This is a genomic window from Pseudoflavonifractor sp. An176 (assembly GCF_002160435.1).
GTDB classification, from domain to species: Bacteria; Bacillota; Clostridia; order Oscillospirales; family Oscillospiraceae; genus Enterenecus; species Enterenecus faecium.
Genome location: NZ_NFKO01000018.1, coordinates 1 through 41451 on the forward strand (window position 1 = coordinate 1; position 41451 = coordinate 41451).

The following is a 41451-nucleotide window of genomic DNA, read 5'->3' on the forward strand; positions in this document are numbered from 1 at the left end:
GCCCGGCGCTTCAAGCGCCGGGCCGTCTGTAAGATTGATTATGACTGGGGGGAGGTGACGATTTCGCCGTTGCGCACCCGCTGCATCAGGTCCTTGGCCACCTCAACCGTGGATTCATCCGGGATGACCACAGACAAGTCGTAGGACGGATAGCTGTAGGTGCGGCGATAAGCTGGGGTGCCAGAGACGTAGTAGCTGACGATGTTCCAGTCCCCGCCGTTTTGCAGCTGGTTTTGCACCATATCGGTGATGAAGTCGGAGGGGATGCTGGTGCGGAAGCAGTTGCCCACGGCATCCATGAAGGGGAGGTACTGGGTGAGAATGGCGGGGGAGAGAACCTTGTTGGCCACGGCCTCGATCATCCGCATCTGATGGATGCCCCGCTGGAAGTCACCCTTGGGGAGGTTGTACCGCTCCCGGACGAAGTACAGGGCCTTCTCGCCGTCCATGTGGTTGACGCCCTTTTCATAGGTGTAGTCGGAGATATAGGACTCGAAGTCGTAGTCCGAGTACACGTCAATGCCGCCCAGGGCGTCAATGATGCCCTCAAATCCGGCGAAGTTGACCTTAAAGTAGTAGTCCAGCTCTATGTCGTAGAGCATTTCCAGAGTTTTGATACTCTCCTCAATGCCCCGGCCCCCGGCGTGGGTGAGCTTGTCCGGGACCCCATTGGAGAAGGACAGGGGGATGAAGTAGTCCCGGGGAGTGGACACCAGCAGTACCTGGTGGGTCTTGGGGTTGATGGTGGCGATGATGTTCACATCGCTGTTGCCCGAGGTGGAGATATCGCTGCTTCGGGAGTCGCTGCCGCTGATATATACGGTAAAGGGCTGGTCCAGGGGAATGGCGGGAGCGGTGGTGGGCTGGGGAGCGGCGCTGGCCTGGAGGGGCACCTGAATGGTGTCCACCATGCGCAGACTCTGCATCACGTCCATGTACTCCTCCAGGTCGTCCAGCACGGTCATGTGGCTCTGGTTGACCAAAATGGCATCGATTTCCTTGTTGTTGAGGGCATCCACCAGCTTGGTTGCTTCGGGATAGCCCTGGGGGGTGAGGGTGACGCTGTACTTGGCGTCCAGCTGTTTCACCGCCGCCTGAGTGTCGGTCTGGTCGGCGCTGAGCATGCCAAAGGGGTGCTGGAGCAGCTCGTCCATGCTGCGGGTATCATCTCCCCGCACATACACGGACATGGCCAGGGTCTGGGCCTCCGGGTTGGTGACCCGGTCCAGGGTGTCCAGGCCTACCCGGGCATAGACAATGCCCACGGCGAACACCAGACAGAACACCACGGACAGCACCGAGCCCGCCGTGCGCTTGGCGGGGCCGCGGCTGAACCGCAGAGCAAACACCACCACTACGGCCACCACCACTGCCGCCGCAATCAGGGCCAACAGCAGGGGGGTGAGCATGTGGGTGAAGAAGAGCGCGGCCACAAAGCCGATGCCGAGAACGACAAACAACAGCAGGGCCAGCAGATTGACCACGGTCTCCAGACCGGAATGAGCTTGTTTCCTTTTGTATCGTTTTGCCATGTGGCACATCTCCTTGTCGTTGTTATGGCACATTATAGTATGCCACAGGGGAAATGGCAACGGTTCCGGCGGGGCGGCGTGCAGAATTTACAACTTCGATACAACTCCTTGCGAAGTTCTTAAAAAGTGGTCAGAAATTGAAAAATAATGGGAAATAAAAATGAAGCTTGACAAACGACACAAGATATAGTAGCCTGTACTCACGGTGATCATACACCTGGCGGTATTAAGTGGAATTAACCACGTGGCGTATGATCGTGAAAGCCGGCCGACCGTCTGGGCAAGAAAAAGGTCCCAGTGGGTCGGTCGTTTTCTTTATCCAACAAATGGAAAAAGAAGGGAGTTCACAATGAAAGGACGCATTCACTCTGTGGAGAGCATGGGGCTGGTGGACGGCCCCGGCATTCGCACCGTGGTGTTTCTCCAGGGGTGTGGGCTGCGGTGTCAGTATTGCCACAACCCGGACACCTGGGAGTGTGGCGCCGCTGCCGCCAAGGAGATGACGCCGGAGGAACTGGTGGCCAAGCTGCGCCGGTTCAAATCCTACTACGGCGCCACCGGCGGGGTCACCTTTTCCGGCGGCGAGCCGCTGTTGCAGCCGGAGTTTTTGGCCCGGGCCCTGGAGCTGTGCCAAAAGGAAGGCATTCACACCTGTCTGGACACCGCCGGGTGCGGTCTGGGGGACTATGAGCGGATTTTGTCCCACACCGACCTGGTGCTGCTGGACATCAAACACTACACCCCTCAGGGGTTCCAAGCGGTCACAGGCCGGGACACCGGGGAATGGAGAGCGTTTCTCAGCCAATTACAGGCCCAAGAGGTGCCCCTGTGGATTCGACACGTGGTGGTGCCCGGGCTCACCGACGGCGATGAGCATTTGCAAGGGCTTTTGGACTTTGTCTCCACCTTGCACCATGTGCGCCGGGTAGAACTGTTGCCCTATCACACCCTGGGAGTACACAAGTACCATACCCTGGGATATCCTTACCCCCTGGAGGGGGTGGAGCCCCTGGCCAAGGACGCTCTGGCCGGGTGGCAGGAGAAGTTTGACCGAGCGTTTCCCCATATTTTATAAGGAGGTACATTCCCATGAGCATTGATGTCAACTGCACCGCCTGGGAGGGCTTTCGCACCGGCGAATGGCGCCACCTGGTGAATGTGCGCAACTTCATTCAGAAGAACTACACCCCCTATACCGGAGATGACAGCTTCCTGGCCCCCATCTCCCCCCGCACCGCCAAGGTGTGGGAGAAGGCCCACGCCCTCATTGTGGAGGAGCTGAAAAAGGGCATCATCGACGTGGAGACCCATGTGGTGTCCGGCATCGACAACTTCGAGCCCGGCTACATTGACCAGGAAAACGAGGTCATTGTGGGTCTCCAGACCGACGCCCCCCTCAAGCGCATTGTCAACCTGTACGGCGGTATGCGCATGGCCGAGTCCGCCCTCCACGAGTACGGCTACGAGCTGGACCCCGAGATTGAGCGCCACTTCAGCCTCTACCGCAAGACCCACAACGAGGGCGTGTTTGACGCCTACCCCAAGCGCACCCGTCTGGCCCGCACCGCTGGCCTGCTCACTGGTCTGCCCGATGCCTATGGCCGTGGCCGCCTGGTGGGCGACTACCGCCGGGTGCCCCTGTACGGCACCAACTTCCTCATTGAGGAGAAGCAGAAGGACCTGGAGGAGCTGGACGGCCCCATGACCGAGGAGCGCATCCGCCTGCGGGAGGAAGTGAGCACCCAGATTCGGGCCCTCAAGGAGTTCACCCACATGGCCAGCCGCTACGGCTGTGACGTCACCCGCCCCGCCGAGAACGCCCATGAGGCCGTGCAGAACCTGTACCTGGCCTATCTGGCGGGCGTGAAGGAGAACAACGGTGCCGCCACCTCTCTGGGCCGCACCGCCACCTTCCTGGACATCTACATCCAGCGGGACCTGGACCGTGGTCTGCTGGACGAGCAGGGGGCCCAGGAGCTCATCGACCAGTTCATCATCAAGCTGCGCCTGGTGCGCCACCTGCGCACCCCCGAGTACAACGAGCTGTTCGGCGGCGACCCCACCTGGATCACCGAGTCCCTGGGCGGCATGGGCATTGACGGCCGCACCTTGGTGACCCGCAACAGCTTCCGCTACCTGCACACCCTCACCAACCTGGGCACCGCGCCCGAGCCCAACCTCACCGTGCTGTGGAGCCAGAACCTGCCCCAGGCCTGGAAGGACTACTGCGCCAAGATGAGCATTGCCACCGACTCCATCCAGTACGAGAACGACGACGTGATGCGCCCCCTGTACGGCGACGACTACTGCATCTCCTGCTGTGTGTCCGCCATGGCCGTGGGCAAGCAGATGCAGTTCTTCGGCGCCCGGGCCAACCTGGCCAAGAGTCTGCTGTACGCCATCAACGGCGGTGTGGACGAGAAGAAGGGCCTCCACGTGGTGCCCGGCATCATCCGGGACGAGGACGAGGTGCTCAGCTACTCCAAGGTGCTCACCAACTATAAGAAGGTTCTGTCCTACGTGGCTGAGTTGTACGTGGACACCATCAACATCATCCACTACATGCACGACAAGTACGCCTACGAGGCCAGTCAGATGGCCCTCCACGACACCCTGGTGGAGCGCCTGGCCGCCTTCGGCGTGGCGGGTCTGTCCATTGCCGCCGACTCCCTGTCCGCCATCAAGTTTGCCAAGGTGCGGCCCATCCGCAACGAGGACGGCATTGCCGTGGACTTTGAGGTGGAGGGCGACTTCCCCAAGTACGGCAACGACGACGACCGGGTGGACGACATCGCCGTGGAGATCGCCGCGTACTTCTCCGCGGAGCTCAAGAAGCATCCCCTGTACCGGGGCGCCATCCACACTCTCTCTGCCCTGACCATCACCAGCAACGTGATGTACGGCAAGAAGACCGGCTCCACCCCCGACGGCCGCAAGGCCGGCGAGCCCTTCGCTCCCGGCGCCAACCCCATGCACGGCCGGGACGAGAATGGCGCTCTGGCCAGCCTCAACTCCGTGGCCAAGATCCCCTACCGGGGCGTGTGCCAGGACGGCGTGTCCAACACCTTCTCCATTGTCCCCAATGCCCTGGGTAAGAGTGCCCAGGAGCGTGTCACCAACCTGGTGTCCATCCTGGATGGCTACTTCGTCCAGGGCGCCCACCACCTGAACGTCAATGTCATGGACCGTCAGGTGTTGCTGGACGCCATGGAGCACCCCGAGCAGTACCCCACCCTCACCATCCGTGTGTCCGGCTATGCGGTGAACTTCAACCGCCTGAGCCGGGAGCAGCAGTTGGAGGTCATCAAGCGTACCTTCCACGAGTCTGTGTAATCAAACATCACTTCCCAAAGCCCAGAGAATGCTTCGGCGTTCTCTGGGCTTTCTTTCATGCTCGGACAATGCTTAAAACAGACAACTTTTATTATGCAAAGGCCATGCAATGAATTTGTATGCTTTGAAATTTGGTACAAATCTCTGGGAAAACCAGGGGGTGAGGAGGGCGAGTGTCCCGGGATTTGAGGGAAAATCCAGGTGTCAGATCAAGGAAATGAGTGGCAACAAATGAGAAATATTTAAAAATTCTAACGTGTTATGGGGGGATTGCCGGAGAAAACGGTTGAAAAGCTGGGCGTTGTATAATTTGTATTGTTGGAATGGTGGAAAATATCAAATCTCTGTGCAATGTGTTGATTTTTGAATGGGCGAATGCTAACATCAATGATAAAGGTAACAGACATATGTGCAGTTTGTATGAAAGAGAGCATCAAATTGTAAAACCAATTTCCCTGATTGTTCCGGTCGGGGAACTGTTCTTCCCTGCGAGGGGAGCGGAAGGAGGCGAAGGCCAGACAGCAGGTGTGGAAGGCAGAGTGCCAGAAGAGAACCATGCAAGACTCAAGACTATTATAAAAGAGAGGGGAAAACATGAAGAGTTTCAAGAAGTTCGGAAACAAACGCGTTGCAGCAGGCCTTCTCAGTGCGGCCATGGTGTTGTCCATGGTTCCCATGAGTCCGGCCAGAGCTGAGACTCAGGACGACAGCAGCCAGCTGTACAACTACGTGCAGACAGACGGTGAGAATCTGGGCAACAACATTGCCCTCAAGGCCACCGCAGGCGCATCCTACACCAATGTTTGGGGCATCTCTCCCGATGCCATGAACGACGGAGCATTGGCCACTTCCGACCCCTACAGCAGCTGGAACAGCTGGGGCACCAACGACGAGGCCTATCCCGTCACCACCTCCCTGACCTGGGAGTCCGAGCAGGTCATCACAGGCATGCGGGTGATCTGGTGGGCGGATAACGCCACCCTGAACGCCAATGCCAACGTCACCTTCCCCAAGTCCGCTGCTCTGTACTATGTGGACAGCGAGGGCAACGAGCACCAGATCACCGGGATGACCAATGAGAAGGGCATGCCCACCGACGAGGTGGGCGTGGAAGTGGATTCCAGCTCCAACAACGGCATCAACGGCAACAACAAGTATTGGAACTACGTGGAATTTTCTGAGCCCATCACCACCACCCAGCTGGTGATGAAGGTCCAGCGCAACGGCAGCGGCACCAACGGTGTGGGCATCAGCGAGTGGGAGGCCTTTGGCTATCAGACCATCGCCTCCGGCACCAACGTGGCCGGTGAGGCCTCGGTGACCACCTCCTACACCAACACCACCCTGCCCGACAACGCCGAGACCGCCATCAATGACGGCACCCTGGCAGACGGCAACTGGACCACCTGGAACACCTGGTCCGAGGCTGGCGACGTGGAGTACCCCGTCACCGTGGATCTGGACTGGGGTAACGCCACCTATGACATCTCCAGCGTGCGGGTCATGTGGTGGTCGGACAACGACGGGGTGCAGTTCCCCGCCTCCTGCCAGCTCCAGTGGTACAATGAGCGCTCCAAGGAGTGGGTGGATGTCACCCAGCTGGTGGACGAGACCGGCGCTGACACCTCCACCATTGGCGTGAAGTTCGGCACCGCCGATGAGGCGGGCACCGATGCCAGCCAGTTTGCCAACGGGGCCAACCGCTACTGGAATGGCGTGGCCATGAACGAGACCGTTCAGACCAGCAAGCTGCGTCTGGTCATCGACCGCAACGGCGACGGCCAGACCGGCGTGGGCATCGGTGAGGTGGAAGTGTACGGCACCAAGCTGGCCCAGACCGACGGGGACAACGTGGCCCTCCAGGCCACCGCCTCTGCGGACGCCCAGAACACCCCGGTGACCAACGTCAACAACGGGCAGCTGGCCACCAACGCGGGCACCTCCTGGAACACCTGGAACAGCAGCACCTATCCCACCACCGTCACCCTGACCTGGGATACCCCCTATGTACTCAACAGCATGCGGGTGATGTACTGGGCGGATAACGGCAACCTCACCGCCTCCGGCAACGTCACCTTCCCCAAGAGCTGTGAAGTGGAGTACTTCAACCACGAGTCCGGCCAGTGGGAGAAGATCACCAACATGACCAATGAGTCCGGCCAGGTGGTGTCCTCTGTGGGCGTGAAGTACGGCAGCGCGGAGGCCGCCTCCGACCAGCCCGGCAACTACCTCAACGGCAACAACCGCTATTGGAATGTGGTCTCCTTACAGGAGCCGGTGAAGACCACCCAGATTCGCCTGAAGATTGACCGCAACGGGTCCGGCGCCAACGGCGTGGGCATCGGCGAATGGGAAGTGTACGGCGAGGAGATGACCGCCGAGTGGAACGAGCTGGTTTCCACCCAGATCACCGGCAAGGACCGCATCCTCAAGGGTGAGACGGGCACCTTCACCGCCGAGAGCCTCCCCGCAGGGCTGGACGGCATGAGCTACCAGTGGGAGCTCACCGAGGGCAGCCAGTACATGGAGATTGTGGGTGCCACCAATGAGTCTCAGGTGCAGCTGGCCGCCAAGGACAGCGGCTACGGCACTCTGAAGGTCACCGTGTCCCGGCAGGAGGAGGGCCAGACCGTCACCCGCACCGCCACCTTGGAGGTGAAGGTGGACGGCATCGAGAGCCTGGACGAGTATGTCACCGCTACCGAGGCGGGACGTGCTCCCATCCTGCCCAAGACCGTGGTGGCCAACGGCATCGCCTTTGACGACCCCACACCCGACCTGTACGGCCCCACCGGCTACAACTTCGCCGAGGAGTTCAACGCCTCCCTGGTTCCCGTGACCTGGGAAGAGGTGGACCCCGCTCTGTACGCCGAGGACAAGGTGGGCACCACCTTTGAGGTCAAGGGCACCGTGGTGTCCGGCGACGAGGAGCTGGAGGCTGTGGCCCGTGTCACCGTCAACGAGCCCGTGGTCACTCCCGTGGCCAACAGCACCGTCACCTTTGAGAACGTGCAGCTCACCGACAACTTCTGGAACCCCAAGCAGAAGGTCAATGCCGTCAACTCCCTGAACAAGGCCATCTATCAGATCGAGCAGGCCTCCGGCGGCGAGCCCAACTTCGTCAACGCCATTGCCAAGCTCAACGGTGAGCCCTACGACGAGTTCCAGGGCTACGTGTTCCAGGACTCCGACATTTACAAGAGCATTGAGGCCATCTCCTACACCCTGTCCGTCATCCACGATGACACCGACCCCGAGATGGTGGCCCAGCGGGAGAAGCTGGAGGAGAAGCTGGCCTACTGGATCTCCCTGATTGAGCAGGTGCAGTACGCCGACGGCTATATCAACACCCACTTCACCCTGAGAAGCACCGGACACGCCGGCGGCAGCTCCGCTGGTACCCACCGGTGGCACGACTTCTCCAACCACGAGATGTACAACGCCGGCCACTTCCTGGAGGGCGTGGTGGCTTACACCCGCTACCGTGAGGGCATCGGCGATCCCGACTACAGCCTGTATGTGGTGGGCCGTCGGTTTGCCGACGAGATCGTGGACCTGTTTGGCCCCAACGGCACCCGCCACGAGGTACCCGGCCATGAGGAAATCGAGCTGGCTATGGTGAAGTTTGCCAAGCTGGTGGAGGAGTACGAGGGCGAGGGCACCGGAGACAAGTACATCCAGACGGTGAAGACCCTCATTGACCGCCGCGGCACCAACATGGACGAGCGCGAGAGCGGTTACTGGGGTGGCGAGTACTCCCAGGACAACGACTCCATCATGACCATCACCGAGGCTGTGGGCCACGCTGTGCGTGCCTGCTACTTCTACACCGGTGTCACCGATGTGGCCACCCTGCTGCCCGAGGACGACCCGGACCGGGCGGCCTACCTGAACACCATGGATGCCATCTGGGACTCCGTGGCCAACACCAAGACCTACATCACCGGCGGCATTGGCGTGCGCTCCCACGGCGAGGACTTCGGCGATCCCTACGAGCTGCCCAATGACGATTCCTACTGTGAGATCTGCGCCACCATCGCCCTGGCCAACTGGAACCAGCGGATGAACCTCATCCACGAGGACGCCAAGTACGCCGACGTGGTGGAGAAGAACCTGTACAACGCCATTCTGGTGGGCACCAACCTCACCGGAGATAAGTTCTACTACAGCACCTATCTGGAGGCCAAGAACGGCGATCCCCGTTCCGACTGGTTCGCCTGCGCCTGCTGCCCCCCCAACCTGATGCGTACCATCGCCAAGCTCAGCGAGTACATGTACACCATCCACGGTGACAAGCTGTTTGTGAACATGTACATCGGCAGCGAGGGCAACCTGAACATCGACGGCACCAACGTGAACTTGACTCAGGAGACCGAGTACCCCTGGGACGGCGCTGTGAAGCTCACCGTCACCCCCGACCAGGCCAAGGAGTTCACCATGAACATCCGCATCCCCGGCTGGACCCAGGAGCAGGCCAACAAGGAAGTGTCCATCTACGTCAACGGCGAGAAGGTCACCGCTGAGGCCGAGAAGGGTTATGTGGCCATCACCCGCACTTGGGAGAAGGGCGACATCGTGCGCATCGACATGCCCATGGAAGTCCGCATGACCGAGGCCGACCCCAACGTGGAGGCCAACCAGGGCCGCATCGCCATTGAGCGTGGCCCCATCGTGTACAGCATTGAGATGGCCGGAAACGCCCAGCTCAACAGTGACATTGCAAACTTCAGCCCCCTGAACTTTGTCATTCCCCGGGATGCCCAGCTCACCGCCACCTACCATGAGGACCTCCTCAACGGCGTGGTGGAGATCACCGGAGATGTGAAGTACAACGACAACGGCAACCTCATCGACGCCAAACTCCAGGCCATTCCCTACTATGCCTGGAACAACCGGGGCAACGACGGGGTGGAAGGCCAGAACAACTGCAGCCAGATGCTCATCTGGACCAACACCACCGGGGCCAGCGTGAAGATCGGCGGCGCCTCTGAGGTGGCCGTGGACGACAGCTTCACCCTGAACGCTGTGGCCGCTGGCCTGGACAATCCCACCTACACCTGGACCGTCAAGGACGGGGACGCCGTGGAGATTGCAGAGGGTGCCGACACCGCTATCGTGACCCTCAACGCCATCAAGGAGGGCACCGCCGTGGTGAGCGTCACTGCCACCAGCGGGGAGGACTCCGTCAGCGCTGAGTGGACCGTCACCGTCACCAAGAGCGGTGAGCCCACTCCCGGCGACGTGGACAAGACCCTGCTGGAGAAGACCATCGCCTACGCCGAGGGGCTGGACACCACCGGTGTCACCGACTCCGCCGTGGCCGCCTTCCAGAAGGCTCTGGACGAGGCCAAGGCTGTGATGGCTGATGAGAACGCCACCCAGGCTGAGGTGAACAACGCTTGGGATAACCTGCTGGAGGGCATCTGGGGTCTGGGCCTGGTGCAAGGCGACAAGACCTTGCTGGAGCAGCTGATCACCAAGGCCGATGACATGGTGGCCAACGCCGACCAGTACATGGCCGACCACTGGCAGGAACTGGTGGACGCCCTGGCCAAGGCCAAGGACGTGTACGCCGACGGTGACGCCATGGAGGAGGATGTGAAGCCCGCCGCCGAGGCTCTGCTCAATGCCATTCTGGCCCAGCGCTTCAAGGCGGACAAGTCCATTCTGGAAGACCTCATCGGCAAGGCTGAGGGCATCGACCTCTCCGGCTACACCGCCGAGTCTGTGGCTACCTTCCGCACCGCTCTGGCCAATGCCCAGGCTGTGATGGATGATGCCACGCTGTCTGAGGAGGATCAGGCCACCGTGGACGCCGCTGTGGCCGCCCTCAACGACGCCATGAACGGCCTCACCGCCGGTGGCGCTCCCGAGACCACCGATACCCCCGAGGCTTCCCAGAACCCTGAGGCCACAGACAAGCCCCAGGCCACCGAGAAGCCGGAGAACGTGCCTCAGACGGGCGATTCCGCCCAGCTGATGGGCTATGTGGCCGCTCTGGCCGCCGCCGTGATGGTGCTTGGCGCTGTCACCGTGGTGCGCCGCCGCCGCAACGGCTAACATGATAAAAAAGTACGGTCAGCGTCAAGCTGACCGTACTTTTTTATGCAATCAAGGGTTGGAATGGGTTAGGTCATATCCCGGGTGGCCACCACATCCACCCCGGTTCCCAGCAGGTCATGAATCACCACCTGTCCCAGATGCACCGGGGCGGTGAGGCGCACCCCATTGAGGGCGTCCATGGCCTGAAATACTAATTCCTTGGGGATGGGGGCGGTGGTCTTCACAGGCAGGCGGCGGTGGAGTCCGCCCTGGATGCATACCGTGCTGGTGAGCACCCGGGTGGGGTGGAGCAGTTCATTTTTGCCGTACTCTGCCCCCCGGGGACAGCTGTTCCCGGTGACGGCGTAGCCGTGCTCCTCATCCACCTGGAGGCGGCACCCCTTGGGGCAGACAATGCACACCAGTTCTCTCATGTCCCTTCCACCTCCTCAATGGAGAGCGTGAGGCCCCCGACGGCCCGACGGAGCAGCGCCCCGGGCAGGGTGATCTGCTCCATCTCCCCCGGGGCCATGTGGGAGCGGGGGAACTGGGCAATGGGATTGCCTGAGTCGTCTTTTACCACAATGTGGCTCTCGCCAAATACCTGGTTGACCCGAAACAGCACCTGCACGTTGCCGCTGCCCCGGCGGATACGCTGGGGGACGGTGTAGGTGACCCCGGAGCTGTGGGTGAGGGTGAGGGCCTCGGCGGCAGCTTGTTCCCCCTGGACATAGCGGGCAGCGGCAGCCCCCGCCCGCTGGCTCTCGGCGGTGACGTAGTCCACCAGGTCGTGGACGTGGAGCACATTGCCGCAGGCGAAAATGCCGGGCACCTGGGTCTCCATGCTCTCAAACACCACCGCCCCGTGGGTGCGTCCGTCCATGGGAATGTCGGCCTGACGGGTGAGCTCGTTTTCCGGGATGAGCCCTACGCTGAGCAGCAGGGTGTCGCAATCAAAGACCATCTCGGTACCGGGGATGGGGCGGCGGTTCTCGTCCACCCGGCTCACCACCACCTGCTCCAGGCGGTGGTGGCCTCGAAGGTCGGTGACCGTGTGGCTGAGGTAGAGGGGAATGGAGTAGTCCTCCAGGCACTGGACGATGTTCCGGGTGAGGCCGCTGGAGTAGGGCATCAGCTCCACACAGGCCAGTACCTGGGCCCCCTCCAGGGTCATGCGCCGGGCCATAATGAGGCCAATGTCGCCGCTGCCCAGGATGACCACCCGGCGGCCCACCATGTACCCCTCCATATTCAGATACCGCTGGGCGGCCCCGGCGGTGAAGATGCCCGCTGGACGCTCCCCGGGGATGGCAATGGCCCCCCGGGCCCGCTCCCGGCAGCCCATGGCCAGCACCACCGCCTGGGCCTCCAGCACCTGATAGCCGTGTTGGGCGCTGACGCAGTGGACCTGGTGGGGGGCGCCGGGGAGGAGCTGGAGCACCATGGTATCCAGCTGCACTTCCACATCGGTGGCCTGGACCTGCTGAATAAATCGGGCGGCGTACTCCGGCCCGGTGAGCTCCTCTTTGAAGTGGTGGAGCCCAAAGCCGTTGTGGATGCACTGGTTGAGGATGCCGCCCAGCTCCTGGTCCCGCTCCAAAATCAGCACCTTCCGCAGCCCCTGGTCCCAGGCCTCTCGGGCGGCGGCCAGTCCGGCGGGCCCGCCGCCAATGACAATGAGTTCATACATGAGCGTTCCCTCCTTGGCCCTTGGTCTCTCCGGTGAGGAGGTAGGAGCCCTCCTGGTCCAGCAGCACCTCACAGGGGTCCAGCCCCAGCTCCCGGGCAATGAGGGCCTGGACCCTGGGGGCGCAGAAGCCACCCTGACAGCGGCCCATGCCCGCATTGCACCGCCGCTTCACCCCGTTGATGGTGTAGGGCGGGATGGGGGCGTGGAGGGCGGCCACGATCTCCCCCTCGGTGACCGTCTCGCACCGACAGACCACCCGGCCATACCGGGGGTCCTGGGCGATGAGGGCGTTTTTCTCCTGGGGGGAGAGGTGTTGGAACATCACGTGGGACCGCTGGTCCACAAAGTCCGGTTTGGGTTGCAGGTCCGGCTCCCTCTCCAAAATCCGTTCACAGGCCCACTTGCCAATGGCGGCGCTGGCCGCCAGACCGGGGGACTTGACCCCCGCCAGGTCGAAGAAGCCGGGGTGGTTGGGGCTCTCCTCCAGAATGAAGTCGGAGCGGGTGGAGTTGGCCCGCAGTCCGGCAAAGTTGCGGATGTTTTCCCCAAAGTTGAGGTAGGGCACCGAGCGCATGGCCTGTTCCCTGACAAAGGCCAGCCCTTGGGCGGTGTTGCCCAGGTCGTGGCGGTCCTCCACCGGTTGGGCGTTGGGGCCCACAATGAGATTGCCGTGGATGGTGGGGGCCACCAGTACTCCTTTGCCCCGCTCATTGGGACACTGGAATACCACGTGTGAGACTTGCTTTCCCTGGCTCTTGTCCAGCAGGTAGTATTCGCCCCGGTTGGGGGTGATGGCATAGTCCGGCTCTTCTAACAGCCCATGCACCTGGTCGGAGAACACCCCAGTGGCATTGAGGATATATTTCCCCTCAAATACCCCCTTGGGGGTGGTGACGGCGTGGCCCCCCTCTATGGGGGTGATGGCCGTGGCAGGGGCGGAGCGGTGGAGCTCCACGCCGTTGACCACCGCCACCTCTGCCATGGCCAGGGCATACTGCCAGGGGTCCACAATGCCGGCGGTGGGGGCGTAGAGGGCGCCTACCACGTTCTGGCTGAGGTTGGGCTCTGTTTGGCGCACTTGGGCGGCGTCCAGCAGTTCCAGCCCCGGCACGCCGTTTTGTACGCCTCGGTCATAGAGGGTGCGCAGGGTATGAAGGTCTCCCTCATCAAAGGCCAATACCAGGCTGCCCACCCGGGCAAAGGGCACCTGGAGCTTTTGGCAGATGTCCCCGGCCATCCGGTTGCCCTCCACGTTGAGCCGGGCCATGAGGGTGCCCGGCTCCGGGTCGTACCCGGCGTGGATGATGGCGCTGTTGGCCTTGGTGGTGCCATTGGCTACATCGTTTTGAGCCTCCAAGATGGCCACGTTCAGGGGATACTGGGCCAGGTGATAGGCGGCGGCCGCCCCCACCACCCCACAGCCCAGAATGATGACGTCATACATGAAAAGGACCTCCCTTCCAAAGCAAAACGCAACCCAGATCCAGCCCCCTGATTGCGGCCACCCACCTGCGTTGCGCTCAACCCCTTGGTCTATCCGTTTGTTGGGGCTATTATATCCGGTTTTGTGGGAAAAAGCAAGGGATAGAAATGGAACATCCTTTAGACTGTGCACAGTGACGAAAAACCGGGGGCGGTTTGCGTCGTATCGCTGATTTTTTCCGGGCGGGGAGGGGAGCCCTTTACAGGGGGGTGAAAATCTGGCATAATGGGTGCAACCCAAGAAAGATGAGGAGCAGGACGGGCGAGGGGCAAGTCGCCAGTTGTGCTCTTTTTTTGTTGGATGCGGCAACACCAGACACAGGAGGCGGAAGAGTATGAAACAGTACGTCATCGCCCTGGACCAGGGCACCACCAGCAGCCGCTGCATTGTCTTCGACCGACAGCAGAACATTGTGGCCTTGGAACAGCGGGAGTTTGCCCAGCACTACCCCAAGCCCGGGTGGGTGGAGCATGACCCCATGGAGATTTACTCTACCCAGTACGGGGTGCTCATTGAGTCCCTGGTGGGTAACAGCATTGACCCCGCAGACATTGCCGCCATCGGCATCACCAACCAGCGGGAGACCGCCATTGTGTGGGACAAGGACACGGGCAAGCCCATTTATAACGCCATTGTGTGGCAGTGTCGTCGCACGGCGGGGCTGTGCGAGGAGCTGAAGAAGGACGAGGCCTTTACCGAATACGTCAAGGAGCACACGGGGCTGCTCATCGACGCCTACTTCTCCGCCACCAAAATCCAGTGGATTCTGGACCACGTGGAGGGGGCCCGGGAGCGGGCCCAGCAGGGGAAGCTCCTGTTCGGCACCGTGGACAGCTGGCTGGTGTGGAAGCTCACCGGGGGCAAGGTCCACGTCACCGACTACACCAACGCCAGCCGCACCATGCTCTACAACATCCGGGACCTGCGGTGGGACGAGACCATCTGTGAAAAGCTGGGCATCCCCATGAGCATGCTGCCACGGGTGTGCAACTCCAGCGAAATCTACGGCTATGTGAACCTCCAGGGGGTGGAAGTGCCCATTGCGGGAATCGCGGGGGACCAACAGGCGGCGCTGTTCGGCCAGACCTGTTTTGCCACCGGCGAGGCGAAAAACACCTATGGTACCGGGTGCTTTTTGCTCATGAACACGGGAGACCAGCTCTACCGCAGTGAAAACGGCCTCATCAGCACCATTGCCATCGGTCTGAATGGCAAGGTGCAGTACGCCCTGGAGGGCAGCGTGTTTGTGGGCGGGGCGGTGATCCAGTGGGTGCGGGATGAGCTGCGCTTCATCACCGAGTCCCGGGATGCGGAGTACTACGCCCAGAAGGTGCCAGACACCGGAGGAGTGTACCTGGTGCCCGCCTTCACCGGACTGGGTGCCCCCTATTGGGACATGTACGCCCGGGGCTGCCTCATCGGCATCACCCGGGGCACCACCCGGGAGCACATCATCCGGGCGGCCCAGGAGTCCATCGCCTACCAGAGCTATGACCTGGTGGAGGCCATGGAGAGGGACACGGGCATCCACCTCACCGAGCTGAGCGTGGATGGCGGCGCCTCCCGAGACAAGTTCCTCATGCAGTTCCAGGCGGACATTCTGGGCAAACAGGTGCGCCGCCCCATGATTCGGGAGACCACCGCCCTGGGCGCCGCCTATCTGGCGGGCCTGGCCACCGGGTTCTGGCGGGACCTGGAGGAGATCCGTGCCCAGTGGACCTTAGACAGCCTCTACACCCCCAACATGGACCAGCCCCAGCGGGACAAGTTGCTGCGGGGTTGGCACAAGGCGGTGGGCCGCAGCTGCGGCTGGGTGGACCCAGAAGAGGCATAAAACCCATGGTCGCGAGCAGAAGCCCCGGCGCAGGAAAAGCGCCGGGGCTTTGTTGCGTCAGGGAGAGAAAACGGACAACTTTTATTTCATAAAAAATAATAACATGATTTGTATTTAATAAAAAATCATACAAATTTGCCTGAAATACGCCTGCGGTCTTCCAGCTGTCTGGGCAAAGGATGGGGGAAATCCCCGGCTGAAAGCGGGCGAATGAGTGGAAAGAAATGAGAGAACTTTGGAACACTCCAGGGGTTCACCGGAAAATGACCCATAAAATAGTTGAAAATGTGTGTATTGTATAATTTGTATTGTTAGAAAGGTGGAAAATATCAAATCTCTGTGCAATGTGTTGATTTTCTCGTAAGTGGATGCTAACATCTCCTGTAAAGACACCAGACATTTACACAGTTTGTATGAAAGGGAGAGATGAATGGTGAAACGAATTGCATCCATTTGCTTGGCAGCGTCTCTGCTGGCCTCCATGGCAGCGCCGTTTTCTCTGGCGGCCCGGCCTCTGACCGACACCTTGGGGGACCCGGTGCTGGACCTGTCTTTTGAGGGGACGCTGGCAGACGGCTCCACCCTCCAGCACCCGGTGACTGCCTCGGAGGAGAGCAAGCTCACCTTTGTGGACGGGGTGGAGGAGGGAACCCAGGCGGTGGAACTCCAGGGGGCCCATTTGAATCTGGGCACCTCTGTGGAGCTCCAGCCCCAGGACTTGACCCTCTCCTTCTGGCTCAAGCCCACCCAGACCATGACCGGGGAGCAGATCATTACTTGGAACAAGAACGAGTACAACGCCGACGGCTGGTATTTGAGCAGCCTCAACGACTCCATTCCTCTAGAGCTGTCCATCGGCCCCGGCTCCTCCCAGCCCTACCTGGTGGCGGTGGATGGAAACCGCAGCGAGTTTTTCCCTGCGGGGGAGTGGACCCATATCGTGGTGACCTATGACCATGTCACCAAGGACGTGAACATCTACCGCAACGGCATTCCCCAGACCACCCGCATCAAGTACGGCATCAACGACAGTTCCACCGGCGTACTGGGCCAGACCGACGCCATGAAGAGCATCGGCTGGAACGGCGAGGTGTACAAAACCGACTCCTCCCACCTGCGGGGAGCGCTGGACGAGTACCGGGTGTACGACGAGGTGGCCACCCAGAAGGACGTGCTGGCCCTCTATGAGGAGATGGGCGGCCAGGTGGACGGGGCAGAAGTGGCCCAGGCAGATTTAAACGGGCTCACCATTCCCAGCCGTACCACCGAGAACCTGACCCTGCCCGCAGAAGGGGCCTCCGGCTCCACCATCCGCTGGGAGAGCTCCGACCCCGATGTCATCGCCCTGGACGGCACGGTGGTGCGGGGGGAGGAGGACCAGACCGTCACCCTCACCGCCTACGCCCAGTACCAGGACGCCCCGGAGCAGAGCAAGGAGTTCACCGTGGTGGTGGCCGCCCAGGTCCGGGAGGGGCTGAACATTGAAAACTCTGGTCTGGAGAATGTGACCCTCACCGACGACTACTTGGTCAACGCCTCCCAGCAGGAGCTGAACTATCTGGCGGACACCCTGGACCCCAACCGTTTCCTCTACGAGTGCTACAAGAGCGCAGGGCTCAACCCCGCCGACTACGGCAGCACCCAGGGCTATCCCGAGGGATGGGAGCGCAGCCAGGGCTCCAACTTCCGCAGCCACGCCTTTGGGCACTACATGTCCGCCATGGCCATGATGTACCGCAGCTACAACTATTCCACCGACAACGCCCAGGTCAAGACCCTGCGGGACAAGCTGGAGACCGCTGTGGAAGGCTTGAAGGTGTGCCAGCAGGCCACCTACACCGATGACAACCCGGATAACGACGGCTTTGTGGCCGCTTTCCCCGTGGAAGTGCTGGGTCTGGCCGACGGCCTGAGCACCTCCAACGAGCCGGTGGTGGTACCCTACTACAACCTGCACAAGGTGCTGGCGGGTCTGCTGGAGATCTACAACGACTTGAGCCTCAGCCCCAAGGCGGAGGACCAGACCCTGGCCCAGGATGCCCTGACTCTGGCGGAGAATCTGGGCACCTTCCTCTATAACCGCCTGGTGGGCCACGTGTCCAAGGACCGGATGCTGGCCACCGAGTACGGCGGCATGAACGACGCTCTCTATGAGCTCTACCGCCTCTCCGGCGACCCCAAGCACAAGGAGGTGGCCCAGCTGTTTGACGAGACCTCTCTGTTCTGGGAGCTGGCCAACGGCAATGACGTGCTCAATGGCAAGCACGCCAACACCACCATCCCCAAGTTCATCGGGGCTCTGAAGCGGTATACCGTGCTCAGTGAGCCGGAGTATTACGACCAGCTGACCCAGGAGGAAAAGGACGAGCTGCCCCAGTATCTCAAGGCGGCAGAGTCCTTCTGGGACACCGTGGTCAACCACCACACCTATGTCACCGGCGGCAACAGCTGCTCCGAGCACTTCCACGCCGCCGACCAGCTGTACGCCCAGGCCACCGGCTCCAACGGCGGGGCGGAGACCACCTGCGAGACCTGCAACACCTACAACATGCTCAAGCTGTCCCGGGAGCTGTTCAAGGTCACCGGGAAGAAGAAGTATCTGGACTACTATGAGAACACCTACATCAATGCCATTCTCCCCTCCCAGAACCCGGAGACCGGCATGACTATGTACTTCCAACCCATGGCCCCCGGCCACAACAAGGTCTACAGCCGTCCGGATACCGAGTTCTGGTGCTGCACGGGCACGGGTATGGAGAGCTTCTCCAAGCTGGGGGACAGCCTGTACTACACCGATGAAAACCAGGTGTACGTCAGCATGTTCTTCTCCTCCACCTTCACGGACCAGGAGCGCAACCTCAAGCTCGCCCAGACCGCCAACATGCCCAACGAGGACACCGTCACCTTCCAGGTGGAGAGCCTGGACGGCGGCCAGGTGAAGGAGGGCACCCAGCTGCTGGTGCGGGTGCCCGACTGGCTGGCCGGACCCCTCACCGTGGAGAAAAACGGCGTGGCCTACGAGTATGACACCTCCTACGGCTTTGCTGTCATTGACGTGGCCGCCGGGGACGAGATCGTGTGCACCATGCCCATGGAAGTGGTGGCCTACGACCTGCCCGACAACGCCAACTTCGTGGCCTTTAAGTACGGTCCCATGGTGCTCAGTGCCGACCTGGGGGACAAGGACATTGACTCCTACGTGCCCAACGGCATCCTGGTCCGAGCTGCCACCCTGGACGCCGACGCCCAGACGGTCATCGGCATCCAGAACCAGAGCGTGGAGCAGTGGCTGGACAACCTCACAGAGAACCTGGTGCGTGTGGAGGACGACGAGAAGGGCCGGGTGCAATTTGTCTTAAAGAATACCGACTCCGACGACGGCGCCCTGGTGTACACCCCCCACTACATGCAGCACGGGGTACGCTACGGCCTGTACATGTACCTGGAGGAGCCGGACTCCCCCGCCATGCAGGAGCGCATTCTGGCGGAAAAGCAGTCCCTGCGGGAGGAGGAGCGGGCCGTCTCCAACCTCACCAACTTCGACGCCAACAACTCCGAGGCGGCCAAGGACCTGAAGTTTGACCGCTCCAGTGTGGGCGTGTTCCAGGGCAGACAGTACCGCCACGCCGAGAGCGGTGGCTGGTTCAGCTACAACATGGAGCTGGACGTGAACGCAGAGCACAACTACCTGCGCTGCACCTACTACGGCGGCGATGTGGGACGCTCCTTTGACGTGTACCTCAACGGGGAGAAGTTCAAGACCGAACGCATCACCGATGAAAACGGCAAGGTCTTCTACTACGTGGTGGACGAGATTCCCCAGGAGTATCTGGACAACCCCAACTACAAACTCAACGAGGACGGCAGTTACAAGCTGGACGAGAACGGGGAGAAGATTCCCGTCATCGAGGTGAAGTTCCAGTCCACAGGCGGCTATGCCGGCGGCCTGTTCGGCATCTCCATTCTCAACTCCCTGGAGTATGACAAGGACCCCGCCCTGTCCGGTCTGTCCTTTGAAGAGGGCACCCTCACGCCGGAACTGACCCAGGACGTCACCGACTACACCCTCACCGTGCCCACCGGAACCCAGAGCGTGACCATGGATGTGGACCCCCACACCCCCAGCGGCCTCATCTACGTGGGCGGGGAGGGCGGCATCCTCATTGACGACACCCTGTCCCGCACTGTGGCCCTCACCGGGGAGGAGACCGTGTTCACCCTGCGCTCCTACGCCCAGGACCACGAGACGTATCTGGACTACACCATCACCGTGAAGACTCAGGACCAGGAGCCCACCCGGGTGGACAAGAGCATCCTGCAAACCACCTATGACTATGCACGGACCCTGTCCACCGACGGCGTGGCTCAGTCTGCCGCCGACTACTTCCGCCAGGTGCTGGAGGAGGCCGGACAGGTGCTGGCCGACCCCAACGCCACCCAAGAGCAGGTCAACGCCGCCTGGGACAACCTCCTGGAGGGCATCTGGGGCCTTGGCCTCATTCAGGGGGACAAGACCATGCTGGACCTGGTCATCCTTCGGGCTCAGGACATGGTGGCACAGGCGGACAAGTACGTGGCCACCCACTGGCCCGAGCTGGTGGATGCCCTGGCAGCGGCTGAGACCGTGCAGAAGGATGGGGACGCCCTGCAAGGGGACGTGGACCAGGCCACCGACGCCCTGTTGGATGCCATTTTGGCCCAGCGGTTCCGGGCGGACAAGTCCATCCTGGAAGAGCTTCTCACGAAGGCCCAGGGCATGGACCTCACCGGCTATACCGCCGAGAGTGTGGCGGCATTCCGCTCCGCTCTGGCCAGCGCCCAGGCGGTGCTGGCAGATGAGAGCCTCACCGAGGACGACCAGGCCGTGGTGACCCAGGCGGTGGACGCGCTCACCGCTGCCATGGAGGGGCTCACCGCAGAGGGCGCACCCGAGACCACGGACAAGCCCGAAGCCACCCAGACCCCCGAGGCAACCCAGCGGCCCCAGGCCACGCAGAAGCCGGAGCGTGTGCCCCAGACCGGGGACGCTGCTCAGCTGTGGTTGTGGCTGGCCAGCGGCGGGGCGGCGGGTACCGCCCTGATGGGTGCCGCTGTTCACACCCGCAAGCGCAAGAAATAAAGCAAAAAAACATGGAGGAGCTTTGCTCTTCCATGTTTTTTGCATATCAAGTTACCAAGCTGGATTTTTCTCCGGGGAGAGGGCGGCGGAAAAATAGGACATATCCTTCCCGTTGATGATATAGGAGAAGTCCCCTTCAGGGCCGTCAAACTCCACATACACCCCGCTGGGGCGGCGGTCGGCCTGGGACAGAGCCACGCTCCACAGCTTCATCACTGCCTCGTCGCCGTAGTACAGCACGGCGTCCGGGGTCTCCTGGGGTGGGTTTCCAGGCAGTTTGCCAGGCCCCAGAGCGGAGATGGCGTTGTAGACCACATAGGCGTTGTCTCCGGTGATGCGCAGGGAAGTGCCGTCCACCTCAGCCCGCAGATTGTCCTGATAATAGCACTGGTAGGTCTGGGTGGATAGGGCGGAGACAAACCGCTTATATCCGTACTGATGGCCCAGAACCCGGGCTACCGGGACGATACACAGCAGCAATAAGACCAGGCCGATGGCCAGCAGCACTAGGAGTTTCCACTTCCCGCTGGGGGCCTTGCGCTGCTGGGGCGGGGTGATTTGCTCGTATAGGTCAGCCATAGGGAACCCCCTTTCTACTGGGCAGATGGGGAACGTGGGTTAGAACTGTGCGCCGCCGAACTCCAGCAGAGTCAGCTGCTTGTTGCGGTCGGCGGTCCAGTTGATGGACCAGCCGGAGGCGAAGAGGAGCAGCTGGTTGCCCTTGTAGTCCTCCACCAGCATGGCGTCGTTGGGCAGCACCAGGTCGTCGGCCCGGAGGGGCTCGTCTCCGTCGTGCTCAATCCAACGCAGGAACTGGTAGGGCAGACCCTCCACGTACAGGTCCACTCCGTACTCATTGCGCAGGCGGTACTCCAGCACGTCAAATTGCAGGGTACCCACTACGCCCACAATGACTTCCTCCATGCCGGAGTAGGGGGTCTTGAAAATCTGGATGGCGCCTTCCTGGGCGATCTGTTCCATGCCCTTGAGGAACTGCTTGCGCTTCATGGTGTCCAGGGGCCGCACCCGCTTGAAGTGCTCGGGAGCAAAGGTGGGGATGGGGTTGAACTGGAACTTATGGGAGGCGGTGCACAGGGTATCGCCAATGGAGAAAATGCCCGGGTCAAACACGCCGATGATATCTCCGGCGTAGGCCTCTTCAATGATCTCACGCTCGGCGGCCATGAGCTGCTGGGGCCGGGAGAGCTTGATCTTCTTGCCGCCCTGGACGTGGTAGACCTCTTTGTCCGCCTGGAACTTGCCGGAGACGATGCGCATGAAGGCGATACGGTCCCGGTGGGCCTTGTTCATGTTGGCCTGAATCTTAAAGACGAAGGCGGAGAAGTCGTCGTCGAAGGAGTCGATGAGCTCCTCTCCGGCCATGCGGGGCAGGGGGGCGGTGGTCATGCGCAAGAAATCCTCCAGGAAGGGCTCCACGCCGAAGTTGGTCAGGGCGGAGCCGAAGAACACGGGGGAGAGTTTGCCGTGGCGCACTCGGTCCATGTCGAACTCGCAGGAGGCCCCGTCCAGCAGCTCAATCTCGTCCACCAGCTGGCGGTAGTGGCTCTCGCCAATGAGGCCCGCCAGCTCCGGGTCGTCCAGATTCACCTCGGTGGCGATGGCGGCCTTGGCGTTGGTGTTGGAGGTGAAGTGGATGATCTTCTTGCGCTGGCGGTCGTACACGCCCTGGAACTCCTTGCCGCAGCCGATGGGCCAGTTGACGGCGTAGGTGTCGATGCCCAGCTCTCGCTCCAGCTCCTGGCACAGGTCAAAGGGGTCCTGGGCCTCTCGGTCCATCTTATTGATAAAGGTGAAGATGGGGATATCCCGCATGGCGCAGACCTTGAACAGCTTCCGGGTCTGAGCCTCCACGCCCTTGGCGGCGTCGATGACCATCACGGCGGAGTCGGCGGCCATGAGGGTGCGGTAGGTGTCCTCAGAGAAGTCCTGGTGGCCGGGGGTGTCCAGAATGTTGATGCAGAACCCCTCGTACTGGAACTGCATCACAGAAGAGGTGACGGAGATGCCGCGCTGTTTCTCAATCTCCATCCAGTCGGAGGTGGCGGCCCGGGCATTCTTCTTGCCCTTGACCACGCCGGCCTGGGCAATGGCGCCTCCGTAGAGGAGGAATTTCTCGGTGAGGGTGGTTTTACCGGCGTCCGGGTGAGAGATGATGGCGAAGGTTCGCCGCCGGTTGATCTCAGCTTCGTACAGTGACAAGGAAACAACCTCCATATGATAAAATTGGGGCAGTCAGGCAAAACCACCCCATTGTGTATGATAGTGGAGCAATTATACCACCAACCGGGGAAAAGGGCAACAGAGAAAGTGGGAAAACGGGGACGGCGTAGAGTCCGGCTCGATTGTTTTTGCATACCAATGGCATAGGGGCTGTGGGGGAGTCCCCAGTCCCTGATTGTGAAAAGGAGGGACTGCCATGACAGGACTGAAAGCCGTACTCAGTGATAAAGCAGTCTGGGTGGCTGTGGTAGGCCTTGTGGCTGGTATTGCGGTGGCCCTGGGCTTTAATGAGAGCATGGTGGCTACCATATCCGGTGGGGTACTTTCGGTGGTGTCTGTGGTTTTGATGGCTCTGATGGGAGTCAAGAAGGCCAAGAGTACGAAACAGACGGCGTCTGACCCAGAGCAACCGGATGCCGACGACCAGGCGTCGGACGGATTGGGATAAGATTGGGAAAACCGGCGGGAGACCGCCGGTTTTCCTTGTCCGCAGCAGGAAATTTCCGGGAAAAGGCGTGGGGATTGCCTTGGGTGGGGAAGAATGATATAATCAGCTGTTAGTATTACCGCAACACCCCACACCAGGGAAGGAGAGCCACACTATGAAGCTCATGGTCATCGACGGAAACTCCATCGTCAACCGGGCCTTTTACGGGGTCAGTCAGAATCTGTCCACCCGAGAGGGCCTGCCCACCAACGCCATTTTCGGCTTTGTCAACATCCTCTTGAAGCTGCTGGAGGAGGAACAGCCGGAGGGGCTGGCGGTGGCCTTTGATTTGAAGGCGCCCACCTTCCGCCACCTGGCCTATGAGGGCTACAAGGCCCAGCGCAAGGGCATGCCGGAGGAGCTGGCGGTGCAGATGCCGGTGCTGAAACGGCTGCTGGACGCCATGAACATTCGCCGCTATGAGCTGGAGGGCTGGGAGGCCGACGACCTGCTGGGCACCATGGCCCGGGTGAACGGGGAGGAGGGCGGCCAGACCGTGGTGGTCACCGGAGACAAGGACTCCTTGCAGCTTATCACCGACTCCACCACCGTCAAGCTGGTGTCCACCCGTATGGGCCGCACCACCACCCGCAACATGACCCCGGAGGTGTTTCGGGAGGAGTACGGCTTCGACCCCATCCACATCATCGACCTCAAGGCCCTCATGGGGGATACCTCGGACAACATCCCCGGGGTCAAGGGCATCGGCGAGAAAACCGCCATGGCCCTGCTGGCCCAATACCCCTCCATTGATGACCTGTACGCCCACCTGGACACGGTGGAGGTGAAGCCCGCCGCCCGGAAAAAGCTGGTGGAGGGGGAGGGGGACGCCCGGATGAGCTACGACCTGGCCACCATCCGCTGCGAGGCCCCCATGGACTTCCATCCCCAGGACACCCTGCGCCAGCCCTTCCACAACGATGAGCTGTACCAGCTGCTGCTGGAGCTGGAGTTCTCCAAGCTCATCGACAAGCTGGGGGTGCGGCCCACTTCCACATCGGTCGCCCAAGCTGTGGAAGAAACCCCCGAAATTCGGGTGGAGGGGGTGTACCTCACGGGCGAGGAGCAGCTGGCCCAGGTGCTGCCAAAGTGGGAGAAAGCGGACTTTGTGGTGGTGCTCCCCCTGCCCAATCTGGACGGGGTGACGGTGAGCCTCCATGAGGGAGACAAGGGCTGGCTGTACGACGTGCGCAGCAGCCGCTACGAAGGAGATTACCAGGCCTTCTTGGCCCAACTCTTCGGTCCCAAGGTAAAAAAAGTGGCCCACGGGGTGAAAGAACTGTGCGAAAAGCTGCTGGACGAGGGCATTCAAGGCGAAGGCTTTGTCTTTGACACCCAGCTGGCCGCCTATCTCTTGGACCCCACGGCGGGCAGCTATGACCTCTCTAAGCTGTCCATGCAGTACCTCAAAAAGGAGCTGGAGGAGTCCAGAGCCTGGCGGGACGAGGAGGCCTTCGGGGCCCTGTCCGACCAGGTGAAAGCCCAGACCGAATGGTATGAAGATAACGCCCTCATCGGGGCCCTCTACGAGAAGCTGGCCCCTCAATTGGACGAGCTTGGGCTGACTCAGCTGCTTCAGGAGATGGAGATTCCCCTGTGCTCTGTGCTGGCCAATATGGAGCGGCGCGGGGTGCTGGTGGACAAGGGAGCCCTGTCCCGGTTTGGCGAGATGCTCACCGGGCGCATTGTGGACACCCAGAAGGCCATCTATGAGCAGGCGGGGGAGGAGTTCAACATCCTCTCGCCCAAGCAGCTGGGCCACATTCTGTTTGAAAAGCTGGGGCTGCCCCCCATCAAGAAGACCAAGACCGGGTACTCCACCAACGCCGAGGTACTGGAGAAGCTGCAATATCAGCACCCCATTGTCTCCCTGGTGCTGGAGTACCGACAGCTGACCAAGCTCAACTCCACCTATGTGGAGGGCTTGAGCAAGGTCATTGCCGGAGACGGGCGCATCCACACCAGCTTCCAGAACACCGTCACCGCCACCGGGCGGCTGTCCTCCACCGAGCCCAACTTACAGAATATCCCTGTGCGCACCGCCCTGGGGGCGGAGATGCGCACCATGTTTGTGGCCCGGCCCGGCTGGGTATTGGTGGACGCCGACTACTCCCAGATCGAGCTGCGGCTGCTGGCCCACATGTCCGGGGATGAGGCCATGATTCAGGCCTTCCGGGATGGGGTGGACATCCACACCGTCACCGCCTCCCAGGTCTTTGGGGTGTCTCCGGACCGGGTGACGGCTGACATGCGCCGGGCGGCCAAGGCGGTGAACTTTGGCATCGTCTATGGCATTTCCCCCTTCTCCCTGTCTCAGGATATTCATGTCTCCGTGGCCCAGGCCAAGAGCTATATGGAGAAGTATTTTGCCCACTACGCCGGAGTGCGGGCCTATATGGACGGCGTGGTGGAGCAGGGCAAGAGTCAGGGCTATGTGTCCACCCTATATGGCCGCCGCCGCTGGCTGCCCGAGCTGAAAAGCTCCAACTTCAACACCCGCAGCTTTGGCGAGCGGGTGGCCCTGAACATGCCCATCCAGGGCACCGCCGCCGACATCATCAAGCTGGCCATGATTCGGGTGGAGCATCGCCTGGCCCAAGAGGGGCTCCAGGCCCAGCTAGTGCTCCAGGTCCACGACGAACTCATTGTGGAGTGTCCCCAGGCTGAGGCGGACACCGTGGCCCGGCTCCTCACCCAGGAGATGGAGGGGGTGGCCCAGCTGGCCGTGCCCCTCACTGCCGAGGCCAAGGTGGGCCAGACCTGGGCCGAGGCCCACTAAACAGGAGGTAGAACCACGTGAAGTATACACTGACCCCCATGACCGCCGAGCTGATTCCCCAGATTGCAGCCCTGGAGCGGGCCTGCTTCTCCCACCCCTGGACGGAGGAGATGCTGCAACAGGAGCTGTGGAACGAGGCCGCCGTCATCATCGTAGCCCTGCGGGAGGACGGCGTGGTGTTGGGCTACGCCGGATTGCAGACGGTGCTGGACGAGGGGTATATCAATAATGTGGCGGTGGCCGCCAATGTCCGCCGCCAGGGCATTGCCGACGAGCTCATCGCCGCCTTTGTCCGGTTTGGCCAGGCCAAGCTGGCCTTCTTGACCTTGGAGGTGCGGGCGTCCAACGCCCCTGCCATTGCCCTCTATATGAAACACGGCTTTGCCCAGGTGGGGCGGCGGAGAGGGTACTACGACGATCCCAAAGAGGACGCCATTTTGATGACACTGGAGTTTGAACATGGAACTGAAAGCGCTCAATGAGAAGGAACTGGCCTCCCTGTATCGGGAGGAGATGGAATATGACTTTCCCCAAAGCGAGCTCAAGCCCCTGGGGGCCATGCTGCGGCTGTTAGACCTGGGGCAGTACGACCCCTTGGTGGCCACGGAGAACGGGGAGACGGTGGGCTACGCCATGGTGTGGCTGTCCAAGGACCGGAAAGGGGTACTGTTGGACTACCTGGGCGTGCTGCGGGGCAAGCGCAACGGCGGCACGGGGGGAAAGATTCTCGCCCTGCTGTTGGAGCGATACGGTCACATCTTCGGAGAGGCGGAGGCCCCCACCAGCGACGATGAGGGGGAGAACCAGCTTCGCCGCCGCCGAATTGGCTTCTATCAGCGCAACGGCTTCCGGGTGTTGGACTATGGGTGCGCCCTCTTCGGAGTGCATTTCAAGTGCCTGTACGGCGGACCGGAGACGGATGACCGGGTGGTAGAGAAGCTGCACCGCAGGGTCTACGCCGACTATTTCTCCCCCGCCCATATGCAGCAATACATTCAACTGCCCCTTTCCCCCGGCGAGGACATTCACCCTGCCCCGGCCTGGACGGAGGAGCATAATCCCACGGAATATGAGAGAAAGGTGATTTCATGAAAATTTTAGCCTTTGAATCCTCCTGTGACGAAACCGCCGCCGCCGTGATGGAGGATGGCCGCACCATCCTGTCCTCGGTGATTGCCTCCTCGGCGGACATGCACGCCATTTACGGCGGCGTGGTGCCAGAGATTGCCTCCCGCAAGCATGTGGAGGCCATTTCCGGCCTGGCCGACGAGGCTCTGCGCCAGGCTGGGGTGGACAAGTCGGAGATTGACGCCGTGGCCGTGACCCACGCACCCGGCCTCATCGGGGCTTTGCTGGTGGGGGTATCCTTTGCCAAGTCGGTGGCCTACGGCCTGGGGGTGCCCCTCATCCCTGTGCACCACGTCCGGGGCCACATCGCCGCCAACTACATCGCCCACGCCGACCTGGAGCCGCCCTTTTTGTGCCTGTGCGTCTCCGGCGGCACCACCGCCCTGGTGGATGTGAAGGACTACACCCATTTTGAGGTGCTGGGTGGTACCCGGGACGACGCGGCGGGGGAGTGCTTTGACAAGATCGCCCGAGTCCTGGGTCTGGGCTACCCCGGTGGTGGACCCATGGATAAGATGGCCCAGGGGGGCAACGACAAGGCCTACACCTTCCCCCGGGCCCACGTGGCGGACCACCCCCTGGATATGTCCTTCTCGGGTCTGAAGACGGCGGTGCTCAACACCGTCCACAACGCCCAGCAGAAGGGGGAGAAGTTGGACCTCCACGACCTGGCCGCCTCCTTTGCCGCCGCGGTGTCCGACACCCTGGTGCCCCGCACCATGGAGGCCAACCGGATGTTGGGCTACAACAAGATCGCCGTGGCCGGCGGCGTAGCCGCCAACAGCCGCATCCGGGCAGATTTGCAGCGGGAGTGCGAGAAGGTGGGGGCCAAGCTGTGGCTGCCGCCCCTGTCCCTGTGCGGAGACAATGCAGCAATGATTGGATGCCAGGGGTACTATGAGTACCAGGCTGGCAACACCGCAGGCTGGGACCTGAACGCCAAGGCCAGCCTGGATATCTCCAAGGACCGCTGAGACTTCCACAGAGATTGTGCAAAATGTAGAAAATTCGCCGGATATTTTTGGTGCATCCCCAGTGTGGGTTTGGAAGCGCCGGTTTTTCCCCTATATCTTGTGGAACTGTCGATGTATGTCGAATTTCACGAACGGTTTTCCTTGCATTTCCAACGTTCTGCCTTATACTGTTTCTCAGAGAGAGGAAAGGAGAGGAAGGAAAAAATTGGAAACCGGCGAGCTGTTTTTGGAAACCCTGCGTGTGAGAGATGAGGCAGGGACGGAGCGTTGCTTTGACTACTACATTTTGCTGGAGCACCTGGAGCTGGAGGGCTACTCCGGCGAGAGCTACGGGGTCAAGATTGAGGAGAAGGAGACCGGAGAGGTGGCGGTAGCCCCCGATGTGACCTGCCGCTCCTCGGTGATCTATCAGCTGGCCCAGACCTTGCTGCTGCACCAGGTGACTCCGTGCACCTTGGTGGACGTCATACAGGACTGGCTTTCATAAAAATTGCGTTCTCCGCGGGGAGAACGCAATTTTTTATGTCTTTGTGGTCACTGGGGCAGGGAGAAGATCTCCCCGGCTACCTGGTCGGCGGTTTGATATACCCCCTCAAAGTCCACGTGGGGATTATACAGAGCTTCCAGATTGTCATGGGCGGCTTTGGCCTGGCGCAGGCCGTCCACAGCCTGGTCCACCAGGGCCTGAGCCACCTTCTGGGCAAAGCGCAGCCGGGGACGGCTGGAGCGGTACACCTCCCGGTCCACCATGGCGTCCAGGCGCAGGCGGCGGTAGGGGTGGTGGGGCCAGGGCGCAGCGGCGTTGGAGGTGACAAAGGCCAGGGACAGGTCGGGGAAGATGAGATGGGCCAGGCGTTGGGGGGCCATGGGGTCCGGGCAGGCCACCACCTGGTGCCCGGTGGCCAGCCCGGCGGCCAGGATGGGGGCCAGCAGGTCGTGGGCCAGGCCGTAGCTGTCCCACAGCTCATACACCCGTCCGGCCTGGGCCTCCACCGTCTCCCACAGGGTGACACTGCCCTGATAGGTGACGGCGGAGAGAAAACCTTGGTGTTCCACGCCGGGGGCGGCGGCCAGGGGCTTTAACTCCCGGAGGATGATACCCCGGGCCCGCCGGGCCAGCTTTTGGGTGAGCAGGTCGGAGGTGACCCGGTCGTGGACGTCCTCCAGCAGCTCCCCGGCGGCGCCCAGACAGCGATACACCCGCTTATAGCAGGCAGAGCAGGCCTGCCCGGCGGCGATAATCTCCCCTTTGATGGGCTGTAACCCCTCCCAGGAGTAGAAGCGGCTCAAATCCACATATCGCTCCACCGCTCCCGCGCAGGCGGGCTCCACCACGTGAGGGGCGGTGCCGTCCACAACGGCTACTCCCAGCTTTGGAAGAATCACAGCGTCCAGGGAGTCGGGGTCACCGGAGCAGGGAATTTCGATTACCTCATGTCCGGCGGCCTGGGCATGGCGTCCCACCCGGCGCATGAGAGAGGATTTTCCGCACCCCGCCCCGCCCTTTAAGATGTACACCGCCCGGTGGCTCTCCGGGTCAGACAGCTGGTGGTACAGGGAAGAAAAGCCCAAAGGGGTGTTGCCACCCAGGAAATATTGAACATTCGGCATTGGTCAGGCCTCCTCGGCAAAAAAGTTACAACTCAACCTATGCCAGAGAAAGGGGAGAGGTGAGAGTGAGGAGGGGCCGACCAACCACTTATGGGGCAAAACCGACCAATGGTAGAAAAACAGTGGAAATATCTTCTGGGATTCCTTATACTAGCCTCAACCAGGGAGGTGATAGAGCATGCAGGTAGAAATCAAACTGGACCCCAACTGTGAACAGACTCGCGTTGTGGTGGTGACAGCCCAGGTGGATGAGCAAATCTATGACCTGGTACAGCAGCTGTCTCAGCAGTCGCCCGCCATTTTGTCCGGCTTTCGCGGAGAGGAGGCGGAGATTTTGGACCCGTCCCAGCTTCTGCGAGTGTATGCCTCGGACGGGAAGGTGATGGCAGTGACCACGAGGGGAGAATACCTGTTGAAAATGCGGCTGTACGAGGTGGAGAAACGGCTGGACAAACGAAGCTTTGTGCGCATCTCCCACTCGGAAATCATCAATCTAAAGCAAGTGAAGAAATTTGATTTGAGCTATACCGGCACCATATGCGTCTGCTTTCTGGATGGGAGCACCTCCTATGTCTCCCGAAGAAATGTGGCAAAAATCAAAGAAGTATTGGGATTGTGAGGGATGAATATGAAACGAATGGCATGGGTTCGCTGCCTGTTGGGGGCGTGTTTGGGGATCAGCATCAGCACGGTAATCGCCATTGTGGTGTCGGCCATGTTGGGGGATGGGACCTATTATGCCGTCCATCCGCAGCTGATTCAGGATATGGGATCGGAGCTGGCTGCCGTGGTGCTCCAAACCGGGGTATCTGTTTTGTATGGGGCCGCCTGGGGAGGGGCCTCCCTGATTTGGGAACGGGAGGACTGGAGCCTCACGCGCCAGACTCTGACCCATTTGGTGATTTGTTCCCTGGCCACCTTCCCTGTGGCGTATGTGATGCGTTGGATGGGTCGGGATGTGATGGGAGTGGTGAGCTACTTCGCCATCTTCCTGGCCGTTTACGCAGGGGTGTGGGGGCTCCAATTTGCCCGCATGAAACGGCGCATTGCCAGCATCAACCGCTGCATGCAGCAGTGGGGGAGCGGGGCAGAATGATACCGGATCTGGATAAAATCTGAAACGGAGATGAAAAACAGCGCAGCGCCCCTGAAAACAGGGGGGCTGCGCTGTTGGCGGGAAAGGGTTCAGCGGCGGTCCAGACGAGAGAGAATGATGGCTGTGCAGATACCAACCACCACGCAGATGACAAAGGTGCAGAACAAGATCTCCCCGGCCACCAGTTCATTGGTGAAAAAGGGGAAAAAGTTAAGCATTGCCCCGGCATAAAGTACAACAAACACACCTACAGCCAACCAAAGGACAAACTTTACAGGTTTCTTCACGATGTTACCCTCCTTGCCTTTCTCATGGTAACAGAATTGTATCATAGCGCCCGGGAAATCACAATGGAAGGGGACGGAAGAGACTTGCAAGAAGCGGTTGAAAACAGCTGGAAAATACGGTATAATCAAAGGACTGTGAAACTTCTCCCCCTTTGGGGAGGTCCAATATTACTCTTGGGAGCCCAGCTCCCGTGGAATGGAAGTGTGGAAGTTGAAGTACGATTTTGCCAACATCGAGCCCAAATGGCAGAAGAAGTGGGAGGACGCCAAGGTCTATGCCGCCCACGACAACAGCGACAAAAAGAAGTTTTATGGCCTGGTGGAGTTCCCCTACCCCTCAGGCCAGGGCCTGCACGTGGGCCATCCCCGGCCCTATACCGCCATGGACATCGTCTGCCGCAAAAAGCGCATGGACGGCTACAATGTCCTGTTCCCCATGGGCTTTGACGCCTTCGGTCTGCCCACCGAGAACTACGCCATCAAAAACCACATTCACCCCGCCAAGGTGACCCACGATAACATCCAGAACTTCACCAGCCAGCTGAAAATGCTGGGCTTTGGCTTTGACTGGGATCGGGTCATCGACACCACCGACCCCAAGTATTACAAGTGGACCCAGTGGATTTTCCTCCAGCTGTACAAGCACGGCCTGGCCTACAAGGCCACCATGCCCGTGAACTGGTGCACCTCCTGTAAGTGCGTGCTGGCCAACGAGGAAGTGGTGGACGGCGTGTGCGAGCGCTGCGGCGCCCCCGTCATCCGCAAGGAGAAGAGCCAGTGGATGCTGAAGATCACCGAGTACGCCCAGCGCCTCATTGACGACCTGGACGAGGTGGACTTCATCGAGCGGGTGAAGACCCAGCAGCGCAACTGGATTGGCCGCTCCACCGGTGCGGAGGTCACCTTCCACTCCACCAACGGTGACCCCATTGTGGTGTTCACCACCCGCCCCGACACCCTGTTCGGCGCCACCTACATGGTGCTGGCCCCCGAGCATGCCCTGGTGGCAGAGTGGAAGGAGAAGGGCCTTCTGAAGAACGTGGAGGACGTGGAGGCCTATCAGCGGGCCGCCGCTGCCAAGTCCGACCTGGAGCGCGCCGAGCTCAATAAGGAGAAGACCGGCGTAAAGCTGGACGGCGTGGCTGGCATCAACCCCGTCAACGGCAAGGAGATCCCCATCTTTATTTCCGACTATGTTCTCTCCACCTACGGCACCGGTGCCATCATGGCCGTGCCCGCCCACGACGACCGTGACTGGGCCTTTGCCAAGAAGTTCGGCTGTGAGATTATCGAGGTGGTGTCCGGTGGCGAGGACGTGCAGAAGGCTGCCTTTACCGCCAAGGACGAGACCGGCATCATGGTCAACTCCGACTTCCTCAACGGCCTGACCGTCAAGGACGCCATCCCCGCCATTACCAAGTGGCTGGAGGAGAAGGGCATCGGCGAGGCCAAGGTCAACTACAAGCTGCGTGACTGGGTGTTCTCCCGTCAGCGTTACTGGGGCGAGCCCATCCCCATGGTGTGGTGTGACAAGTGCGGCTGGGAGCCTCTGCCCGAGGATCAGCTGCCTCTGCTGCTGCCTGACGTGGACAGCTACGAGCCCACCGACGACGGCGAGTCCCCCCTGTCCAAGATGACCGACTGGGTCAACACCACCTGCCCCAAGTGCGGTGGCCCCGCCCGTCGGGAAACCGACACCATGCCCCAGTGGGCTGGCTCCAGCTGGTACTACCTGCGCTATATGGACCCCCACAACGACAAGGCCCTGGCCTCCAAGGAGGCTCTGGACTACTGGTCCCCCGTGGATTGGTACAACGGCGGCATGGAGCACACCACTCTGCACCTGCTCTACTCCCGTTTCTGGCACAAGTTCCTCTACGACATCGGCGTGGTGCCCACCAAGGAGCCCTATCAGAAGCGCACCAGCCACGGCATGATTCTGGGCGAGGGCGGCGAGAAGATGTCCAAGTCCCGGGGCAACGTGGTCAACCCCAACGACATCGTGGCCCAGTACGGCGCCGACACCCTGCGCCTGTATATCATGTTCATCGGCGACTTCGAGCAGGCCGCTGTGTGGTCGGACAACGCCGTGAAGGGCTGTAAGCGCTTCCTGGACAAGGTTTGGAACCTGGCTGAGAGCTGCAAGGACGACGAGAACCAGTCCGAGGCCAACGCCGCCTCCCTGCACAAGTGCATCAAGAAGGTGGCCGACGACATCGAGGGCATGAAGTTCAACACCGCCATTGCTGCCATGATGAGCCTGGTCAACGAGTTTGGCCAGAACGGCTGCACCAAGGGCGACATGAAGGCCCTCATCACCATGCTGTCCCCCTTCGCTCCCCACATCGCCGAGGAGCTGTGGGAGATGCTGGGCTACGGCGCTCTGGGCTTTGTCTGCCAGCAGCCCTGGCCTGAGTACGACGAGAGCAAGACCGTGGCCTCCGTCCTCAACCTGGTGGTGCAGGTCAACGGCAAGGTGCGCGCCAACATCCAGGTGCCCGCTGACGCCGACAACGACGCCATTGTGGCTGCCGCCCAGGCCGACGAGAAGGTCCAGAAGTTCACCCAGGGCATGAACCTGGTGAAGTCCATTGTGGTGCCTGGCCGTCTGGTGAACCTCATCGTCAAGCCCTGATTGAAGTGAATACACGGAGCGCAATGGTGCTCTGTATGAAAAAGGAGACGCTCACGACCTGTGAGTGTCTCCTTTCAGACTGTCAAAAAACCTCATGTGCATGCAAGAAGGATACATTTTCTTGCATCATCAAAAAGCCCTCGGTAGAGTTTTCCCGCCCGGGGGCGGGAAAATAAATTAAAATCTGTTTTTCCGGGGACATGCGCATCGGAAAAAACACTTCTCAGCCCGCCAGTGTGGAATCGGGTCGCCCTTTGACCCGATTATGCATGCAGCGGGCTGCAACTTTTCGAAAAAATGCTGGCATTTTTGAGAAGCGTGTCGAACTTCGACACGCTGAAAGGCCGGGACAAGTTAGCTTGTCCCGGCCTGGTGTTGTGCAGCGAAATGGAATTAGCCATTGCGGCGCTTCCGGGCCATGGTCAGTCCGCCCAGAGCGGTGGCGCTGGTGAGCAGAACGCCCACCATAGCGGTCAGCTGGCTGGCGTCCCCAGTCTGGGGCACCTGCTCCGGCTTCTGGGTGGCCTGAGGCTTGTCGGTGGCCTCGGGGGTCTGGCTGGCCTCGGGCTTCTCGCTCTCCTGGGGCTGCTGAGCGGTGAGGCCGTCCATGGCGGCAGCCAGGCGGGCGGCAGCGGCGTCCACGGTGTCTTGGTCGTCTACGCTGATGGTCTCGTCTGCCATCAGGGTTTGCACCGCAGCCAGGGCGGCCTGGAACTCTGCCACGCTTTCGGCGGTGTAGCCCTCCAGGTCGATGTTCTCAGCCTTGCCCAGAAGGTCCTCCAGGTTCTCCTTGTTGGCCTTGAGCCGCTGGGCCAGAATGGCATTCAGCAGGTTGTCGGCCACGGGCTGGATGTCCTCGTCCAGAGCGTCCCCGTTGTCCATCATGGCACGGGCCTCCACCAGGGCGGTCTCCAGCATGCCCCAGTACTGGGGTACATACTTGCCTTCCACCATGCTCTCGGCCTTGGTGATGAGCTGCTCCAGGGTGCTCTTATCCCCCTGGGTGATGCCCAGGCCCCAAATGCCCTCCAGCAGAGCGTCCCAAGCGGCGTTGACCTCCTCCTGGGTGAGGTTCTCCTTGGCCAGCACCGCCTGGGCATTGGCCAGCGCCTGCTCAAAGGCCTTTTTGGCAGAGGTGGTGACGCCGTCGGTGGACAGGGTCAGGGCATATGCCACGGTCTTTTCCAGCAGGGTGGTGTCCACCTCTTCCGGCGGGGTGGGAGTTTGGGGGAACTGGTCCATATCCTTGAGGGTCAGGCCATTGTCGGTGGCGTATTGGGCAGCGGCGCTGCCTGCCTGGGCGTAGATGGTGACGTCTTTGCTGTGGAACAGGTCCTTGCCCAGCTGGGTCACTGACGGGGGGATGAGAATGTCCTTGAGGGCGGCATTTTCCCGGAACACACACTCACCCAGGGTGGTTACAGTATCGGGAATCTGGAACTGAGTGCGGGTGGCGGCGGCAGGGTAGACTAAGAGCTCTTTGATGTCGTTGTCATAGAGCACCCCGTCCTGAGCGGTGAAGTAGGGGTTACCCTGGTCCACCGTGATCTGGGTCAGGCTGGAGAAGGAGTCAAAGGCGTAGTCGATGTTGTCAATGTTTTTCAGGGTTTCGGGGAAGGAAATGCTCTGAATTTTGTCGGCGGCCTCATCGTTGAACAGCTTGGGAGCCAAGGCGGTGGTGGGGACATCGTAGAAGGTGTCGGGGATATCCCAGTGGGTCTCGCTGCCCAGGTAGTCGCACACCGCCACGCCATTGTGATAGGTAAAGGCATAGTCGCCCACGACCTGGTACAGGCTGTCACTGAAATAGGGCTTGTGGTCTTTGCTGAAGGTGTCCACGTCGTCGTAGATGGCACCCCAGGTGGAGTCCACAAAAATCCACCCATCCTCCACATATGCCATATTCCAGGCGTGGCCGCCATAGGCGGAGTCGCCGTTGACCAGGATGCAGGGGATCTCCAGGTAGGAGAGCATGGCCTTGGTCAGGTTGGAATAGGCCTGGCAGATGCCTTCCCCTTCAATAAAGGCGGTGTAGGCGTTTTGGTCTTTGACGCTGTTGTCGTAGTCGTAGGCGATGTGCTTGTTGACCCAATCTTTGATGGCAACCACCTTTTCGTAGTCGCTGGACTTGTCCTGGGTGACCTCCACAGCTTTGGCACCGATCTCCTCAAACTGCGGTTGAGTGATGATGATGTCATCGTGGGCCACATAGGTCTCAGGGTTGGTCTGCTCCAGCATGGCCACCAGCTCCTGGTTGGAGCCTTTAATGTGGGCTAAGTCCATTCCTCTGCTCTGGGCAAAGCTGATGCCGGTGCCGCCCAGCCCCAAGGCCAGAACACCGGCCATACAGCCAGCTACAAGTTGTCTTCCGTGCAATTTCATATCAATCTCATTTCCTTTCTCTCAAGGGTGTGTCAATTGTACCATGAAGTGGAAGTGTGCGCAATAGACAAGAAAAGCAGGGGAACCAAGGGAGAAATTGGGAAAATGTGAAATGAAGCCAAAAGATACCCAGAGGGGAAGAGAATCCAGAGAAGGGGCACAGAGAGGGACCAAATGTGAGGTGTAGAAGAGGGAAGAAGAGAGAAAAATTTTTTTATATAAAAATCTAGTTGACAATGGGCTGGATTTTTCATATAATACCACTGTTAAAGCCATACGAAATGGCCCTTAAAGCATCCTGGATGAAGCCGGATGCCTCGGAGGGAGGGAAATATAGATGTCCGAAATTCATGTCCGTGAGGGCGAGTCTCTGGAGAACGCTCTGAAGCGCTTCAAGCGTAGCTGCGCCAAGTCCGGCGTGCTGGCCGAGGTGCGTAAGCGCGAGTTCTATGACAGCCCCAGCGTCAAGCGCCGCAAGAAGAGCGAGGCCGCTCGTAAGAACCGCAAGAAGTACTATTGATAAGCTAAAAGACCGTTGCAGAGTCATCTGCAACGGTCTTTTCCTATGTTGCCAGCACCTGTTCCAGACACCCCTCCACCTCGGGGCCCGGCAGCAGCACCGCCCCCAGGTGCATCTCCCGGGCCAGCTTCACCTTTTCGTGGATGGATTGCGAGGTGTCATAGAGGACAAAGTGGGCCTGTCCTCCGGCGGCCATGTAGGTGTAGTAGTGGGCGCACAGGCCCCGGTCGTAGAACACCGCCGGTTCCAGCCGCCGCATTTGCTGCTCTAAGTGTTGCAGGGAGATGGGGGTGCCCCGGCGCTGGGCGGGGAGAGGAAAATCCTCTCGCACCCACTCCACCGCTAGGGTGGTGCGGGGGGCCCCGTGGCGCTCCACTGCCTCTTGCAGTCGTCGGCGCAGGGTGCCCGCCGTCACCACCGAGGACACCAGCACCCGGCCCCCAGGGGCGAAGGGGGCAAACTGGGGCGGCACGTCCAAGGTCCACCCCTGGGCCTGACAGTTGCGGTCTAAGATATGAACGATGCGCCCAAGACAGCCCACAGGCGCCCCTTCAAAGTCGCAGACAATGCCGGAGTACCCCCGGTGGCGGCACTCCCACAGGATTTGACGACAGCAGGGGATGGGGTCGCCGCTGCCGTCGTGGTCCCGACAGTCCAGCAGCATCACCCCGCCCCGCAGCTGGGGCGGCAGACGCATTCCCAAAAGTTTCGGGCCCGGTCCGATGCGGTAGGCCATGTGGGCGGGGATGGCCTGGGGATGGGAGAGATTGGCGGAGGGATGGGCCGCCAAGAGAACTTGGGTCATGGTAGGTTCCCCCTTGTGAGTGAAGTGGATTTGTGATAACATGTCCGAGGGGCGATCTGAAAAGTCGAAATCCTTGACTTTTCCAGCAATCAATGCCAGCTACTGCGTTAAAAATCCTGGGAATCCATCCAGGATTCCTGCGTTTTTTGCCTTGTATCTGTCTGTTGCTTGTGGAAAATTCGTCGATTTCTTATTTTTCAGATACGCCCTATTGGAATCCTATGCTCTTGTTGAGCAGAATAGAAGGTGAGCTATGCCCTTATTTCGCGCCAGCCACGTGGCTGACAACATATATCAATTGACCGGAGAAGCCCTCCAGCGCCGAGGGATTCGGCTGCTGCTGGCCGACCTGGACAACACCCTGGTGCCCTACGGCGTGCCCCTGCCCGACGAGAAGTTAAAGGCGTGGCGGGACGATCTGGCCGCCCACGGAGTCACCCTCTTTGTGCTGTCCAATAACCGCCATGCCCAACGCCCCTCCACCTTTGCCAATGGGCTGGAGGTGCCCTACATCGGCCACGCCGGGAAGCCCAAGACCCCATCCTTTTTCAAGGCCATGGAGCAGATGGGGGTGACACCCCAGGAGACCGCCATTGTGGGGGACCAGGTGTTTACCGACGTGCTGGGTGGCAACCGGGCGGGAGTGACCACCATTTTGGTCAAGCCCATCCGCCTGGCGGGCAATCCCGGGCGGTATCTGCGGTACGCCGTAGAGGTGCCCTTCCGGCTTCTATCCGCAGGAGGTGAGAGACTGTGAGTGCAACATTCGGACCTGCGGGCAACGCAGAGAGTTTCCCCTACAAGTCCTCGGTGGACGCTCCCCGGTGGCTGGGCGAGCTGGGCCTGGACTGCTACGAGTACCAGTGCGGCAAAGGGGTGCGGGTGAAGGAGGACACCGCCGTGGCGCTGGGTCGGCAAGCCCAGGAGCACGGCATTTCCCTGTCTCTCCACGCCCCCTACTTCATCAACCTGGCCAACCCGGACCCGGAGTCCCAGGAGAAAACCATCGGCTATATCACTGCCAGCTGCCTGGTGGCCGATCAGATGGGAGCTACCCGGGTGGTCATCCACTCCGGCGCCCTCATGAAGCGCACCCGGGAGGAGGCCATGAACATCGCTCTGCCTTTTTTGAAGGAGATCGTGGCGGTGTGCCAGGACCAGGGCTTCGGCCACATTACCCTATGCCCGGAGACCATGGGTAAGATCAATCAGCTGGGGGATCTGGACGAGGTATTGCGCCTGTGCCAGGTCCACGAGAGCCTCATCCCCTGCGTGGACTTCGGCCACCTGTACGCCCGCTCTCTGGGCAAGGACGAGGGGGCGGAGGCGGTGGAGCGGATGCTCTCCCGCATGGAGTCCGAGCTGGGTACAGACCGGGCCAGCCGCTTCCACAGCCATTTCTCCCACATTGAATTTACCCCCAACGGGGGCGAGAAGTGTCACCGCACCTTTGACGACGACGGCGGCTACGGCCCCGCTTGGGAGCCCCTGGCCCAGGCCGTGGCAGAGCGGGGGTGGAGCCCCACCTTTATCTGCGAGAGTGCGGGCACCCAGGCGGAGGACGCCTTGACCATGAAACGCATTTATCAGAGTTATCTGTAAAAAGGAGTGTTTATTCCATGAATCACATCAAGAATATTGCCAAGGAACTGCATAATCTGGGCCTGGACGCCATGCTGGTGACTTCTGAGCCCGGCGAGTTCTATGCTATGGGCTTCCACGGGGAGGGCGTGGCCTTCATCACTTCCCAGGAGTGCTGGTACTACACCGACTCCCGGTACATTGAGGCCGCCAACCAGGAGATCACCGGGGCCCACGTGGACGTGCTGCGCTCCGGCCAGAGCTACCGTCAGCTGGTGATGTCCCTGGTGGCCACCCACAACGTGAAAAAGCTGGGCTTTGAGGACGAGGGCATGAACGTACACCAGTACAAGCTGTGGCAGGAGGCCCTGCCCGGGGTGGAGCTGGTGCCCGCTTCCGACCTCCTGACCCGCCTGCGCATGGTCAAGGACGAGGAGGAGCTGGCCGTCATGCGGGAGGCCCAGCGCATCACCGACGAGGCCTTTACCGAGATTTTGAACTATGTGAAGCCCGGCGTCACCGAGAGCGAGATCGCCGCCCGCCTGACCTACATCATGGCCAGCAAGGGCGCCCAGCGCAACTCCTTCGACCCCATCGTGGCCAGCGGTGCCAACGGCTCCAAGCCCCACGCCGTGCCCGGCCTGTCTGTCATCGAGAAGGGCCAGTTTGTCACCATGGACTTCGGCTGTGTGGTGGGTGGCTACTGCTCCGACATGACCCGTACCGTGGCCGTGGGCGAGCCCACCGACGAGATGCGCCTGGTGTATGACACCGTTCTGAAGGCCCAGCTGGCTGGCATTGCCGCCGCCCACGGCGGCGTCACCGGCGATGTGGTGCACAACACCGCCGCCAAGGTGATTGCCGACGCCGGATACGGGGAATACTTCGGACATGGCTTCGGCCACTCCCTGGGCATTGAGATCCACGAGAATCCCCGCTTCTCTCCCTTCTGGACCCAGACCATTCCCTCCGGGGCCACCCTGTCCGCCGAGCCCGGCATCTACCTGCCCGGCAAGTTCGGCGTGCGCATTGAGGATGTGCTGTGGCTGACCGACGAGGGCTGCGTGGACATCACCGCTTCCCCCAAGGATTTGATCATTCTGTAAGCAAATCAGACCCACCCGAGAGTTTTCCCATTTCTCTGTGAGAATTGTGGGTGACCCCCTTGCAAAAAAAGGGGAGATAGGGTATAATACAGTGAATTATACTTTGGATTCCCAAACTTTTATATTGGAGGACGAGACCAATGGCAATGATTACCGCAGGTGATTTCCGCAACGGCGTGACCTTTGAGATGGACGGAAAGGTGATGCAGGTTGTCGAGTTCCAGCACGTCAAGCCCGGTAAGGGCGCCGCTTTCGTGCGTACCAAGATGAAGAACGTCATCACCGGTGCTGTCACCGAGACTTCTTTCAACCCCACTGCTAAGTTCGAGCAGGCTTTCGTGGACCGCAAGGAGATGGAGTACAGCTACAACGATGGCGATCTGTACTACTTCATGGACATGGAGACCTACGACATGCTCCCCGTGAACAAGAGCGTCCTGGGCGACAACTTCAAGTTCGTCAAGGAGAACATGTCCTGCAAGATCATGTCCTACAAGGGCAGCGTGTTCGGCGTGGAGCCCCCCAACTTTGTGGACCTGGAGGTCACTGAGACCGAGCCCGGCATCAAGGGCGACACCGCCACCAACGTCACCAAGCCCGCCACTCTGGAGACCGGCGCTGAGATCAAGGTGCCCCTGTTCATCAACGCTGGCGACCGTATCCGCATCGATACCCGCACTGGCGAGTATATGGAGCGCTGCAAGGGCTAATTAGCTGTAAAGTAATTCAAACACGCCGAGATTTCCTTGCGGGTATCGATTACCCCGCAAAGCGGGGCGCACGTAG

At 60.7% G+C, this 41451-nt stretch carries 29 protein-coding genes and 1 riboswitch; of the genes, 19 read left to right on the plus strand and 10 right to left on the minus strand.

The features are described 5' to 3' along the window. Nucleotides 1–38: 38 nt before the first annotated feature. Nucleotides 39–1532, minus strand: coding sequence for an LCP family protein (locus B5F12_RS08165; protein ID WP_158096782.1), 1494 nt, complete (start codon nucleotides 1530–1532; stop codon nucleotides 39–41). Between the two features lie 203 nt (nucleotides 1533–1735). Further along, a riboswitch (ZMP/ZTP riboswitch) is annotated at nucleotides 1736–1821 on the plus strand. Between the two features lie 60 nt (nucleotides 1822–1881). On the opposite strand from B5F12_RS08165, the gene pflA reads away from it, so the two are divergent. The 3 genes from pflA (at nucleotide 1882) to B5F12_RS08180 (ending at nucleotide 10925) form a co-directional block, all read left to right on the plus strand. Beyond that, nucleotides 1882–2607: a pyruvate formate-lyase-activating protein gene (gene pflA, locus B5F12_RS08170; RefSeq protein ID WP_087233017.1), complete on the plus strand. Its 726-nt coding sequence runs from the start codon at nucleotides 1882–1884 to the stop codon at nucleotides 2605–2607. 14 nt (nucleotides 2608–2621) lie between these two features. Continuing rightward, on the plus strand, nucleotides 2622–4865 hold the full coding sequence (pflB, locus tag B5F12_RS08175; RefSeq protein WP_087233021.1) for a formate C-acetyltransferase: 2244 nt from the start codon (nucleotides 2622–2624) through the stop codon (nucleotides 4863–4865). 594 nt (nucleotides 4866–5459) lie between these two features. Beyond that, nucleotides 5460–10925 carry a beta-L-arabinofuranosidase domain-containing protein gene (locus B5F12_RS08180; protein ID WP_087233024.1) on the plus strand — a complete coding sequence of 1822 codons (5466 nt, stop codon included), beginning with the start codon at nucleotides 5460–5462 and terminating at the stop codon, nucleotides 10923–10925. Nucleotides 10926–10993: 68 nt separating this feature from the next. On the opposite strand, the gene B5F12_RS08185 is transcribed toward B5F12_RS08180, so the two are convergent. Genes B5F12_RS08185 through B5F12_RS08195 form a run of 3 tightly spaced genes read right to left on the minus strand, consistent with a single transcriptional unit; the run spans nucleotide 10994 to nucleotide 14041 of the window. Beyond that, a complete protein-coding gene (locus B5F12_RS08185; protein ID WP_087233027.1) occupies nucleotides 10994–11341 on the minus strand; it encodes a DUF1667 domain-containing protein in 348 nt (115 codons plus the stop codon). Next, the gene (locus B5F12_RS08190; RefSeq protein ID WP_087233031.1) at nucleotides 11338–12597 is read right to left on the minus strand and encodes an FAD-dependent oxidoreductase; all 1260 of its coding nucleotides are present in this window, start codon (nucleotides 12595–12597) and stop codon (nucleotides 11338–11340) included. Before B5F12_RS08190 ends, B5F12_RS08185 begins: the two co-directional genes overlap by 4 nt. After that, nucleotides 12590–14041 carry an NAD(P)/FAD-dependent oxidoreductase gene (locus tag B5F12_RS08195; RefSeq protein WP_087233034.1) on the minus strand — a complete coding sequence of 484 codons (1452 nt, stop codon included), beginning with the start codon at nucleotides 14039–14041 and terminating at the stop codon, nucleotides 12590–12592. Before B5F12_RS08195 ends, B5F12_RS08190 begins: the two co-directional genes overlap by 8 nt. A gap of 373 nt (nucleotides 14042–14414) precedes the next feature. Here B5F12_RS08195 and glpK point away from each other — a divergent pair, with 373 nt between their 5' ends. Next, a complete protein-coding gene (gene glpK, locus B5F12_RS08200; protein WP_087233037.1) occupies nucleotides 14415–15914 on the plus strand; it encodes a glycerol kinase GlpK in 1500 nt (499 codons plus the stop codon). Between the two features lie 433 nt (nucleotides 15915–16347). After that, nucleotides 16348–21033, plus strand: coding sequence for a beta-L-arabinofuranosidase domain-containing protein (locus B5F12_RS08205; protein ID WP_158096783.1), 4686 nt, complete (start codon nucleotides 16348–16350; stop codon nucleotides 21031–21033). A gap of 51 nt (nucleotides 21034–21084) precedes the next feature. Here B5F12_RS08205 and B5F12_RS08210 read toward each other — a convergent pair whose 3' ends face one another. Together B5F12_RS08210 and B5F12_RS08215 are read right to left on the minus strand one after the other, a co-directional pair. Next, entirely contained in the window at nucleotides 21085–21612 is a 528-nt protein-coding gene (locus B5F12_RS08210; protein WP_087233043.1) for a hypothetical protein, read from the minus strand. 39 nt (nucleotides 21613–21651) lie between these two features. Then, a complete protein-coding gene (locus B5F12_RS08215) occupies nucleotides 21652–23253 on the minus strand; it encodes a peptide chain release factor 3 (RefSeq protein WP_087233047.1) in 1602 nt (533 codons plus the stop codon). Nucleotides 23254–23470: 217 nt separating this feature from the next. Between B5F12_RS08215 and B5F12_RS08220 the strand changes: the two genes are divergently transcribed. The 6 genes from B5F12_RS08220 to B5F12_RS08245 all read left to right on the plus strand — a co-directional run bounded on the left by B5F12_RS08220 (nucleotide 23471) and on the right by B5F12_RS08245 (nucleotide 29129). Beyond that, nucleotides 23471–23722 (plus strand): hypothetical protein, encoded by a 252-nt coding sequence (locus B5F12_RS08220; protein ID WP_087233050.1) that lies wholly within the window; start codon nucleotides 23471–23473, stop codon nucleotides 23720–23722. Nucleotides 23723–23876: 154 nt separating this feature from the next. Then, a complete protein-coding gene (gene polA, locus B5F12_RS08225) occupies nucleotides 23877–26540 on the plus strand; it encodes a DNA polymerase I (RefSeq protein ID WP_087233053.1) in 2664 nt (887 codons plus the stop codon). A gap of 17 nt (nucleotides 26541–26557) precedes the next feature. Further along, complete coding sequence (rimI, locus tag B5F12_RS08230) at nucleotides 26558–27022, plus strand: ribosomal protein S18-alanine N-acetyltransferase (RefSeq protein WP_343224110.1); 465 nt, start codon at nucleotides 26558–26560, stop codon at nucleotides 27020–27022. Next, on the plus strand, nucleotides 27000–27632 hold the full coding sequence (locus B5F12_RS08235) for a GNAT family N-acetyltransferase (RefSeq protein WP_087233056.1): 633 nt from the start codon (nucleotides 27000–27002) through the stop codon (nucleotides 27630–27632). Before rimI ends, B5F12_RS08235 begins: the two co-directional genes overlap by 23 nt. After that, a complete protein-coding gene (tsaD, locus tag B5F12_RS08240; RefSeq protein WP_087233059.1) occupies nucleotides 27629–28642 on the plus strand; it encodes a tRNA (adenosine(37)-N6)-threonylcarbamoyltransferase complex transferase subunit TsaD in 1014 nt (337 codons plus the stop codon). The genes B5F12_RS08235 and tsaD overlap by 4 nt, the downstream gene beginning before the upstream one ends. A 205-nt stretch (nucleotides 28643–28847) precedes the next feature. Next, nucleotides 28848–29129 carry a DUF6514 family protein gene (locus B5F12_RS08245; RefSeq protein WP_087233062.1) on the plus strand — a complete coding sequence of 94 codons (282 nt, stop codon included), beginning with the start codon at nucleotides 28848–28850 and terminating at the stop codon, nucleotides 29127–29129. A gap of 47 nt (nucleotides 29130–29176) precedes the next feature. Here the strand turns inward: B5F12_RS08245 and B5F12_RS08250 are convergent, their stop codons facing one another. Beyond that, the gene (locus tag B5F12_RS08250; protein ID WP_242954925.1) at nucleotides 29177–30253 is read right to left on the minus strand and encodes a hypothetical protein; all 1077 of its coding nucleotides are present in this window, start codon (nucleotides 30251–30253) and stop codon (nucleotides 29177–29179) included. Nucleotides 30254–30431: 178 nt separating this feature from the next. Between B5F12_RS08250 and B5F12_RS08255 the strand changes: the two genes are divergently transcribed. Both B5F12_RS08255 and B5F12_RS08260 read left to right on the plus strand, forming a co-directional pair. Further along, a complete protein-coding gene (locus tag B5F12_RS08255; RefSeq protein WP_087233065.1) occupies nucleotides 30432–30872 on the plus strand; it encodes a LytTR family DNA-binding domain-containing protein in 441 nt (146 codons plus the stop codon). A gap of 9 nt (nucleotides 30873–30881) precedes the next feature. Then, entirely contained in the window at nucleotides 30882–31349 is a 468-nt protein-coding gene (locus B5F12_RS08260; protein ID WP_087233067.1) for a DUF3021 domain-containing protein, read from the plus strand. Between the two features lie 89 nt (nucleotides 31350–31438). On the opposite strand, the gene B5F12_RS11755 is transcribed toward B5F12_RS08260, so the two are convergent. Next, nucleotides 31439–31636: a hypothetical protein gene (locus B5F12_RS11755; protein ID WP_087369520.1), complete on the minus strand. Its 198-nt coding sequence runs from the start codon at nucleotides 31634–31636 to the stop codon at nucleotides 31439–31441. 211 nt (nucleotides 31637–31847) lie between these two features. Here B5F12_RS11755 and leuS point away from each other — a divergent pair, with 211 nt between their 5' ends. Then, nucleotides 31848–34271 (plus strand): leucine--tRNA ligase, encoded by a 2424-nt coding sequence (gene leuS, locus B5F12_RS08265; protein ID WP_087233070.1) that lies wholly within the window; start codon nucleotides 31848–31850, stop codon nucleotides 34269–34271. Nucleotides 34272–34664: 393 nt separating this feature from the next. On the opposite strand, the gene B5F12_RS08270 is transcribed toward leuS, so the two are convergent. Next, nucleotides 34665–36653 carry a transglutaminase domain-containing protein gene (locus B5F12_RS08270; RefSeq protein WP_087233073.1) on the minus strand — a complete coding sequence of 663 codons (1989 nt, stop codon included), beginning with the start codon at nucleotides 36651–36653 and terminating at the stop codon, nucleotides 34665–34667. A gap of 337 nt (nucleotides 36654–36990) precedes the next feature. Between B5F12_RS08270 and rpsU the strand changes: the two genes are divergently transcribed. Beyond that, nucleotides 36991–37173, plus strand: a complete 183-nt coding sequence (gene rpsU, locus B5F12_RS08275) for a 30S ribosomal protein S21 (RefSeq protein WP_087233076.1) — start codon at nucleotides 36991–36993, stop codon at nucleotides 37171–37173. Nucleotides 37174–37216: 43 nt separating this feature from the next. Here rpsU and B5F12_RS08280 read toward each other — a convergent pair whose 3' ends face one another. Beyond that, the gene (locus B5F12_RS08280; protein WP_087233079.1) at nucleotides 37217–37978 is read right to left on the minus strand and encodes a hypothetical protein; all 762 of its coding nucleotides are present in this window, start codon (nucleotides 37976–37978) and stop codon (nucleotides 37217–37219) included. Between the two features lie 253 nt (nucleotides 37979–38231). Between B5F12_RS08280 and B5F12_RS08285 the strand changes: the two genes are divergently transcribed. The 4 genes from B5F12_RS08285 to efp all read left to right on the plus strand — a co-directional run bounded on the left by B5F12_RS08285 (nucleotide 38232) and on the right by efp (nucleotide 41375). Then, a complete protein-coding gene (locus B5F12_RS08285; protein ID WP_087233082.1) occupies nucleotides 38232–38735 on the plus strand; it encodes a YqeG family HAD IIIA-type phosphatase in 504 nt (167 codons plus the stop codon). Continuing rightward, nucleotides 38732–39580: a TIM barrel protein gene (locus B5F12_RS08290; RefSeq protein ID WP_087233085.1), complete on the plus strand. Its 849-nt coding sequence runs from the start codon at nucleotides 38732–38734 to the stop codon at nucleotides 39578–39580. Before B5F12_RS08285 ends, B5F12_RS08290 begins: the two co-directional genes overlap by 4 nt. A 17-nt stretch (nucleotides 39581–39597) precedes the next feature. Continuing rightward, nucleotides 39598–40665, plus strand: coding sequence for a Xaa-Pro peptidase family protein (locus B5F12_RS08295; protein ID WP_087233088.1), 1068 nt, complete (start codon nucleotides 39598–39600; stop codon nucleotides 40663–40665). Between the two features lie 146 nt (nucleotides 40666–40811). Beyond that, a complete protein-coding gene (gene efp, locus B5F12_RS08300) occupies nucleotides 40812–41375 on the plus strand; it encodes an elongation factor P (protein WP_087233097.1) in 564 nt (187 codons plus the stop codon). Nucleotides 41376–41451 lie beyond the last annotated feature (76 nt).

Coding starts and splice junctions, on each gene's coding strand:
- B5F12_RS08165 (WP_158096782.1), bottom strand. CDS start 1,532: ATGGCAAAACGATACAAAAGGAAACAAGCTCATTCCGGTCTGGAGACC.
- pflA (WP_087233017.1), top strand. CDS start 1,882: ATGAAAGGACGCATTCACTCTGTGGAGAGCATGGGGCTGGTGGACGGC.
- pflB (WP_087233021.1), top strand. CDS start 2,622: ATGAGCATTGATGTCAACTGCACCGCCTGGGAGGGCTTTCGCACCGGC.
- B5F12_RS08180 (WP_087233024.1), top strand. CDS start 5,460: ATGAAGAGTTTCAAGAAGTTCGGAAACAAACGCGTTGCAGCAGGCCTT.
- B5F12_RS08185 (WP_087233027.1), bottom strand. CDS start 11,341: ATGAGAGAACTGGTGTGCATTGTCTGCCCCAAGGGGTGCCGCCTCCAG.
- B5F12_RS08190 (WP_087233031.1), bottom strand. CDS start 12,597: ATGTATGAACTCATTGTCATTGGCGGCGGGCCCGCCGGACTGGCCGCC.
- B5F12_RS08195 (WP_087233034.1), bottom strand. CDS start 14,041: ATGTATGACGTCATCATTCTGGGCTGTGGGGTGGTGGGGGCGGCCGCC.
- glpK (WP_087233037.1), top strand. CDS start 14,415: ATGAAACAGTACGTCATCGCCCTGGACCAGGGCACCACCAGCAGCCGC.
- B5F12_RS08210 (WP_087233043.1), bottom strand. CDS start 21,612: ATGGCTGACCTATACGAGCAAATCACCCCGCCCCAGCAGCGCAAGGCC.
- B5F12_RS08220 (WP_087233050.1), top strand. CDS start 23,471: ATGACAGGACTGAAAGCCGTACTCAGTGATAAAGCAGTCTGGGTGGCT.
- polA (WP_087233053.1), top strand. CDS start 23,877: ATGAAGCTCATGGTCATCGACGGAAACTCCATCGTCAACCGGGCCTTT.
- B5F12_RS08235 (WP_087233056.1), top strand. CDS start 27,000: ATGGAACTGAAAGCGCTCAATGAGAAGGAACTGGCCTCCCTGTATCGG.
- tsaD (WP_087233059.1), top strand. CDS start 27,629: ATGAAAATTTTAGCCTTTGAATCCTCCTGTGACGAAACCGCCGCCGCC.
- B5F12_RS08250 (WP_242954925.1), bottom strand. CDS start 30,253: ATGCCGAATGTTCAATATTTCCTGGGTGGCAACACCCCTTTGGGCTTT.
- B5F12_RS08255 (WP_087233065.1), top strand. CDS start 30,432: ATGCAGGTAGAAATCAAACTGGACCCCAACTGTGAACAGACTCGCGTT.
- B5F12_RS08260 (WP_087233067.1), top strand. CDS start 30,882: ATGAAACGAATGGCATGGGTTCGCTGCCTGTTGGGGGCGTGTTTGGGG.
- B5F12_RS08270 (WP_087233073.1), bottom strand. CDS start 36,653: ATGAAATTGCACGGAAGACAACTTGTAGCTGGCTGTATGGCCGGTGTT.
- rpsU (WP_087233076.1), top strand. CDS start 36,991: ATGTCCGAAATTCATGTCCGTGAGGGCGAGTCTCTGGAGAACGCTCTG.
- B5F12_RS08280 (WP_087233079.1), bottom strand. CDS start 37,978: ATGACCCAAGTTCTCTTGGCGGCCCATCCCTCCGCCAATCTCTCCCAT.
- B5F12_RS08285 (WP_087233082.1), top strand. CDS start 38,232: ATGCCCTTATTTCGCGCCAGCCACGTGGCTGACAACATATATCAATTG.
- B5F12_RS08295 (WP_087233088.1), top strand. CDS start 39,598: ATGAATCACATCAAGAATATTGCCAAGGAACTGCATAATCTGGGCCTG.
- efp (WP_087233097.1), top strand. CDS start 40,812: ATGATTACCGCAGGTGATTTCCGCAACGGCGTGACCTTTGAGATGGAC.